Origin of the sequence: Streptomyces sp. NPDC005393, assembly GCF_040606675.1 — a bacterium.
In the GTDB taxonomy this organism is placed as follows: domain Bacteria; phylum Actinomycetota; class Actinomycetes; order Streptomycetales; family Streptomycetaceae; genus Streptomyces.
Map to the genome: position 1 here is coordinate 113590 of NZ_JBEXFG010000006.1, position 57175 is coordinate 170764.

Sequence of the window (57175 nt, forward strand, 5' to 3'; positions counted from 1 at the left end):
ACGCCTGCTCCAGCTCGCCGAGGCCCAGCCGCGCCGTCGCCAGCACCACCCGGCAGAACAGATTGCTGCGCGCGAAACCGGCGCCGCGCAGCTGGAGCGAGCGCTCCGCGTGCTGGGCGGCGGCCCGGTACTGCTGCAGATCGCGGTGGGAGTGGCCGAACTCGTCGGCCAGCTGCGCCTCGTCGAAGAACCGCGCCCAGTACGGCACCTCATCGCCCGGCCGGGCGGTCTCCAGCGCCCGCTCGGCGCGCGCGAGCGAGGCGGTGCAGGCGCGCACCTCGCCCAGGACGCCATGGCCGCGCGCCTCCACCGCGTGCAGCAGCGACTGCAGCACCGGCTGGGCGCCGCCGCCGACCCCCTGCTGGGCCACCCTGGCCAGCTGCACGGCCTCCCGGCCGTGGCCCAGATAGACGGCCTGGCGGCTCATCGTGACCAGCACATAGCTGCCGTACGGACGGTCTCCGGCCGCCTGCGCCAGCCGCAGCGCCTGGACGAAGTACCGCTGCGCCAGACCGTGGGCGGCGATGTCGTACGACGTCCACCCGGCCAGCCGGGTCAGATCCGCGATCGCCGCGAACAGCCGCCGCCCGGTCGACTCGCTGTACGTGCCGCGCAGCATCGGCTCGCCCTCGTGCTCCAGATAGCGCACCAGGGCCTGCCGGGCATGGCCGCCGCCGTACGTCTGGTCCAGCGTCCGGAACAGCTCGCTGACCGAGCGCAGCGCCGCGATGTCGCCCATCGTCACCCGGTGGCCGGGTCCGCGCTGGGCGCGGTCGGTCTGCCGCTGCCGGGGCACGGGCGCCCGGCCCTGGGCGGGGACGCGGACGCCGGCCGGGCCGCCCTGCGCGGACAGCCGCCCGGCCGCGGAGGCCGCCGGTGAGCCCGCGCCCGCACCGGCCGCCGCCCCCGCCGGGGTCCCCGACGGCTCACCGCGCGCCACCCGGTCGTCGGGCCGCCCGATCAGCCAGTCGCGGCTGGGGACCACCAGGCCCGCCGGGGTGAAGGCGATCTTCCGGAGCTCCGCGTGGCTGCCGGAGTCCTTCCGCCACAGCCCGCTGACGATGTCCACCGCCTCCTGTGGGGTGGCGGCGAACTCCAGCCCCGCGTAGACGGGGGCACAGGCGTCGAGGCCCAGGTCCTGTGCCGTCAGCCGGCGCCCGAGGCGGCGGGTGAACACCTCGGCGATCAGCGCCGGGGTGGTGCCGCGCGGCTGCTGCCCGCGCAGCCATCGCGTCACCGATGTTTTGTCGTACCGCAGGTCGAGGCCGTGCTCCAGCCCGAGCTGGTCCACCCGCCGGGCGAGCCCGGCGTTGGAGAAGCCCGCCTCGGCGATGAGCGCGGCGAGCTGACGATTGGGAATGCGCTGCGGGGGTCGTTCCGTCATCAGCTTGCCGGTCTCCCTGATCGCTCTGTGGAACGGCGCGAATTTAACCTTCGCTAGAGCGCTGATCGCGAACGTCGGGCGGCATTCATCCGATCGTGTGAGAACGAGCCGAATGGGGACTGAACAGCGCACGGTCGTACAGTGGCGGAGGCGCGGCCGTAAGGCTCCGCCACTCAACTGGACGAGGGCCGTAGAGGAGCTTCCCGTGACCGCCGTGACCGCATCTTCGGAGCCGGGGGCGACCCCCGGCTCTCAAGCGCTGCGCTACATCCATCTGGGCTTCGGGGCGGACGCCGTCGACTACGAGGAGGCGTGGCAGGAGCAGCGCCGGGTGCACGCCGCCCGCTTCGCGGACGAGATCCCGGACACCTGTCTGCTGCTGGAGCACCCGGCGGTCTACACGGCGGGGCGGCGCACGGCCGACAACGAGCGCCCGCTGGACGGCACCCCGGTGGTGGACGTGGACCGCGGCGGCAAGATCACCTGGCATGGCCCCGGCCAGCTGGTCGGCTATCCGATCCTCAAGCTGCCGCGCCCGGTGGATGTGATCGCGCATGTCCGCCGTCTGGAGGAGGCGCTGCTGCGGACCTGCGCCGAGTTCGGTGTGGAGACGACCCGGGTGGAGGGCCGCAGCGGGGTGTGGGTGCTGGGGGACCCGGTGGACCAGCGCCCGGCGCTCGGCGGGCTGAAGCTGGACTTCGACCCCCGGGTGGACGACGAGGAGTTCGATCCGCGGCTGAACGGCCCGGAGTACGCCCCGTCCAACGCCGGTCAGCGCCGCGAGGACCGCAAGCTCGCCGCCATCGGCGTACGCATCGCCAAGGGCGTGACCATGCACGGCTTCGCACTCAACTGCAATCCGGACAACACCTGGTTCGACCGGATCGTGCCGTGCGGCATCCGCGACGCGGGCGTGACCTCGCTCTCGGAGGAGCTGGGGCGGGATGTGCCGGTGTCCGAGGTGATCCCGGTGGTCGAGAAGCATCTGCGGGCGGTTCTGGACACCTCGGTCCCGTTGCCCCGGGCGGTCTAGGGCCCGCGGTCGCCACGGTGCGTGACCGGGAATGCGCCCCCGGACGCACCCGCACCGGTTGCCCTGGACGTGTATCCGTACGAATGACGGGCGTACCCTGGTGACCGCCGACGATTCGAAAGCTGCGCCAGCAAAGTCGCCAAGCCGAGCCGCCAAGCAAAGAGGAGTGCCGGACGTGTCCGCAGTCGCACCCGACGGGCGCAAGATGCTGCGCCTGGAGGTCCGGAACAGCCAGACCCCCATCGAGCGCAAGCCCGAGTGGATCAAGACCCGGGCGAAGATGGGTCCCGAGTACACCGAGCTGCACGGCCTGGTGAAGCGCGAGGGCCTGCACACGGTGTGCCAGGAGGCTGGCTGTCCGAACATCTACGAGTGCTGGGAGGACCGCGAGGCGACCTTCCTCATCGGCGGCGACCAGTGCACCAGGCGCTGTGACTTCTGCCAGATCGACACCGGCAAGCCGCAGGCCCTGGACCGCGACGAGCCGCGCCGAGTGGCCGAATCCGTACAGACGATGGAGCTGAAATACGCCACCATCACCGGTGTAGCCCGCGACGATCTGGAGGACGGCGGCGCCTGGCTGTACGCGGAGACCGTCCGCCAGATCCACGAGCTGATGCCCGGCACCGGCGTCGAGCTGCTGATCCCCGACTTCAACGCGGAGCCCGACCAGCTCGCCGAGGTCTTCTCCTCCCGTCCCGAGGTGCTCGCGCACAACGTGGAGACGGTGCCGCGGATCTTCAAGCGCATCCGCCCCGGCTTCCGCTACGAGCGTTCGCTGGAGGTCATCACCAAGGCGCGTGAGGCGGGCCTGGTCACCAAGTCCAATCTGATCCTGGGCATGGGCGAGGAGCGGGAGGAAATCAGCCAGGCGCTGCAGGACCTCCATGACGCGGGCTGCGAGCTGATCACCATCACGCAGTATCTGCGCCCCTCCGCCCGGCACCACCCGGTGGAGCGCTGGGTCAAGCCGCAGGAGTTCGTCGAGCTCAAGGAGGAGGCGGACGAGATCGGCTACGCCGGTGTCATGTCCGGCCCCCTCGTCCGTTCGTCGTACCGGGCGGGCCGCCTCTACCAGCAGGCCGTCGAGCGGCGTAACGTCACGGTGGCCTCACAGGCTGTGTGACCACCACGCTCCGCGTCGGTGTGAGCAACACGCTGTGTGAGTACCGGCACACCATACGCACCACGGCCCGCGCACTTCCGCAGGTCAAGGGCAGAGTACGGGCCGCGTCCAGGCTTCATCGGTGTTTGACCGACCGGTCACGCACTGGTAACACCATTGGGTAACGATTAAGCCACGCACCGCTTATCGGTGCATGCGTTGTGATCATCCGCCGCTTCCGAGGGGTACCCCATGCCGGCTGCGCCCGTACGCCCGTCCGTCACCGACGCGCTGCTCGCTCTGGAGGGTCTGCTGCTGCGCGGCGGGCAGCGCACCGCCCGCCGCAACGCCTGGACCGCGGTGCTCGAGGACCGGCGCCGGGCCAAGGACCGACACGAGGCCGAGCATGTACTGGAGGCCGTGTCCACCGGGGCTTCTCAGGCCACGTAAACTTCGCTGTATGGCGAGGAAGGAAACATCCGAGAACCCCGGGCGACTGAAGCAGATCGCCCTGACCTACAAGATGACCAAGAAGGTCGACTCGAAGGTCGGTCTTGTCGTCGCTGGCGTGGGAATCGTCACCTTCGGTGTCCTCCTCGCCATCGGCTTCGTGATCGATCACCCGATCTTCCTGGGCATCCTGGGCTTCGTCCTGGCCTTCCTCGCGATGGCGATCGTTTTCGGCCGGCGTGCCGAGCGGGCGGCCTTCGGACAGATGGAGGGCCAGCCGGGAGCGGCTGCCGCCGTACTGGAGAACGTGGGCCGCGGCTGGTCGGTGACCCCCGCGGTGGCCATGAACCGCAACCAGGACGTCATCCACCGGGCCGTGGGCAAGGCGGGCATCGTGCTGGTCGGCGAGGGCAACCCGAACCGGCTCAAGGGCATGCTGGCCGCCGAGAAGAAGCGGATGGCGCGCATCGTCTCGGACGTGCCGGTGCACGATGTGATCGTGGGCTCCGGCGAGGGCCAGGTGGAGATCAAGAAACTCCGCGCCACGCTGCTGAAGCTGCCGCGGGTGCTGCCGGGCGCGCAGGTGACGGTGGTGAACGACCGGCTGCGGGCCTTGGGCGACATGATGAGCAACATGCCGATCCCGAAGGGCCCGATGCCGAAGGGCATGCGGATGCCGAAGGGACGCTGACCGCGCCCGTAACACGGTGCATACCAACGCATACGAGGGCGGCCCGGGACGGAATCCCGGGCCGCCCTCGTATGCGATCCCTGGCCGTATGCAATCCCTGCCCGCGCTACACCCGCACCTGGACGGCGCGGGAGAGCCGGTCGTGCAGCCCGCGGGTGTCCCGGTCCCAGACCACCGCGGGGATGACGAGCACCAGCAGCACGCTGCGCAGCACGGCCCGCGGCAGGCTCAGCCGTACCCCGCCCTCGCCGATCACCCGCAGCTTCAGCAGCAGCTTGCCGGGGGTGGCGCCGACGGTGCCCACGGTGACCAGGCTCAGCACCAGGAAGACGAGAAGCGCCCAGTTTCCGGCGGCCTGCGCGTTACGGCCGGACAGCAGCGCGTACGAGACGAGCAGGCACAGGGCCCAGTCGATGAAGAGCGCCCCGAAGCGGCGCCCGAGCGGCGCGATGGCGCCGGGTCCGCTCTCGGGCAGCCCCAGCCCCTGGCCCCGGTAGCCCAGGTCGACGCCCATGTCCTCGGCGGCCGCGCGGGGCCCGGAGAGCCACGATCCGATTGCTTGCCTCTTGTCCACCCGACTACGTTACTGCGACCGCGTACGTTCCCCTCGGGGCGGGCCCGGATCAGGGCCGCGTGAACCCCGTGCGGCCCCGCACATCGCCCGCGAGCCGGTTAACCTGGGTGAAACAAATGGGTCATGCCCGGGAAATCCCGTCTGCCTAAGGTCGGCGGAAGCGCGCCACCGCACATGGACCGCGCGACCGGACAAATCCCCGTCCCCCCGCGGCCGGGCTAGGAGGAGTTGGATGTTCCAGAACGCCGACGACGCTCGGAAGTTCATCTCGGATGAGGACGTCAAGTTCGTCGACGTCCGATTCTGCGACCTTCCCGGCGTCATGCAGCACTTCACGGTTCCGGCGCAGGCGTTCGACCCGAACGAGGAGCTGGCGTTCGACGGCTCGTCGATCCGTGGCTTCCAGGCCATTCACGAGTCCGACATGGCTCTGCGCGCGGACCTCTCGACGGCGCGTGTCGACCCGTTCCGCCGGGACAAGACCCTCAACATCAACTTCTTCATCCATGACCCGATCACGGGTGAGCAGTACAGCCGCGACCCGCGGAACATCGCCAAGAAGGCCGAGGCCTACCTCGCCTCCACCGGCATCGCGGACACCGCGTACTTCGGCCCCGAGGCCGAGTTCTACGTCTTCGACAGCGTGCGCTTCGAGACCAAGGCGAACGAGTCCTTCTACCACATCGACTCCGAGGCGGGCGCCTGGAACACGGGTGCGCTGGAGGACAACCGCGGCTACAAGGTCCGCTACAAGGGCGGCTACTTCCCGACCCCGCCGGTCGACCACTTCGCCGACCTGCGCGCCGAGATCTCCCTCGAGCTGGACAAGGCCGGCCTCCAGGTCGAGCGCCAGCACCACGAGGTGGGCACCGCCGGCCAGGCCGAGATCAACTACAAGTTCAACACGCTGCTGGCCGCGGCCGACGATCTCATGCTTTTCAAGTACATCGTCAAGAACGTCGCCTGGAAGAACGGCAAGACCGCGACCTTCATGCCGAAGCCGATCTTCGGCGACAACGGCTCGGGCATGCACGTCCACCAGTCGCTGTGGCAGGGCGGCTCCCCGCTCTTCTACGACGAGCAGGGCTACGCCGGCCTCTCGGACATGGCCCGCTACTACATCGGCGGCATCCTCAAGCACGCCCCGTCGCTGCTGGCCTTCACCAACCCGACGGTGAACTCCTACCACCGCCTGGTCCCCGGCTTCGAGGCCCCGGTCAACCTGGTGTACTCGCAGCGTAACCGCTCCGCCGCGATGCGTATCCCGATCACCGGCTCCAACCCGAAGGCCAAGCGCGTCGAATTCCGCGCCCCGGACTCCTCGGGCAACCCGTACCTGGCCTTCTCGGCCCTGCTCCTGGCCGGCCTCGACGGCATCAAGAACAAGATCGAGCCGGCCGAGCCGATCGACAAGGACCTCTACGAGCTCGCCCCCGAAGAGCACGCGGGCGTCCCCCAGGTCCCGACCTCCCTCCCGGCCGTCCTCGACTCCCTCGAGGCCGACCACGAGTTCCTCCTCCAGGGCGGTGTCTTCACCTCCGACCTGATCGAGACCTGGATCGAGTACAAGCGCACCAACGAGATCGCCCCGCTCCAGCTGCGGCCGCACCCGCACGAGTTCGAGCTCTACTTCGACGTCTAAAGAGCATGGTCGGCCGACCTGGGCGGAAACCCTGGAAACATGCCGTGACCTGCGAGAACTCTGCTCAGTAGTTCTCATCGTCACCGCTTGCTTTCCACCCCCTTGTGCACCGAGTGTGCACCGGACGGCCAATCCTCTGACTTGGTGTCAGGAACTACAGCGAGGGCCGCTACCCCAGAGCCGGGGTAGCGGCCCTCGCTGGCTCGTCGAGGCTGTGGGGCGGCGGCAGCCTTCTGGGCTCTTAAGGGGCCTTACTTGACTCTCGCCGCGTCTCGGTTGGTTCCATACCGGTTCAACCACGGGGGAACACCGAGCCGTTTGCGGGCGGATCCGGCCAGTTCGGACGGGTGCTGCCCGACCCCTCCGACTCTGAGCGCGTTTCCGCCCGCATTCGAGGGCGCCTCTCAAAGCGGCGATCTGCTGCGGAGGCTGGCACCGGGCGCCCATGCTGTACGGCATGAAGCCGAAGCTGAGCCGCTACCTAAAGTGGACCGTCGCCATTGTCGTTCTTGTCGGCTACGGCCTGCTCCTTTGGCAAGGCCCCTGGATCCTTGATGGCTCTCACATACGTAGTCACTCTTTGCAGCCTGCCGACGGCGTCGTTATCACTGGCGTTCGCACCATGCTGGTTGCGATGGGGGCAGCGGTCGTTGCCGGCATGGGCCTCATTTACACGCACCGAAATCATGAAATCGCTCGCGAGCAATTCCTGACAACCCAGAAGCATTCCTCCTAGCTCAAAAGCAGTTCGAGCACGCACAGGACCAATTTGCCCAGACTCAACAGAAGGATCGCGATCAGGCGAATATATCCCGCGAAGCGAGCGCGCCGCCGCTTGCGAGGGAGGTAATCTGCGCATCCGTCGGGCTACCTGCTCTGCAGGCGCCCTACTCGTACGCCCAGGATCGGCCGGTCTGGCGGTACTCCTCCACGGGGATCGGCTCGACCCCAGGCAACATGCGTGCGGTGTAGAGCAGGCCGTCGAGGTGGTCGACCTCGTGGTGGATGAGTCTGGCGAGGCCACGCTCGTACACAGTGGTCACGGTCTCGCCGGCCAGGGCCGTGGTCTCGACAGTGATCTTCAGGGGGCGCAGGACGAGGCCGCGAACGTCGAAGAAGCTCAGGCAACCCTCGTACTGCTCATCCGTCTGACCGGAGCGGGTGGTGATCCGCGGGTTGAGCAGGGTGATGGCGGGACCGTCGCCAGGCGGTTGGACGATCGCAGCGGCGCGTGCGACGCCAATCTGCGGGGCGGCGATGCCCATGCCCTTGGCGAAGGGGTGGACCTGACCGATCCGTTCCATGGCGGCGAAGAGCTCGTCTGTGATGCGTTCTGCCTCGTCGCGTTCGGCGGGCAGGTCGAAGGCGCGAGCCGGTTCGGAGAGGATGCCGGCACCGTGTTGGACGACGCCGAGGTCTCGCATCTGCTGGCTGGGCCGCACGTCAATCACCTGAACTCCCCTTGATCTGAGTCGCGTTCGGTCCGTGCTCGAAACCGCCACTCCAGACGGTACCGAGCGTGCAGGGCGGGTGTAGTCGTGATCCACGTGAATTGCCGTAGTTCACCGTCGTCACTGCGGACGGGAGGGGTTCGCAGCGGGGAGGCTTCGGCGGTCATGGAGGTTTCGGTGCCCCACACGACGGGGTCGAGGGCGGCAGGGAAGGCGAGCTGGACTTCGAGTTGTTCGGTGGGCAGGCGGACGGCTCGCTGAAACCAGTTGCCCCACTTGTCATCGCCGACGGTGTAGGCGTACTCGATCCACACGGACTCGCCGGGATAGAGGGGGAAGCGGCCGTGTTCGTTGTCGAACAGCAGCCACACCTCCTTGAAGGCGTCGCGGACGTGCTTGGCCTGCCACCGCATCGCCTCGCCCCGGCAGGTGGCGGTGAGGTCGAGTTCCTCCCAGGTCAGTGGGTGGGCTCGGTAGTGCGCGTTCGATTGCTCAGGGTCGCCGGGGTAGCGGTCCACGGAGATGCGGATCAGATAGCGGGTCACCGGCTCCTCACCGGTGTTCCGCAGCCGTCGGCGCATGGTCAGCCGGTACGAGGTGCCGTCGTACTGGAGCCGTGCCGCGTCGTGTTCGACGACGAGGGCCGATCCGGTCGCATACGGCTGTTCGGGCCCGCGCTGGGCGGGCGGCGGCGCTGCCGGCCGCCGGGTACGGGCCTTTGCCTGCTCGTAGTCACACCAGCGTCTCCAGATCGCCTTCCCGGCATTCAGTGCCTCGTCGGCGAGACGCGAGAACTCCTCACTGGGCTTGTGGCGGCCCGACTCCACGTGGCTGACGTAGGACGGGTCGAAGCCCATGGCCAGCGCTAACGTGTCCCAGGCGGCAACGATGTGCGGGTCGGTGTGCTCGTCCCGCCGGCCCGGGCCGAAGTCGGCCAAGGACGTGCCGCTCTCCTGGGAGCAGACGGACGACCTGCGCAAGCAGGGCGGGCTCTGACTGTCGTCCCACGTCGAAGATGGCGTCGCGTCCACGAACCGAGGGAATCGGCAGCAAAAAGCCATCGCGACGCCCCATACAGGGCTGGTAGCAATTGACGATGTCGACTGAAGCCCTTGACCCGATGGAACGTCTCTTGGCCGAGCGAGCTTGCGAGCGTCTGATCGTCGAGTTCGTGCGTCGCCTTGACTTGGGAGATCCAGGCGGCGTCGCGGACCTCTTCACGCCTGACGGGGTGTGGGAGTGGCCTCACGGCGACCGCAGGGTGGAGGGGCATGAGGCGCTCCGCAACTACTTCGGTTCGCGACCCAAGGACCGGCTGTCACGGCGCATGGCGACGAACATCCTGGTCACGGTGAATTCTGCGTCGGCGGCCACCGCCACCTCTTACTTCGCCACTTACCGAGTCGACGGCTACACCGACGGCATGGTGCCCCCAAGGCTCCCCGCGAACGTGGGCCACTACGAGGACACGTTCCGGAAGATCGATGACACCTGGTTCCTAGCCAACCGAGTCACGCTCCTACCATTCGGCGGAGAGACGGTGCGTCTCAGCCACCCCGACCAATCATGACTGCGGGGCCCAACCCGGCTATGTCCGTCCGCCGCCGTCGCGCTGGCCCCGCGACTTCACCACGAACCCACGGACCCGACGTTGCGAGGCACGGCGACAGACCCTCGGGTTCCCGCCGAGAACCCTTCAGTTTTCGCGAACTCGCGGGGCACGAGGCCCTCGGGACTGGTGGGCTCGCATGTTGAGGTGTCGCGTATTCCTTGTCGCTGAGAGCTCGGTCTCACGTTGAGTGACGTGAGACCGAGATGCGGTCGGCTCCTATTCCTCGTCGAGGAGGATGTTGGCGAGCTCTTCCACCTTCTCGGTGATGACCTGGAGCTTCTCGGCGTCCCGCGAGGTGTTCATGCGGCGAAGTGCGACCTCGGCTGCCTTGCTGCTGCCGTCGCGAAACACGGCGTCGACGACGGCGGCAGCAGGGGTGCCGCGCTTGTAGAGAGTGATGACGGCGTACTGCTCACCGGGGATATCGGCGGGCAGGTGGGCGAGCCCGAGGCCGTCGAGGCGGCGACTGATGCTGGCGCGGACGTGAACGCCGAGGCGGCCGGCTTGCTCCAGGTCACGCAGAAGCCACATGACGACGCGAAGAACGCCGCCAGCCTCTTCGACGGCTTGCCGCAGTTCCTCCCAGCTCCCGACGCGGTCGCCAGCGTCGCCTTCGGTGAGGTCGAGCACAGGTGTAGCCATAAGAAGCCCCCCAACTTTGAAGCCAAAGAAAAATTCTGACTTCAGATTATCCTTGCGGATTTGTTTCGTCCAGAGGCTGGTGCCAACCGATCGACCGCTGATGGTCGCCGGGGGCGTATCGGCTCCAGGTTCCGCCGGCCTCGGTGACCAGCCGACTGGCGGTCTTGTCGTGGTAGCCGAGTGCCGTCGCGATGACGGGGGCTGGGGCCTGGAGGACGAGTTGGCGGATTGCGGAAGTCCTGCCGCGCTGCGGAGGGACGCCGATCTCGCGAAGGTGAGCCTGGAGGCTGACCGGGTTCATCGGTTGCCCTGGCTGGCGCCCGGGGAAGAGCCATCGGGCACTTCTGCTGCTGGCATAGGGCAGGTGACCGCGGGAGCGGACGTAGGCCCGCGTCAGTTCGGCGACGGGCTCCGGGAGGGGAGACGGTGGATCTCCCAGGCGAAGGGCGAGGGTGGTGCCGTCGTCGGTGATGTCGTCGATGGTGAGGCGAACGATGCGGCTCACGGGCTGGGCGTAGAGGAGAACGAGTGCGGCAACGATGCGGCTCCGCAGAGACAGGGAGTCGTCGTTGAGGACCCGTCGGAGCATGGCGAGGCGGCGGTGTTGATGTAGGGGCGCCTGGTCCTGGGGGATGACCTGGGGTGGAAGGGTGCGGCGGGGCATCCGGCACGTCTTCATGCACCAGCGGAGGAAGGTCTGTGCTGGACGCCGGGTGGCAAGCTTCTCGGTGTGCCAGGCGTCGAGGTCGGTTTGCCGACAGTACTCGATGGCGCGGCCTCGGTCGGCGAGCCAGATAAGGAAGGCGCCGGCCTGGGTGGTCTCCTGCTTGGCCTGGTGTGTTTGGGAGCGTCCTAGCGGCCCCTTCTCCGCCGTGGCCCGTAGGCGGCGCATCTGGTGCCAGGTGGCGAAGTGCCGGAGAAGCCGGTGGTGTTCGAGATCCTGGATGGTGGCGAGCCGTTCGGTCAGCCAGCGCTGATAGAGCAGGATTTGACGGTCGACGCGTGGCAGGACACCGCTGTCCATCAGCAGGTCGCGCAGGTGGGTAACGGTTCGCCAGGGTGTCTCTTGGCGCAGCCCTCGTGGGTGAGCGGGATGGTGCCGGTGGCCAGGCCCCGGAGGAGACGGACGACGTTGGGGTTGCGGAGCCAGATCAGGCGGCTCTTGGGCCGGTCCATCTCCAGCAGGGTGGTGACCAGTGGTTGCAGCGAAGGGGCGACGTTGCCGGTGCCGTCATCCAGGTGGCGGGCGAGCGTGTCGGCGAGGGTGCACCGTTCGCAGAGGCGCCCGCCGAGCAAGAGCCCTTCGAAGCCACAGCGGTCGCAGAAGAAGTCGCGGACGATGCCCGCGCAATCGCGGCAGATCGGTGTGCCGGCGGTGTCCCGGCCCGGCAGCAGCCGGTCGGCTCGGCAACCGGGGCAGCGGCCACGGACGCGCATCGCGCGTTCGTAGCAGGTTCGGCAGATCGGGCCGTCCGACCACTCGACGGACTTCGAGGCCCGACGGCCGCAGCGTGCGCAGTCGCGGACGTGCCACCGCTCGTACTCCTCCGGCGTCACCGCTCACCCCTCGGGCGTCAGCCGGACCCGTGTGGGGCGCCGGGCGGCCAGGTTGATCGGCGCTTCCTCTCCGGCCGCGCGGCGGGCCGGGAGGTTCTGGGCCGAGGTGGCGATCAGGTCGGTAGGCGTGCAGTCCAGGATGTCGCAGAGGGTGGCCAGCACCGGAAGGGACAGCCGTTCCAGGGTGCCGGAGACCAGACGGTGGACCTGGGAGGAGGACAGCGTGATACCGCGTTCGGTCAGGTGCGGCATGAGCTCGGCAACGGTGAACATGCCCCGGGCGGCCATCAGCTCGCGCAGGCGCCACCGGTAGCTGATCTGGCGTGGCATCAGGAGGTCCTGCCCGGCCGCAGAGCGGCCTCGATGGTGGCATCCAGGACGCGACGCAGGGAGCGGGTTCGGAAGTCGGAGGAGACGCAGGTGTAGATCGCGGTGGTCGAAGCGTGGTCATGGCCGACCTGTTGCTGGACGAACAGCGGGTCGTGGCCGCCTTCGATCAGGTGGGTGATGTAGGACCTGCGTAGCGAGTGGAACTCCAGCGCGGGGTCCAGGCCGACGGCGTCCCGGTAGGCGGCGAAGCGGGAGTCCAGTCGCTGAGGCCCGATCCGCGGGCCTCTCTCGGATGGCCAGAGGGCCCGGCTGGTCGAATGCCGCATCCCGGGCCGCACCTCACTGATCCATTCCTCGATGGTGCCGGGTGTCCAGTGCCAGACGGTCAGCACGCTGCGGCGCTTGGGCGGAGAGCCTTTCTTGGCCTTGCCATAGCGGACCAGCAGGGTGCCGTACTCACCGAACTCCCGGCCCTCCGGATTGCGGCCGAAGTCGGTGAGATCCAGCATCCGGGTCTCGTTGCGTCGCAGGCCGTAGGCGTAAGCAACCTTGAACAAGGTGGCGTCCCGGAAGGCCGGCAACCAGCCCTTGCGGCCCTTGCCGCGAACGCGCAGGAGAACGCTTCCAGCTCGGGCTTGGTGAAGGCCCGGCGTTCCGGCTCGCCCTCGGCTTCGTCGGCGTGTGTCGCGGCGTTCCAGTCGTAGACCACCTGGACGGGGTGGGTCCCGAAGTGCCGCAGGCATTCGTCGGCCCAGCCGTAGGCCGGATTGGTCAGAAAGTCGCAGAACTGCCGCACGGAGCCCTGATAGTTGCGCAGGGTGGAGCGAACGCAGCCGTGGACGGCCCGCAGATCGGCCGACCATTCGTCGACGTGCTGCGGCGTCCACTGCCACGGCATCGCATCAGCATGCCGGGTGAAGGCCCGAACCGTGCGTTCCTGGTCGTCGACGTATCCCGGCGAGAGATTCCGGGCGAGCTGCTGGTTGCGCCAGCCCTTGACCATCGCCTCGAAGACTTGCTCGTCCGGCCGCAGCAGCGGCAGACCGTCAATCAGGTGCAGTCGAGCAGACCCTGGAACGAGCCCGTTCCCACCCATCCGCCATCACTCTCCGTCTATCGCATCTGGCGCGAGAATTTCGCATCAGATGCGACTCGGGGGTGTCTTCGCAGTTCAATCGCTCGATGGAGTGAGTCCCGCAGATGCCCGCCGACAAGACGGCTACCGTACTTCCGAGGCCAACGTCCCCGGCGGGACCGCTCCATATGGTCCTGGGCCCGCCTCCAGGACAGGTGTTGCCTATTCGCGTCCGATGCAATTGGCGGCGGTACGAATATCCGAACGGAAAATAGCGGTAGGCGTCAGGTGATGAGTTCCGGTAGGAGATCCTGTGCCGCTTCCGACGGCTCGATCGTCAGCCGGGACGCTTGGCCATGACGACTAGACCCGGCCCGCTGTATTCCTCGGGAGGGAGCCGAAGTTCGGCGACCGGGTGCAGGCCAGCCTGTTCAATCAGGTCCACGAGTTGTTCTGGCCGCCATTTGTGTGTCGTCCAACGTACGGGTACGCCCCCGTAGGCCTCGGTGCGCACCGCGTCTTCGTCGCCGACATGTGTGGCGGTGATGAAGTGTCCGCCTGGCTTCAACGCGCGTGCGAACAGGGCGAGAACCTGGGGAAGGACGTCACGGGGGAGGTTGAACAGTGACCACCATCCGAGCACGCCGCCGAGGGACGCTTCGTCAAGGTCGAGGTCGGTGGCCGAGGTGACACTGAAGCGGCATTGCGGATGAAGTCGGCGGGCGTTCTCGATCATGCGAGGAGAGAGGTCCACCCCGGACACGTCGAGTCCACGTTCGGCGAGGTAGGCGGTCACCGTTCCGGGTCCGCAGCCGACGTCGAGGACAGGCCCAAGCCCGCTCACCGTGTCGGCGAAGGCGTCGATCGATGCCTTGAGCCATGGATGGCGACGGATGTCGCCGACTCCCGTGGTCACCACCATGTGGGCGTAATTGTCGGCCACTCGGTCATAGGACTCACGAACCACGTCGAGATCGGCCGGGCGGTCAATGGAGTGTGCGCGCATCAGCCAACGATAGGACTGGGCGACGGACTTGGGGCTGGAAAGCGGTTAACGCCAAGCCATTGATCACGGCCCGGCTGTACTCGTGAGGGCGTTGACGCGGTTCTCGTACTCGCGGCGGGCCTTGCGCTGTGCCGGGACTGCCGGGACGCTCCGGGCGCCGTCAAGGGGTTGGCAGCGGGCGAGAAGCTGGCGGTGGACTGCGGGCGGGGTGCTGACGCGCAGGGTGTAGCCCTGGCCGCGCCGTACGGTCACCCCCTGGTCGAGCGCGGCTCGCTCGACGTCGTCCAGGTTGGCGGTGCGGAGGAAGTCGGCGACCTTGCCGGGCATGTCGAGGGTGCCCGGCAGCTCCGGGGCCGGGACGTCCTCCCGCTCGATGGCGGTGTGGTCGGACACGAGGTCGGCGACGGCCGTGCGGATCGCGCCGCGGCTGACGCCGTGGTCGCGGGCGAGGGCGGCGATCGAGCGGCCATCCAGGAAGGTGGTACGCACGTCGCCGGTCTTGTCGGCCGGGACGGCGGGGCGGCGCCCGCCCTTGCTGCCCTTGGCCTCGGCGGCGCGCAGTCCGTCGTACGTCAGCTCGCGCTGTAGATCGCGCTGGAGTTCGCCGGCGGCGGCGAGTGTCTGCACCATGAACTTCACCGTGGACAGCAGCTCGCCGGTGCGCGGGTGGCGGGCGGTGAGGTCCATCGCGGAGAACGCACCGTCGTGGATGCACAGCGCCATCTGGTCGCGGTGGAGGACGTCGAGCACGTCGAGAATGTGTCCGGTGCCGCGTACGAGGCGGAACATCTCGGAGATGTGCACGGTGTCGCCCGGCCGGGCCTAGTCGAGGAGCGCCCACTACCAGAATCGACGTGGTAACGATAAAAATTGACACTGTGTAGACTTTTGCTGAAGGGAGCGACCCGGCTCCTCGCGAGACCTCTCTGGAGGAGCGGTGCAGAAGCGGAACTGGCTCATCACCGGCGTCAGCACGGGCCTGGGGCGCGCTTTCGCCCAAGCCGCCCTGGCCGCCGGGCACACCGTCGTCGGCACCGTCCGTTCCGAGAAGGACCTGCGGGCCTTCGAAGAGCTCAGGCCCGGGCACGCTCACGGCCGTATCCTGGACGTGACGGACGGTGACGCCGTCTCCGGCGCGGTCGCGGAGGTCGAGCGGAGCGTCGGCCCTCTGGACGTCGTCGTCGCCAACGCCGGCTACGGCCTGGAGGGAACCCTCGAGGAAACCCCGCTGGCCGAGGTGCGACGGCAGTTCGAGGTCAACGTGTTCGGGGCAGTGGCCACCCTGCAGGCGGCGCTGCCCCACATGCGCCGCCGCCGCCGCGGACACCTGATGGCCGTCACCTCCATGGGCGGGCTCATGGCCGTGCCCGGCATGTCCGCCTACTGCGGCAGCAAGTTCGCCCTGGAGGGCATCCTGGAGGCGCTGGGCAAGGAAGTCGCGCAGTTCGGAATCCATGTGACGGCGATCGAGCCCGGCTCCTTCCGCACCGACTGGGCCGGACGGTCCATGACACGCGCCGCTCGGACCGTCGACGACTACGACGAGTTGTTCACCCCCATCCGCGAAGCGCGGCAGAAGGCCAGCGGCAACCAGCTGGGCGATCCGGCCAAGGCCGGGGACGCCCTCGTGCACATCACCTCGGTCGAGCAGCCGCCGGCCCACCTCGTCCTGGGCTCGGACGCGCTGCGGCTGGTCACCGCCGCCCGCACGGCCGTGGACGAGGACATCCGCGCATGGGAGGTGCTCTCCCGTACGACCGACTTCGCCGAGGGCGCTCAGCTCTGATGCCCGGCCACCATTCCGCGCGCAGCCGTCGCACCACCGAGCGCAAGGGGGATGTCCGGGAGCGGGCCATCCTCGACACCTGCGAGGCCCTGCTGGCGCAAAACGGCTACGACGCCATGACCGTCGGCGACATAGCCCAGGGCGCCGGCATCACACGCGGCGCCCTGTACTTCTACTTCGCCTCCAAGCAAGACGTGGTCACGGCACTCGTGGCCCGGACCGTCGAGCACCTGTGGGAACGGTCCCGGGTCACCGCGCAGACGGACGAGCCGCGCCAGGCCATCGCGGCAGCCATGCAGCGCACGGTCGAGCTGTGGAACGAGCACGGCCTGGTCATGCGCACGGCGATCGACTTGTCGGTGACCGTGCCGGGGATCGGCGAGCTGTGGAACCACACGGCTGACCTGTTCATCGCGGCCATCACCGCCGTCCTGGAACGCGCCGGCATCCAGGCCGGCGCCGCACCGGACCAAGCCTCAGCGATGGCACGCGCCCTGTGCTGGATGATCGAGCGGACGTTCTACCACGCCTCACAGGAATCCCGCGAGAAGCTCCAAGAGGCGTCGGCGACATGCGAACACATCTGGCTGACCAGCGCCGGTCTGATCACCTGAGGTATCTGCCATGGATGCGGTGAGGCGCGGAACCATGAAGTTCGGGTCGGGCCTTGCCCCCGTGAAGTGGACACCTGTTCGTGTCGTTATGCGGCGAGGGTGCTGGTGACCAGATGCTGTTCGTAGGCGATCGGAGCCCAGCTCCTCACCCCAGGGCCGCCGCCGGTCTGCCCTCGGGGGCGCGCGGCCCGGGTACGGCGTCCCGGGCGGTCAGGTCCAGGTCGAGGCGTCTGTTCACGTCCAGCTCGAACCGGCCGTAGGGATTCAGTGGGTCCAGAACAGCGGGGAGAGCGCCCGCCGGTCCGCGTCGGTGAGGGTGTCAGCCCACTTCGGATCGGCGAGGACCTGCTGCATCAGCAGCGTGTTGACGTGGACTAGGGCGGACTGGAACAGATGCAGCGCGAGCATCGATACCTCCTGGGACTCCTTGTCCTGTCCGGCCAGGTCGCCGTCCTTGCCGTAGAAGAGGTCCTTGTTCGCGGAGTTCCAGTTCTCCACGACCTGCAGGCCCTCGTGGATCTCCTGGCGCAGTTCGACGTGGGCGAGGTAGTCGCAGACGAACGCCGTACGCACCGCCCGCCCGAGTTCCTCGATCGCCTGGTAGGTGGGGTGCCTCGATCGCCTGGTAGGTGGGGTGCTTGGGGCCGCCGCGGGTGAAGCGGCGCAGGACCTGTTCGGCTTCGGCGGTGCCCAGGCGCAGGGCGGTGGTGTACTTCACGATCTGGTCGTACTGCTGGCGGATCAGATCCCAGTTGATCGTCTCGGTGGACAGCACCGGCGCCAGGTGGGGCCAGCTGTCGTCCTCCCCGGCCGCCGGCCGGTACAGCCGGGCGGGGCCGATGTTCTTCAGCCTCGGCATCAGCTTGAAGTCGAGCATGTGGGCGAAGGCGAAGCCGACAATGGAAGCGCCGTGGGTGTCGGTGTACTGCCGGTCCACCTCCATGTCGGTGCAGTGCCGCAGCACGCCCTCGATCATCGAAGCGACCTCGGAGGCCGAACAGGACTTGAGCTGGGAGTAGATGCATACCGACTTCCGCTCGACGTGCCAGCAGATCATCACACCGGGGCCCCGGTAGCGCTGGTGCCACTCGGTCATCAGGTTCGAGGACCAGGAGCCGAACTTGCGGCTGTCGGAGGCGCAGGCGGTGCCGGTGCCCCACCACATCTCGTCGCGAGCGGCGAAGGTGGCGTTCACCAGCTTCCGCAGGGCCGCGCGCATGTTGGACCGGTTGACGAACAGGTGCCGCACCCGGCGCAGCGTCGCCTCGGACTCACCGTGCTTGCCGGTCACCGCGACCCGCTTGATGCCCATGTTGGTGCCCAGCCCGAACAGCACCAGCAGCAGGCGGCGCCGCAGCACGTCCTTGGACAGGTTCTCCCTCGTTGCCACCGAGGTGAACTCGGAGATGAAGTCGGTGTTGATGGCGACCAACGACTCGGTTCCTCCTGCTTGCCGCGAGGCGAGACCCTGATCCACGGCTCACCGTGCTTCTTGACGATCGAGACCCCACCCGTAGTGTCCTCGGCCAGGGCGGCCGGAGCCGTCCTGCAAGGGCCGCCAGGCGCTCAAGGCGCCGCGGTGAGGCCGGCGGACCCGCTGCCCACCGTCGCATACGACGGCGGTGTTGTGCTGCTCTCTCCCGAACTGGTGGGATTCACCGATGAACGGTTCGGAGACTTCACCACCGGCAAGGTCCTCCAGCCCGGCCTGGACCGGCTGCTTGTTGAGGCCATCGCGTAGGACCGGCTCGCTCCCCCTGACCCGGCGGGGTCGTTCCACGATCGGTGGACCTCCGCCGTAAACCCCGGGCGCTCGGATCGGGGCTGCGGCAGTCTGTCTCACACCGCTCCGAAAACACACCGTCAGGGGGGATTTGTGACAGCCCAGACCGCCGCTGAGCAACCGGCCGAGCCGCCGATCGAGGGGCAGCCCAGCGAGGAACTACGGTTCCGGCCACCCTCGTTGACGGCGCTGCAGAGGACTCCCGTCACCACCCGGGCGATGGCCCGCAGATTGCCGCAACTCGTGCGCCGGTCACTGGCGTTGGCGTGGAAGGTGGACCGTACGGCGGTGGTGGCGCTGTTGGTGTGTCAGGCGCTGTCGGGGTTCTTTGAGGCGTTCGGGCTGCTGGCGACCACCGGGACGATCACGGCGCTGATCTCGTCCGGGCATATCACCGACCGGCTCCGGGAGGCACTGCCCTCGATCGTGATGCTGGCCGGGGCGGCGGGGCTGCGGGCGCTGTTGGGGATCGCGGTCAACAACATCTCCAGCAGGCTGTCCCCGCGGATCTCGCGGGAGGCCGAGACGCAGATGCTGAACGCGGCGATCAGCGCCGAGCTGGCGGCGTACGACAACCCCGGGTTCAACGACAAGTGGGACGCGGCGGACCGGGGCGCCGAGGTCGCACAGGATCTGATCACCGAGTCGCAGCAGCTCATGGCCTGCCTGTCGTCGCTGATCGCGGCGGCGGGCGTCGTCACCGTGCTGCATCCGGCGCTGCTGCCGCTGCTGTTGCTGGCCGCGCTGCCGCAGGGGATCGCGGGGATGAAGGGGGCCCGCGTCCACTACGAGACCAGTCGTGCGATGAGCGCCGACCGGCGCACGCTGGGGCTGTTGCGCTGGTACATGGTGGACAAGGACATCGCCGATCAGCTCCGTTCCGGCACCATGGCGGAGTTTCTGCTGGAGCGGTACCGGGCGATCGGAGCGCGGGTGGATGCCGCGACCGACAAGGCGGTCCACCGGGGCGCCCGGTACGCGGTGCTGGGGGCGGTGGCCGGAGGGGTCGCGTCCGGGCTGGTGTGGGTATCGCTGGCGCTGCTGCTGGGCTCGGGGCAGATGTCGGTGGCGTCGGCCGGGACGGCCGTCTTCGCGCTGCGGACGGTCGGCGCCTCGCTGCAGGGGATGGTCGGGTACGGGACGCGGCTCTTCCGTACGGGGCTGTATCTGGACGACTGGGCGGAGTTCATCGAGGAGGCGGGCGGGCATCGGATGCGGCGCGGCAGCCGGGTGCCGGAGGTGCCGGAGGTCATCAGGGCGGAGGGGCTGACGTACGCGTATCCGGAGTCCGACGCTCCGGCCCTGGACGACGTCACGCTGGAGGTGCGGCGGGGCGAAGTCCTCGCCCTGGTCGGGGAGAACGGCTCCGGGAAGACCACGCTGAGCAAGCTGCTGACGGGGCTCTATCTGCCCACCAAGGGGGCGGTGACCTGGGACGGAACAAACGTCGAGGAGTTCGCTCCGCAGGCGATGTGGCGGCACACGGCCGTCGTGCCGCAGGACTACGCGCACTGGCCGCTGTCCGCCCGCGACAACATCACCCTCGGCCAGCCGCACGGCGGGGACGAGGCGGTACGGGAGGCGGCGGCGCACTCGGGGGCGCATGAGGTGGTGGGCGGGCTGCGCAGCGGTCTGGACACGCTGCTCGCCCGGCAGTGGTGGGGCGGGGTGGAGCTGTCGGGCGGCCAGTGGCAGCGGATCGCGCTGGCCCGCGCGTTCCACCGGCCCGCCGGGCTGCTGGTGATGGACGAGCCCACCAGCGCGCTGGACGCCCGCGCCGAGCACCGGATCTTCGCGGGGCTGCGGCGGATGGCGCAGGACCGCGCGGTCGTGCTGGTCACACACCGGCTGGCGAATGTCGCGGTCGCCGACCGGATCGTCGTCCTCGACCATGGGCGGGTGATCCAGCACGGTACGTTCACGGAGCTGACCCGATCCCCCGGGCTCTTCCGGGAGTTGTGGGAGCTGCAGAACGACCGGGGGGTGCCGGCGCCGCGCGCCGAGACGCCGTGAGCCGGGCGGGGCGGCGGCGGGGCTCCGGGGCGGGGGCGCGTCGGGGCAACTGGGCGTCGGGACAGCGGGGCCTTATGAGACCGGCCGTGGGTCCGGCCCGGGGTCAGCCGGGCCGGGCGGCTTCGGCCGCGCGGGCGCGGGAGGCGGCTATCTCGCCGTACGCCTGCTCGCGGCCCTCCCAATGGGAGCCCTCGACGGACTTGCCGGGTTCGAGGTCCTTGTAGACCTCGAAGAAATGGGTGATCTCCATCCGGTCGAATTCGGGGACGTCCTGGATGTCCTGGATACCCGAGTAGCGCGGGTCATGGGCGGGGACGCAGAGGATCTTCTCGTCCGGGCCCTTCTCGTCCCGCATCACATACATGCCGATGGCCCGGCAGAGGATGACACAGCCGGGGAAGGTGGGCTCGCCGACGGTGACGAGAGCGTCGAGCGGATCGCCGTCGCCGCCGAGGGTGTGGTCGATGTATCCGTAGTCGGCCGGGTACATCGTGGCGGTGAACAGCATCCGGTCCAGCCGGATCCGCCCGGACTCGTGATCCATCTCGTACTTGTTGCGGGACCCTTCCGGGATCTCCACGACAACGTCGAACTCGGCCTGTTCCATCGCGACCTCCGGTCACCCGTGCGCTCCGGTGTGCTTCCAGTGTGCGCCGCGCACACCGGGCGGGCAGCTCGGGTCGGGGGTGCGAAGCCCATGCTCACGCGCCCCGTATGAGGGCCTCGACCTCGGCCTCGAAGAGCACCGACGGATCGAAGCCCATCCCCGTGAACTGGCCTTGCACATCGAGGCTGATCACGCCGTGCAGCCGGGTCCAGGTACGCAGGGCGCGGCCCTTCAGCTCTCCGTCGGACGTGGGACCCGGGGCCCAGGGGCCGGCGCCCTCCAGATGGCGCGCCAGCTCCGCCTCAAGGTCCGTGACGGGCTCCCCCGGCTCGCCGGGCTGCTCGGCGTGGGCACCGTCCAGGGTGGCGCAGGCGTCGAGGATGGTCCGCATCAGCCGGGCGGCGATCTCGGTGGTCTCGGGCGGCGCCTGGTAACCGGGCACCGGGGTGCCGTAGATGAGCAGATAGCGGTCGGGCTGCTCCTTCGCCCAGTCGCGGATGGCGTGGGCCAGCGCGCGGAAGCGGTCGGCGGGGGCGGCCTCGGCGACGGCCTGGGCGGTGGCCTCGGCCAGATCGCGGTAGGCGTCGGTGATCAGCTCGGTGAGCAGCTCGTCCCGGCCCGTGAAGTAGCGGTAGAGCGCGGGGCCGGTCATGCCCATCGCCTTCGCGATCGCGTTCACCGAAATGCCCGCCGTGCCCGCCTCGGCCAGCTGGGTCAGGGCCACGGCCTTCGCCTCTTCCCGGGTCTGTTTGCGGTAGCGCTCGCGCCGTGCTGTCGCCATGGACACGCCTCTCGTACGGGCCTTCAGAGCCGGGGCTTGGCACCGCCAGGGTAACAGGTTCATTGTTTTGTTAGAAGTTCTCACAAGCGGTAGAAGCCCTTACGAGAAGCGAGGTTCGCCATGCTCACCGAAGTCGTCCTGCCTGGCCCGGTCGAGCCGGAGGGGCTCCAGTTGCGCACCCGTCCGCTGCCCGAGCCCGCCCCCGGGCAGGCGCTGGTGGCCGTCGAGGCCTCGGGGTCTCCTTCTATGACGGGCTGCGCAGCCGCCAGATCCGGGCGGGTGTGGTGGCGCTGTTCAACCAGACCGGCCGCCAGGAGGCGGTGCTCGCCGAGCACCAGGCGATCCTTGACGCGGCGGCTTCCGGTGACGCGGAGGCCGCGCGGGAGGCGATCAGCTGCCTTCTGGACACGACGCCGAAGGTGCTGCTCGCGGGGTGCGCCGCACCCGGCCGGCCGGGTGCGGCGCGCTCATGCCCGCGTGCCCAGCCTGCGGTTGGCCAGAACGGACACCTTGCGGCGTACGGCGGTGACCTCATCGGTGTCGATGTCCGCCACCAGCAGGCCGGGGGCCGCGTCCAGCCGCTCTCGTACGGTTCCGTCGGGGCCGATGAGGGCGCTGTGGCCGATGCCGGTGGGGGCGGAGGTCGCGGGACCCGGCCCGGCCGCCGCCGGGTCGGCCTGGCCCACGGCCGCCAGCCATACGGTGGCGTCCAGCGCCCGCGCCCGGGTCAGCAGCTCCCACTGCTCGCGCTTACCGGGTCCGGCGCCCCAGGAGGCGGGCAGCAGGGAGAGCACCGCGCCCGCGTCGGCATGGGCCCGGAAGAGCTCCGGGAACCGTACGTCGTAGCAGGTGGCGAGGCCGATGCGGACGCCGTCGAGGTCGAAGGTCACCACCTGTGAGCCCGGGGCCACGGTGTCGGACTCGGCGAAGCCGAAGGCGTCGTAGAGGTGGATCTTGTCGTACGCGGCCTCGACGCCGGGGCCGGTGGCCAGCAGGGTGTTGGTCACCCGGCCGTCGGGCGCCGGGGTGAACATGCCCGCCACGACCACCAGTCCGGCGTCCTTCGCGATCTGCCGGAGCTCGGTGGCCCAGGGGCCGTCCAGCGGCTCGGCGAGGGGCGCGAGGGAGGTGCCGAAGCAGGCCATCGCCGCCTCGGGGAACACGACGAGGCGGGCGCCGGCCTCCGCCGCGCGGCCCGCCTGCTCGCGCAGGAGAGCGAGGTTGTGCTCGGGCTTCGGGCCGGTGGTGATCTGGCTCAGTGCGATGCGCATGGGGTGGGCGGCCTCACTTTCTGGTCGGTCGGTCACGCGGTGTCCGGGCGGTCCTCTCCCCCACCCTGCCCCTTCCCACCGCATCGGCATGCGGCTGCGCCGCGTGGCATCGGAACAGTAGCGGGGCCGGCTCCTCGGAGTGGGCGGGGGCCGCGTCGCGGCCCAGGAAGAGGCCGGTGACGGTGAGGGCCGCCGTGAGGGCGATGTAGATCGCGAGCGGGGTCCACACGTGGTGGGTGCCGAGCAGGGTGGTGAAGAGCAGCGGGGCGATCGCGCCGCCGATGACGCCGGCCAGAGTGCAGGCGAGGGAGGAGCCGGTGCAGCGGAGTCGGGGGGAGAACTGCTCGGCGATGAAGGCCGCTTGGGGGCCGTACATCAGCGAGTGGATCACCAGCGCGCCGACGTGGTCCCGATGCCCGAGCCGATCGGCCGAGTCGGCCGGACGACGCGATAGGCCGACGCCGCGATAGGGCGTCGGACGCACCCCTGGGGTGCGTCCGACGGCCTATCGCGTGGTTCGGAGTCAGGCCTCCCGGCCCTTACGCATCACCATCCCCGCGGCCACCAGCCCGAACAGGCAGGTGAGAGCGCCGACGATGACGTTGTTCCAGATCACTCCGGCGTCGGGGCCCCTCGCGACCACCCAGGGGGAGATGATCATCCATACACCGATCGCGGACATGGCCCAGCACAGGCTGTACATCCTCCTCGGCGCCGTGGTGAGGCCGAGCCCCAGCAGTGCGACGGCGATACCGAGGATGAGGTTGTTGACCATGAGGTTCGGGTGGGTGCCCGAGAAGTGCACCACCCAGGGAGAGATGGCGAAGTACAGACCGGCGAGAAGCACCGGTCCGTCGAGGAAGACAACATCTCGGACGTCCATCATGCGGGCGTAACGGTCCCGCATCTCGGTCACATCAGGGTGACCAGTAAGATCACCTCTGGTACGTGAGACGTCGGCCATATACGACTCGCCTCCTTCATCCATGCAAGTCTGACCGCGCAGTGCGGTAAACCACCGCACCCCCATTGTGCGCCTCGCCCCGGTCTATAGGTAGATGTCTGATTGGCTCCGCTGGCTTACGGCTTGCTACCAGTCGCCGTACGGGCGCCGCGCGCGGGAGGCAGGGGAGGGCGATGCCCGTGGAGCCGTACGGCGAGCAGCCGGAGCCCGTGATCGGCCGCGGTGAGCTGCTGATACGAGGGCACGAACAGCTGGCACGGGGCGGCAGCCTGCTGCTCCCCGGGCCCGCCGGCATCGGCAAGTCCACCGTGCTGCGCGCGCTGGCCACCGAGCACGCCGAGCGCTCCGGCGACGGGCGGCTCGTACTGCGGTTGCGCGCCGACCGAGTCGGAGAGTCAGCTTCCATTCCTCTCCCTCATCGATCTGCTGGGGCCCGTCGCCGACGAGGTGTTGGACACCCTGCCCGCATCGCAGCGCGCCGTACTCGACGCGGCGCTCACCGGCGGGCACCACCGCCCCCATCCTGGGCCGGGGCACCACCAGCGCCGGCGGATCCTCCTCCAACCAGCTGCGCACGGCCACGGTCCCGACCGTGTCCGACACCAGCTGCCGCAGCTCCTACGGCTCGTCCTGCATAGCCTGCGACATGGTCTGCGCCGGCTACACCCAGGGCGGCGTGGACACCTGCCAGGGCGACAGCGGCGGGCCGCTGATCATCGGCGGCAAGCCGGCGGGCATCACCTCATGGGGTGAGGGCTGCGCCCAGGCCGGCTACCGCGGCGTCCACACCCGGCTGACCACCTTCTCCTCGCTGGTGTCGGCCCAGGTCGACTCCTGACCGTCGCGGGGCGGCCGACCGTGGGGAGCTCTTCCCCGCGGGCGGCCGCCCCGCTCCGCGCCGGCTACGCGGGGTGGGTCTCCTCGTGATTCTGGTAGCAGTCCCGGTCCAGATCGCGGACATCGACCGTCGTCTGCACGGTCAGACCCGGCACCGGCGACACATGGGCGCGGGCGACGTCCAGGACGGCACGGGCCAGTTCACGCTTGGTCCCGGGGTCCCGGCCGGAGAGGATCGACACCTCGATATGGATCATGGCAAGGTTCGGGGCACCGTCGGCGAGATGGGCCTCCTCGATGCGCCGGAAGGTGGTCTTGCAGCCCTCCACCGCGGTGTCGACGGTCTTGGCGACCACCGGGTGCAGCGCGGCGCCGAAGGCCTGGCGGTCGAAGGCATCGGTCAGGGTGTCGGAGTAGTCGACGACGATATGCGGCATGGGGCATGCGCTCCTAGCGGTGCTCGACAGGGCTCATGTGGGCCCCTTACGCCGGCATCGTCGCACCCTCCGCGGTCGCCGAACCGGGCGCCCCGCACCGGTTGTCTGCTTCAATAGGGGCATGGCCAGCCCCCACGACACCGCGACGGGTCCGCTTGACCTCGAGCCGTTCTGGCCGTCCCGGCAGGCGCACCACTTCGACCGCGAGTGTTGCCGCGCATCCGATGCGCGGGCCCGCTCGCTCGGCCACTGACACCACCACCAGGCCGCCCAGCCCGCGCGCAGAGGTCCACCGACGCCCTCCAGCGCGAAAGAGCTGACTCCCATGACGAACGTCCGTAGCCTGTCGTCTCCCGTTCCCGCCCCTGTGGCCGCTCCCGGCCCCGCCAACCGCCAGCGGCTGCGCGCCGTCGCACCGGACGAGGTGCCGCCGGTCGCCGAACTGCTGCACCCCGGCGCGACCTGGCTGCCCGCTCCCCCGCACGCCCTCCCCACGCTCCCCGGCCATCCGCCGATGGTCGGCTATCTGGTGCTGGTCCCGGCCGACCGGCAGCAGCCCGAGGCCGCCGCGCCGCCCGTCGGCGGGACGGCACCGGTCGGCGGAGCCGCGCCCCTCGGCGGGGCGGGCACGGGCGACGAGCTCGTACGGATCGACCCCGACCAGCGGACCGCGCAGGTCGCGGGGCGCCCGCTGGATCTGACCTATCTCGAATTCGAGCTGCTGGCCCATCTCGTCGCGCATCCGCACCGGGTGCACACCCGCCATCAGCTGGTGACGACGGTGTGGGGGTACGGACATGTCGGCGACGGCCGGACCGTCGACGTCCATGTCGCCCGGCTGCGCCGCAAGATGGGCGCCGAGCACCGGGGGACGATCGTGACGGTGCGGCGGGTGGGCTACAAGTACGCACCGACCGCATAGAGCCGCACGCCAAGGAGCCGGGCGGGCCGGTCTTCCGGCCCGCCCGGCTCCGCCGTTCCCGAAACTAGCGCCCTGCCCCCACCAGCGGGCGCCGCGGCCGCTCCGCCGGCCCCTCGCCATGGCCGAGGCTCGGCAGCCACCGCAGTCCGCGCGGCAGATACCAGTTGCGCTCGCCGAGCAGCGCCATCACCGAGGGCAGCAGCACCATCCGCACCAGCGTGGCGTCCACCAGCACCGCGACCGCGAGCCCGACGCCCATCTGCTGCATGTCCTGCATCCGCAGCAGGGCGAAGACCGCGAACACGGCGACCATGATGGCGGCCGCCCCGGTGACCGAGCCCGCCGTCGTGCGGATGCCCTCGCGGATCGCCTCCCGGGCCGGAAGGCCCCGGTCGTGCGCCTCTCGGATACGCGACACCACGAAGACGTGATAGTCCATCGACAGTCCGAAGAGGATGACGAGGACGAACAGCGGCATCCACGCCTCGATCGCGCCGGCCGGCTCCATGCCCAGCGCCTCCGCGCCCCAGCCGTGCTGGAAGACGGCGGTCATCGTGCCGTACGCGGCGCCCACCGACAGCAGATTGAGGAGGATCGAGACGATCGCGATCGGCAGCGAGCGGAAGCAGACGAGCATCAGCACGAAGGTCATGGCGGCGATGAAGAGGAGGACGGGCGCGATATCGCTCTTCAGTTGGTCGTTGAAGTCGACGTTACCGGCGAGCTCGCCGCCCACGTACGCCTTCTGGGAGACCGGGCCGAGGATCCGCGGGACGAGGTCGTCCCGAAGAGTGTGCAGGGCGCGCCGGGATGCGGCGTTCTCACCGCTCCCGGCGAGCGGCACCTCGATACGGGCGACGCCCTCCTCGCGGTGCAGCTCCACCTCGACCGTCCTGCCGAACCGGCCCGGGGCGGCGACCTCCTTCTTGAAGTCGGCCACGGCCGCGCCGAAGCGGGGCGAGGCGATGTCGTCGGCCCGCAGCACCACCTCGGCCGGGGCGGGGCCGCCGGGGAAGACGCCGGTGATCTCCTTGTACGCCACGGTCAGCGCGGCGTCGGAGCCGAACTGCTTCTCCATGCCGAGCTGTTCGGTCTTCATGCCCAGCGCTGGCGCGCACAGGACCAGCAGCAGCGCGCCCGATACGGCGGCGAACAGCTTCGGCTTGGCCAGGACCGGCCGCATCAGCCTGCCGGAGACGCCGCCGCCGGCGTGCACCCCCTTCTTCCGGCGGCGGTTCAGCAGCGGCACCCGTCCGGCGTCGATCCGGTCGCCGAGCCAGGACAGCATCGCGGGCAGCACCGTCACCGAGCCGAGCATCGCCATCAGGACGACGAGGATGGTGGCGACCGCGAAGCCCTTGAAGAGCAGCAGCCCGGACAGGAACATGCCGGACATCGCCAGCATGACCGTGACCCCGGAGACCAGCACCGCCCGGCCGCTGGTGGCCGCCGCGATCCGCAGCGCGGTGGCGGCGTCCCGGCCCGCGGCCCGCTCATCGCGCTCGCGCCGCAGACAGAACAGGCAGTAGTCGACGCCGACGGCCAGCCCCACCAGGAACATCACCGAGTTGGTGGACTCGGACAGGGGAAGCTCATGGCTGACGAACGCCAGCAGCCCGAACGTGCCCACACAGGCCGTCACCGCGAGCAGCACCGGCAGCAGCGCGGCGACCAGCGCCCCGAAGACCACCAGCAGAATGCCCAGCGCCAGGGGCACGGCCGTGAGCTCGGCCTTCTTGAGGTCGTCGGTCAGCATGCCGCTGAGCATGTGCTGCGCGCTGGCGTCCCCGAACTCGTAGGCCCTGATGCCCCGATGCGCCGACTCCGTCTTCTCCACCGCGTCGACGACCGGCTGGACCCGGTCCCCGGCGGTGTCCGGGTCGCCCTTCAGCTCAAAGCTGATCAGTGCCTCCCGCCCGTTCTCCGAGCGCACGGGGGGCTTGATCCGTACCGTCTCGCCGGTCTTCTCCAGCCGCGCGACAAGGTCACGGGCCGCGTCCCGCCAGCCGTCCGGCCGGTCGGCGCGCAGCATCACCATCTCGCCGGCGGGGGTCTGGAGGCCGGCGTCTTCCAGGATCTTCTCGGCGCGCGCGGAGTCGCCCGTGCCGTTCTCGGAGTCGGTCACCTGCCGGGAACCGGACATACCGCCGACCACCGCGACGACCACGACGAACAGCAGCCATCCGATGATCGCGGTCTTGCGGTGGCGGGTGCTCCACCCGCCCAGCCGCACGGCCAGGCCCTTCCTCGCTGCACTCATGGCGTCTCCCCCGGGGGATATGGAACGGAATCGGTCACGTCCTCGACGCTAGAAACCGGCGCGCTCCCGCCCCAGCCGGGCAGCCACCCGATCGCCGAGACATAGGGCGAGGTCCGAGGGTGGTGCCAGGTGTACCCCGGGACGGGGACAGGCCCCCCTGACCACGCAGGAGCGCGCCGCCACACTGAAGGCGTCGGACAATGAGGGCCGACGGGACCCGACCGCCGAGGGGGACGCCGGATGAAGGTACGCAGAGCGCTGATGGCCTGCGCGCGGGGGCTGGCGCTGCTGCCCGTCACGCTCGCGGGCTCGATCACGCTGTTCACGCTGACGGTCGTGTCCCTCTGCCTCATCCCGCTGGGGCTGGGTGTCCTCACCACCCCTGCCCTGATCAAAACGGTGCGGGTGCACGCCAACCAGCGCCGGCTGGTGGCCGCCACATGGTCCGGCGTCCGGATCCGGGTGCCGTACCGGCCGCTCCCCGCCGATCGGCGCTCCGGTATCACCGGGCAGGTGGAGCTGTGCGCGTTTCTGCTGAAGGACCGGGCGACCTGGCGGGATCTGCTGTGGCTGGTCGTCGACATGACCGGCGGCTGTGTCACCGCCGTGCTGGCCTTCGCCTTCGTGCCGTACGGCATCGAGGGCTCGGTGCTGGCCGCCGGCACCTGGGACCCGATCGTCGGTGCGAGCGGCACGTATTGGTACGCGTTCATCCCCGTCGGCTCACAGCGGACCGCCAATCTCGCCGCCCTGCTCGGCCTCGGCTTCATCGGCCTCGGGCTGTTCGTCTCCCCCGTCCTGCTGCGCACCCACTTCCTGCTGGCCCGGGCCTTCCTCGACCCGACCCCGAACATGGCGCTCGCCGAGCGGGTCGAGCGGCTCACCGAGACCCGGCACGACGCCGTCGACACCTCCGCCGCCGAACTGCGCCGTATCGAGCGCGATCTGCACGACGGGGCCCAGGCCCGCCTGGTCGCCATGGGCATGAGCCTGGGGACGGTCGAGGCGCTGATCGAGAAGGATCCGGCCAAGGCCAAGGAGCTGCTCGCCACGGCCCGTGCGAACTCCGCCGAGGCCCTGTCCGAACTCCGCGACCTGGTCCGCGGCATCCACCCGCCCGTCCTGGCCGAGCGCGGTCTGGGCGACGCCGTGCGCGCCCTGGCGCTGCGGATGCCGATGCCGGTCGAGGTGGAGGTGGAGCTGCCGGGCAGAGCCGCCGAGCCGGTCGAGTCGGCCGCCTACTTCGCCGTCAGCGAGGTGCTGACCAACGCGGCGAAGCACTCGGGCGCGGCGCGGATGTGGCTCGATGTGCACCATGAGGACGGGATGCTGCGCATCGCGGTGACCGACGACGGCCGGGGCGGCGCGGAGATCTCACCGGGCGGCGGGCTGAGCGGGGTCGAGCGGCGGCTCGGCACCTTCGACGGGATCCTCGCGGTCAGCAGCCCGGCCGGCGGGCCGACCATGGTGACGATGGAGATCCCGTGCACGCTCCCCGCGCCGAAGCCCGCCGGGTGACAGCCGCTGGACGCACCGGGCCGGGGCAAGGAAATCCGGCGGCGGGGCGAACGGCACCGGTGTCAGCGTGCGGAAGCCGGTCGCGGGACTTCGGTGCGACTTCCGGAACCCGCCTGCCAAGCGACGATTCGCCGTTCGCGCCCTCATTTCCCCGACCGGCCCCTGGAGCCCTGAGCCGGAGGCCACGTTGGAGACATCCTCGGCGTCACACCCGCCGAGGTGGCGCTGCGCATCGAGTCGGCGGGGTTCGGCCCGCTGTTGCGACAGGACGTGCTGGACCACTACCGGGCAGCGGCCCGCCGCGCCGGCTGACCGGACCGCTGAGGCCCTGGCGCACGTCGGCCCGGGCTCAGTCCGTCGTCACCTCCACCCGGACCTCCTTGCGAAGGTCGGAGGCGACCTTGGCGGCTTGGTCGAGCGACACGGTCTTCGACCCGTCGCTGGGCACCACCGCGCCGACCGTGCTGTAGTCACCCCAGACACATACGGGCAGAGTGCTCGGTTCGCCCGGCTTGGTCTCTTTGGTGGCCCTGACGTACTGGCACCTCATGATGCCGTTCTCGAAGCCGTCAGGTGACCGCTTCTCGGGGCTGCCGACCACCTCGGCGCTTCTGTCGCTCTTGCGGCTCTGCTGCTTGAGGTAGGCGAAGTAGGCGTCGACGGACTTCTCCGGGTCCGCCACCTCGCCATAGGCGCCGTAGAGAAGGACGGTCTTCGCGCTGTCCAGCTCCGAGGCGTCGCCGCTCGAGAGATCCGCGGTCGACCACTTGCCGTCGATGCCCTTGCCGCTCTTGAGGGCGAACGTCTGCGCGTCCTTGGTGGACAGCTCGCGCGCCTGCCCGGCTGCGGGGATCCAGCTCTTGTACTCATCGAGCACCTTCGTCGGCGCGGTGAGCCGGTACTTCTTACCGTCGTCAGTGATCCCGCCGCTGCCGCTGTCCCCACCACCGGCCAGCGCGAAGCCGCCGACGATCGCTCCGGCCACGACCACGGCGCCGATGACGATGCCGATGGTCTTGCCCTTGCCGCCGCCGCTGCCGCCGGGCGGGGGCGGTGGCGGAAAGCCGCCCTGCGGGTAGCCCGGCTGTGGCGGACAGCCCGGCGGCTGGGGCGGGAACCGGGGTGGGGCGCTGGGCGGCTGGGGCGACTGCCCGTAGGGGTTGGGCGGGCCGTACGGTCCCGGGGCTCCGTCCGGACCGTACGGGCCCTGCGGCGGTGGCTGGTCACGGCTCATCTGTCGCGTCCTCTCCCCCTGGCGGCTGCCGGCGCAACGCACCGCACATCCTGACGCATGCAGCGCCGTGGCGGGTTCCGCACGGAAGAAATCCGGTGGACATGCCGACCGCGGGGATCGGCGTCCGGGGCAGGGTCGCGGGGTCGATCGGCGGTACATTCGACGGATTCGGCCATGTCCCCGTCCTCCCCCGTCCGGGGCCCGATGAAGTCATGGAGCCACCGTGCGCGTTGTGATCGCCGAGGATCTGTTCCTGCTGAGGGACGGGCTGGTCCGGATGTTGGAGGCGTACGACTTCGAGATCGCCGGTGCCGTCGAGAGCGGGCCCGAACTGGCGCGGGCGTTCGCCGAGCTGAAGCCCGATGTCGCCGTCGTGGACGTACGGCTGCCGCCGTCGTTCACCGACGAGGGGCTGCAGTGCGCGCTGGCCGCGCGGCGGGAGCGGCCGGGGCTGCCGGTGCTGGTCCTCTCGCAGCATGTGGAGCAGCTGTACGCGCGGGAGCTGCTCGCGGACGGCAGTGGGGGCATCGGCTATCTGCTCAAGGACCGGGTGTTCGACGCCGACCAGTTCATCGACGCGGTCCGGCGGGTCGCCGCGGGTGGGACAGCGATGGATCCGCAGGTCATCTCGCAGCTGCTGGACCGGCGCGCCCAGGACAAGCCGATGGGGCAGCTGACCCCGCGTGAGCGGGAGGTGATGGAGCTGATGGCGCAGGGCCGGTCGAACACGGCGATCGCGGCGCGGCTGTTCGTCACCGAGCGGGCGGTGGCCAAGCACACGTCCAATATCTTCGGAAAACTCGGTCTGCCGCCGTCCGATGACGACAACCGACGGGTGCTGGCCGTCCTGGCCTATCTCGACCAGGGCCACAGCCGAGGCTGAGCCCATCCCGTGCGCCCCATTGCTCCCGCCCCATAACGCTGGTTAAGTGCCGTTCGCATACGACGCATTGGCCGTTGTCCGTTGGGGGGCGCATGAGCGACCTGAGCAGACGCACGCTGATCGGAACCGCCGGAGCACTTGGGGCCGGAGCCGCGTTGGGGAGCCATTCCCCCGCGGCGGCCGACGCGCCGGACGGCGCACGGGACATCGCACAGGACACCGCCGTGACCGCTTTCGACACCGCCCCCGCGCGGGCCGCGCTGGACCGGCTGCTCCCGGGCCACGCCGATCAGTTCCGGCTGGTGGCGCTGGAGAAGGGGAAGGAGGGGAAGGAGCGGTTCGAGGTCACCGGGTCGCCGGGGCGTGTCACCGTGGCCGGGACGGGGCCGGCGGTGCTGCTGACCGGGGTGCACTGGTACCTCAAGTACACCTGTCAGGCGCAGCTCACCTGGTCCGGCGACCAGCTGAACCTGCCGAAGAAGCTGCCCGCGCCCCGCCGGCGCGTCGAGCGGTCGACCGCGCTCCCGCACCGGTTCGCGTTCAACGACACCCATGACGGCTACACCGCGCCGTTCGCCGACTGGGACCGCTGGGAGCACCTGATCGATATCGCGGCCCTGCACGGCTGCAACGAGCTGCTGGTCACCGCGGGGCAGGAGGCCGTCTACCAACGGCTTCTGAAGGACTTCGGCTATCCGGACGCGGAGGCGCGCGCCTGGCTGCCCGCCCCCTCCCACCAGCCCTGGTGGCTGCTGCAGAACATGAGCGGCTACGGCGGGCCGGTGTCCACCGCGCTGCTCGACAAGCGGGCGGCGCTGGGGCGGCGCATCGCCGACCGGCTGCGGGAGCTGGGCATGCGGCCCGTGTTCCCCGGCTACTTCGGCACCGTCCCCGACGGTTTCGCCGCCCGTAATACGGGGGCCCGTACGGTCCCGCAGGGCGACTGGGCAGGGCTCAAGCGCCCCGACTGGCTCGACCCCCGGACCGAGTCGTTCCGGAAGGTGGCCGCCGCCTTCTACCGCCATCAGCAGGACCTCTTCGGCCCCGCCGAGCTGTTCAAGATGGACCTCCTGCACGAGGGCGGCGACCCGGGCGACGTCCCGGTCCCGGACGCGGCCCGCGCAGTGGAGAAGGCCCTGCAGACCGCCCGTCCCGGCGCCATCTGGGTGATCCTCGGCTGGCAGGCCAACCCGCGCCGCGATCTCCTGGACGCCGTCGACCACGACCATATGCTCGTCGTCGACGGCCTGTCGGACCTCGACACCGTCACCGACCGGGAGAAGGACTGGGGCTCGGTCCCGTACGCCTTCGGCACCATCCCGAACTTCGGCGGCCGCACCACGATCGGCGCCAAGACCCATATGTGGACGCAGAGGTTCACCGTCTGGCGCGACAAGCCGGGCAGCAAGCTCGTCGGCACCGCCTATATGGCGGAGGCGGTCGAGCGCGACCCGGCGGCGTTCGAGCTGTTCAGCGAGTTGGCGTGGCGGGACGAGGCGGTGGACCGCGCCGGCTGGTTCCGTACCTACGCGGACGTGCGGTTCGGCGGGCGCGACGACCGGGCCCGGGAGGCGTTCGCCGCGCTGCGCGACACGGCGTACCAGATCAGCAGCAAGGACGGCCGCCCGCACGACTCCGTCTTCGCCGCCCGCCCCAGTCTCACCGCCCGCTCGGGCACCAACTACGCCACCCACACGCCCGCCTTCGACCCGGCCGACTTCGACGTGGCCTTCGCGGCGCTGCTGGGCGTGCGGCCCTCGCTGCGGGACAGCGACGCCTACCGCCACGATCTGACCGACACCGCCCGGCAGGCGCTCGCCAACCGCTCCTGGCAGCTGATCCCGCAGTTGCAGGACGCGTATGAGCGCAAGGACCTGGAGACCTTCCGGGGGCTGGCCCGGCTGTGGCTCAAGCTGATGCGGCTGAGCGACGACATGACCGGCGCCCACCGCCGCTTTCTGCTCGGCCCCTGGCTGGAGGACGCCAAGCGGATGGCGTCCGGCGCAGAGGAGTCCGCCCAGCTGGAGCACGCCGCGCGCACCCTCATCACCACCTGGGCGGACCGGGTCACGGCGGACGGCGGCAAGCTCGCCAACTACGCCAACCGCGACTGGAACGGCCTGATCGCCGACTTCCACCTCCCCCAGTGGCAGTCCTATCTGGACGAGCTGGAGGACGCGCTGGCCCAGGGGCGGGCGCCGCGCGCCTTCGACTGGTTCGCCGTCGAGGAGCCGTGGACGCGTGAGCACAAGAGCTATCCGGTGCGGCCGACGACGGACGCCCACCGCACCGCCCAGCGGGTGTACGAGGCGCTCGCCAAGGCCCCGTACCAGGGTGCGGTGACCGTCACCACCGAGCCCGCCACGCTGCCACCCGGCGGCACGGCCGCCATCACCGCCGCACTGCGGAACGTCAACGGGCTGCGCCCCACCGGCCGCGTCGACTTCGAGCTGACCGTGACCGGGCTCGACCCGGTACCGCAGGGGCAGACCTGGCTGCGGAGCGTCCCGGCGGGCGGCGACGGCGCGGTCCACTGGCGCGCCACCGCGCCCGACGGACCGCTGGACCGTCCGCTGAAGCCGCTGCCGTACGAGCTGGCCGTGGCGTACGGGCCGCGAGGCGAGGACCGGGTGCGGACCGTGCGCGGCGGCACGCTGTGGACGGCCGGGCCGCTCGCGGACGGCCTGAAGACGGTCACCACCAACGGCGCGGTCTTCGGCCAGCTGGCGGAGCGGTTCGCGATCGACGGGGCGGGCCAGGACCTGTGGAAGGGCACCGCCGAGTTCGGGGCGGTCTACCGGGCGGGGGCGCTGGCCGTCGGCGGCGCCGTGACGGTGAAGGTGGAGAGCCAGGCGGCCACCGGACCATGGGCGCGGGCCGGGATCATCGTCCGCAACGCCCTCGCGACGGCGGGCTCCCCCGGCTTTGTGAATCTGTCCGTCACCCCGGCGAACGGCGTCGTGCTGTCGTACGACGCGAACGGCGACGGCACGCTGGACACCTACCAGCGGATCACCGGTGTGAAGGCACCCGTGCTCCTGCGGCTGACCCGCGCCGCCGCCACCTCGTACACCGGTGAGCTGTCCACCGACGACGGCGCGACCTGGCGGAAGGTGGCGACGGTGACGGCACCGGGCGCGGCGGCCGGCGCGCAGGACGCCGGGCTCTTCATGAGCGCGGCCAACGGCGGCACCGGGGCCCGCGGGACGGTCGAGTTCAGTGGATGGGGGGTCAGGCCCGGCGAGTGAGCCGGGGATGGGTGGCCGAGCATCCGGGTGCCCCGGCGCTCGGCTGCCCCTGGCTGGGGGCACCTCCCAGCGGTAGCTGGGGGCGAGCCGAAGGGGCGCGCCGCTGTCGTAAGGGAGAGCGCGCGGAGCCCCCTCGGGCTCCCCACCGATGTGCGGTGCGCCGAGCGGGCGGCGCTGGCTTGTTGGAAAGTCGTCAGGTTCGCTCGTTCCCCCCCGGCCGAAGGTTGGGGGAGGCTCACAGCGCGCCGGAGGCGAACCGAGCCCTGAAAAAGGGGGTGCGAGGTGACCTACCCGCCCCGCCACTCGTTCTACGCAACGTGGACCAGCAGCAGGCGACAGCCCCCCTCGACGACGACACCACCGGCCCCATCGACGTCGAGCAGGCCGAGGCCGCCATCGTCGAGCACTACCCGCGGCTGGTGCGGCTCGGGTACCTCATCCTGCCGCCCGGTATGGGGCGCACCCGCCGGGTGCTGGCCGCCCACGCGCTGGCGCAGCGCGCGCTGCCCCGCAACCGGGCGGGCGGCTCGGGCGGCGACCCGCACCCGGACCTCGAACTGCCCTGGCAGCGCGGGACGAAGGGGGCGGCGGCCGACGCGGGCTACGCCTACGTACGGCTGCGGGTGCTGCGTACCGCGCTGCGCGCCGCCCGGCCGCGGCGCTGGTGGCGGCTGCCGTCGCCGCTGCCGCAGGTGTTCGGGCTGCGGCTGTTCCCGCGCTCGGGCGGGGCGGATGAACTCGCCTTGGACAAGGCGCTGTCGGAGCTGTCCGGGCCGGGCCGGGCCGCGTACGTCCTGCGCGAGCTGGAGCGGCTCGACGACCGCGAGGCGCGGAAGCTGTTGCAGGCCGCCGGGGTCGCGGATCCGCGGGCCGCGCTCGCCGAGGCGGACTCCGTGCCGGAGCCGGCGGGCAGCCGGGACGGATCGCTGCTGAAGTCCGCGGAGTTCGACCCCTGTTCGCTTCAGGCGCGGCCGACGGATCTGATGCGCCGCCGGCAGCATCTGCGGGCGGTGCTGGTGGCGGTGGTGGCGCTGGTGGTGTGCGGAACGCTGCTGGGCATGCCGGGCCAGGGCTGGGGGCCGAGCGGTGCGGCAGCGCCCTCGTACGCCCGTAATCCGTCCTCCGAACGGGCCCTGGACCCGGGTGAGTTGACGCGGGCCGCGCCCCACGCGTGGCGCACCGCGACCCGCGCCGACTTCTCCTCCTGGCCCGCGCGGGGTAATCGGGTCCACGACACCGCGCTGCTGCGCCGGGCCCTGGCCGTATGGGCGCGGCCGGGCCGCTCGGTGCGGCTGTCGGCCACCATGGGCACGCAGTCGGGCCCGCCCGCCGGGCCGCCGCAGCTGCTGTACGCGGGCGAGGTGGACCAGGCGGCGGTGGTGCTGCTGCACGACGGGCTGCGGGTCGCGCGGTACGCGGAGGCGAGGGGCGGCAGCGGAGCGGTGGCACTGGACCTCGCCCGGCTCGACGCCGCGACCGCCGCCACCTCGACCGCGCTCGTGCTCAGCCGCACGGACGGCAACGTCCGCTATCTGACCGCCCCCTGGGTGCGCCACGCCTCGGTGCGGGACCTGGTACGGCCCGGTGTGGCACCGCGCCCGCTGCACCGCACCGCCGACGGGGTGACCGAGCCGGTGCGCACCATCCCGCAGCTGCGCCCCTGCCGCGGCTGGCCCGCCCTGCAACTCGGCTCGCGGCTCGTCGCCGACCTCGGCGAACTGGCCCCGGCCCGGCTGACGTACGGCACCCCCGGGCACGGCGCCCACGATGTCGCGGGCCGCGCGGCCCGCGTGAGCTGGGCCCGGACCGCCTGCCGGCTCCCGCTGATGCAGGCGCGGGGCGTACGCACCGTGAACTCCTGGCGCTTCGCCGCCCAGGCTCTCCCCGAGGCGGGCGGCCACGCGGCCTGGCTGTGCACCCGCGCGGACACCTGGCGGGGCACGGGCAGCAGGGTCCTGGCCCAGTTCCAGCCGTGGGGCACGCGCCGCGGCGCGGCGGGCGCGATCGCCTCCAGCGCCGACAGCTCCCCGGCCTGCGGGCCCCGCGCACCGCGCGTGCTGGCGGGCGTGCTGTGGAAGGCGCGGTCCGGCCACTGGTACCTCCTGGCCGCGGGCAGCCGCCAGGTCGCCACGATCACGGCGACGGGCGCCGTCCGGGGCCGCACCTATGGCCGAGCCCTCACCCTCCCCGCCAAGGCCGGCGCCCACGCCGACCTCAAGGCCCGCCTGCGGAACGGCGACCGCCTGGGCGCCCTGCGCTGAGCGGGCCCGTGGCGGCGTGGGTGCCCGGCGGGCGACGCCGCGCGCTGGATACGGGCGCACGATATCGGCCAATGGCAGCCGGGCGAGCCGTCCAAGGAGGGTGGCGGCGGCAGCGCGTACGCCGTCACCCTCCTTGAGAAGCGGTTAGCGCTCCACGTAGACGGCGACCGTGCGGCCGGGGACCGCGAAGGTGCCCGTTGAGCGGTCGTACGAGGACGTCCTGACGGTGGCGTCGGCGCCCCGCGCCTGGATCGAGTGCAGGGCGTACCGCGTCCCGGCCAGGGCCGGGACGTGCTGGGACCGGCGGTCCGGGGTGGCGTTGAAGACCACGACGAGACGGCCGAGCCGCATGGTGATCACGCCCGGTGTCTCCTCGGCCCCGGACAGCGGGAAGGACAGCGCGGACTGGACCCCGTCCGCGGTGGCCTGGCTGAACGCCTTCTCCGTCGTGCGGATCCGCAGCAGATCGCGGTAGGCCGCGGAGGCGCCCGTGATCTCGGCGCAGCCGGGGCGTGCCGCCGGGTTCGTCAGCAGCGGCTTGGCGTAGGTCCACTTGGACTGGTTGTCGGCCGCCGGGGGCAGCCCGCGGCCGAAGCCGTTGCCGTCCTGGCACCGCCAGTGGATCGCGTTGAACCAGTCGCCGCTGTCGAAGGAGTTGCGGTCCAGCGACTTGGAGCGCAGCAGGTCCGTACCCGCCTGGCTGAGCGCCGGGCCCTGGGAGAGGGCGGCGGTGGTCATGGCCAGGACCTGCATACGGGCGCGGTCGGCGGCCGAGGTCCGCTCCGGCAGTTTGAAGGCGAGGGCGTCGTAGAGGGTCTCGTTGTCATGGGCGTCGGTGTAGGCGAGGGCGTCGCCGGGGGCGGCGGCGTAGCCGGCCGGGGAGCCGTTGTAGTCGACCTCGGAGCCCTTGACCCGCCGCCCGCGGGTGTCCGTGAAGGTGTAGTCGGCGAGGTTTCCGGAGAGCCCGACCTTGATCAGATCCTGGTCGTGCAGCAGCCGGGCCCGCTGCTCGGCCGAGCTCCCGTTGGCCGGTGAGGTGTTGGGGTCGGTGAAGAGGCCGGAGGCGAAGCCCTGGACGCGCGGGTCCTCGTCGAAGGGCCCGCCGCCGCGCACCGCGTCCCGCGCGCGGTCGCTGAAGGTGGCGATGCCGGTGCCGGCCATGTTGCGCTGGGTGGCCTGGACGAAGCGGGCGTCGCCTGCGACCTCGCCGAAGTTCCAGCCCTCGCCGTAGAGGATGATCGACTTGCCGTCCACCCCGTCCTTGGCGGGGGTGAGGGCGTCCAGGGCCTTGCGTACGGCGAGGATATTGGCCTTCGGATGGTGGCCCATCAGGTCGAAGCGGAAGCCGTCGACCTTGTACTGCTTGGCCCAGGTGACGATCGAGTCGACGACCAGCTTGCCCATCATGGCGTGCTCGGTCGCGGTGTTCGCGCAGCAGGTGGAGGTGGCCACGGTGCCGTCGTCCAGCAGCCGCTGGTAGTAGCCGGGCACGATCCTGTCGAGGACGGACCGGTCGTCCTGCCCGGCGGCCACGGTGTGGTTGTAGACGACGTCCATGACGGTGCGCAGCCCGGTGCGGTTGAGGCCCTGCACCATCTGCCGGAACTCCCGGGTGCGGGCCGGGCCGTCCGGGTGGCTCGCGTAGCCCCCCTCGGGGACGGTGTAGTGCAGCGGGTCGTACCCCCAGTTGTAGCCGTCCTTCGCCGCCGCCTCGCCCACGCACTTCTGCTGCTGGCCGGAGTCGGCGGGCAGCGCGGCCAGATCGCAGCCGGGCTCGGCTTGGCCGGACTTCCGCTCCGGGACGGTGGAGAAGTCGAAGGCGGGGAGGAGATGGACGTACGAGGTGCCGGACCGGGCCAGTTGGCCGAGGTGCCGCATGCCGTCCGAGCCGCGGTCGGTGAAGGCGAGGTACTGGCCGGGGTGGGCGCTGGTGCGGTCCTCGATCGAGAAGTCGCGGATGTGCAGCTCCTGGATACGGGCGTCGCGCAGCGGGACGGCCCGGGGCTTCTTGAGCGCGGACCAGCCCTTGGGGGCGAGCTTCGGATCGGCCAGGTCGGTGACGAGGCTGCGCGCGGAGTCGGCGGTCAGGGCGGTCGCGTACGGATCGGTGACCTCGTTGGTGACCATCTTCTGGACGCTCGGGGCCCAGACCCGGACCCGGTAGCGGTACGGCTTGTCCCGCCAGTCCGGTGGGCCGCTCACGCTCCATACGCCGCTGTCGGCGTCCCGCCGCATGGGGACGGTGCGGCCGTCGAGGTCGAGCGATACGGTCCGGGCGGTCGGCGCCCAGACGGAGAGGGTGGGGCGGCCGTGGTGGAAGACCGGGCCCAGCTCGGCGCGGCGGGCGGCGCGCGCGTACAGGTCGTCCAGCACACCGGGGATCTGCACCCCGGTGCGGTGCAGTACGTGGTGGTCGTCCCCGCCGCGCTGGACGGCCTCGACCTCGCCGCGCAGGGCGGTGGCGGCCTTCTCCCGGTCGCGGGGGTCGACGGCGAAGGCGGGACGGCCGGCGAGGTGGGGGTACGCGGCCTTCTGGGCGTCGGTGAGGGTGGTGGGGCTCAGCCGCAGGGCGCCGCCCGAGGAGGAGCGCAGCTCCTCCTCGGTGGTGCGGTCGGCCTCGACCTGCCAGACGACGGTGTCGCGGTCGATCCACTGGGCCCCGGCGGTGGCGGCTGCGGCGGCGTGCGCGGGCTGTTGGACCGCGGGGGCGGCCGCCGCGTACAGACCCAGCGTGGCGAGGGCGGCGGCGGTGCGGCGGAGGGTGACTTTCACGGGGGTAGTGGCTCCTTGGCGGGTGTGGTGTGGGCTCCGCCCCCAGGCCCCGGACGCCTCTCGGGCCTCCCGGCGGGGCTGGAGATTCTGGTCCCTCCGGCGATCGAGGATCGGGGCCCGGGCAGGGCCCAGGGGCGGGGGCTGGGGGCGCGGCCCCGGGCGGGGGCTGGTCCGGGGCTGCGCCCGGGCCGGTCAAGGGGCGGAGCCCCTTGACCGGCGTCAGGTGAGGGCCGCCGCCTAACCGCAGCTCCGGGCCCCCGTGTGCAGCGCCAGCGCCGTATTGGCGCCGAGCGTGGCCGTGAACTGGCCCGAGGAGTTGACGGCGACTCCCTTGCCGCTCTGCACATCGCAGTAGTTGCCCGCGGGCAGCAAGGTCTGGAAGGTCCGGCTGAGCGAGCCGCTTTCGTGGTTGATGGCGACGTACGCCTTGTCGCCGCGCCCGAAGGCGATCGCGTTGTTGCCGTTGTCCCACCAGTTGGTCACGGCCGTGCCCCGCGCGGTGTTGCGGAAGGCGACCATGCTGATGATCTCGGGCCACTTGTGCTGGCACTCCCAGCCGTCCTGCCAGCACGCGTTGACCGTGCCGCCGTTGGGCGGTCCGGCGTCGTTGTCGCTGAACTCGTAGCCCGAGTGGACGTCCGGGGAGCCGTAGGGCCAGGCCAGCATGAAGACGTTGGCCAGGGTGTAGTTGGCGCCGTCCTTGTAGGTGAGGGTGGAGCCGTTGCGTTCGGTGTCCCAGTTGTCGACGAAGACGCCGGACTGGCCGCTCGCCATATAGCCCCAGCCCTCGCCGAAGTTGTTCAGATACGCCAGCTTCTCGCTCGTGAAGACGCGCTTGAGGTCACGGCCGTAGCGGAACTCCTGCACATCGCCGTTCGGCAGATACTCCGTCGGGGAGACGGCCTCACCCGCCCCGTAGATCACTTCCTGCTTCCAGTAGACACCGGGGTTGCTCAGCCGGCTCTTGATGGCGGCCAGGTCCTCCGTCGGGATGTGCTTACCGCCGTCGACCCGGAAGCCGTCGACGCCGAGCGACAGCAGATCGTTCAGATACTCGGCGATCCGGGTGCGGACATACGGCTCGTTCGTGTCCAGGTCCGCGAGGCCCACGAGCTCGCAGTGCTGCACATTCCAGCGGTCGGCGTAGTTGCTGACCTGGGCGGTGCAGTCGTCCATGTCCTGGGACTGGTAGATCCCGGGGTAGTTGTACTTGGTGTACGAGGAGCCGCCGGTGCCGGTGCCCGACCCGGAGGACATGTGGTTGATGACGGCGTCGGCGACGACCTTCACGCCCGCCGCATGGCAGGTGTCGATCATGTTCTTGAAGGCGGTGCGGTCGCCGAGCCGTCCGGCGATCTTGTAGCTGACGGGCTGGTACGAGGTCCACCACGGGGCGCCCTGGATGTGCTCGCTGGCCGGGGACACCTCGACATAGCCGTAGCCGGCGGGTCCCAGCGTGCTGGTGCACTCCTTGGCGACGGAGTCGTACTTCCACTCGAAGAGCTCGGCGGTGACGTCCTTGGTCCCGGGGGGAGCCGCCTGCGCCGTCTGCTGCGGAAGGGCGACGAGCGCCGTCGCGCCCGCCACCAGGGCGAGGGCTGCGGCTATGGGGGGTCTGCGCCTGCTGGCCATCGTTCCTCCTGCGTGAGGGGGATTGCGGGTGACGATTGAGCCTCGTACGGCAACGCGCCATGCCCGTAAGGCCAGTGAAGGTTCTTGCTGCAAGACGTCAGTCCTGCGGTGGTGACCGGACGGTACTCGCACCGATTTCTTGTTGCAAGACCTTTCACAAGAGATTGCGGCGGTGTTACGTTCAACCACGTTCTCCGGTCCGGCCGGTCGGGGGCCCGGCCAACGGGCCCCACGCGCCCGGCCGGTCGGGCCGGTCAACTCCCCGGTGGCGCCCGGGCGGTGGAACCGCGCACGACCAGGTACGACGCCCATGCAGCCCTGGTCCGGCAGCGCGGCGGCCGCGCCAACGCGCGGTGCGCTCCGGCGCCGCCGCACCCGTCCGGACGCGCGGCTGCGGCGGCCACCCCGGCCGCCGGGCGCGAGCCGGAATCGATCGCCTTGCCGCGCGCGCCGGGAGCACGCGCCGGGAGCAGCCGTGCCCCGTCCGGAGCAGGCCGGTGCGGTGCCGGGTCCCGCCAGGGAGGCACGTCCGCCGACAGTGCGTCCGCCGACGGCAGGGCAGGCGGCCGGGGCCGGGGGCCGGGAGAGCGACCGGCTCGGCCGCGCATCCCGTCCGGCAAAGCGGTCACCTCCGCGGCCCCAGTTCCGGGCCGGGCGGGTGGTGCGCCGGACCATAGGTGACGTGCCCGGCGCGTCTTGGAAGGGGACCTTGGCGTACCGCGACGAGCGCAGTGGCCGCTACGCCACGTCGCAGGGCACCTTTCCGCAAGGGGCCCGGATGTGTTACGTCCGCGTGTCCCTCCGATTGCCGCCTCGCGCCCGTACAAGCGCCTGACATGCGCCCGGAGCGCTTCCAGAGGACACCACCACCCCCTGCAAGCTCTTCCGCAAGGCGTTGCAGAGCTGTTACGTTCCCGCCATGACCCAGGAGCTCACGACCTCCCTCCAGGCCGAGCCGGTACGACCGTCCGAGGGGCTCGGCTGGTGGCGCGACGCCGTCATCTACCAGGTGTATGTGCGGTCCTTCGCCGACAGCGACGGCGATGGGATCGGCGATCTGCGCGGGGCACGGGAGCGGCTGCCCCATCTCGCCCGGCTGGGTGTGGACGCCGTCTGGCTGACCCCCTTCTACGCCTCCCCGCAGGCCGACGGCGGCTACGACGTGGCGGACTACCGCGCCGTGGACCCGCTCTTCGGCACCCTCGGCGACGCCGACGATCTGGTGCGCACCGCCCATGAGCTGGGGCTGAAGGTGATCGTCGACGTCGTCCCGAACCACACCTCGGACCAGCACCCGTGGTTCCGCAGCGCGCTCGCGGACCGGCCTCGGGGGGCGGCCCGCGAGCGGTACCACTTCCTCCCCGGCCGGGGCGTCGACGGCGAACTGCCGCCCAACGACTGGGAGTCGGTCTTCGGCGGCCCCGCCTGGACCCGTACGACGCATCCGGACGGCACCCCCGGCGAGTGGTATCTGCATCTCTTCGCGCCCGAGCAGCCCGATCTCAACTGGGAGCGCCCGGAGGTCCGCGAGGAGTTCGATTCGGTGCTGCGCTTCTGGCTGGATCTGGGCGTGGACGGATTCCGTATCGATGTCGCCCATGGCATGGTCAAGGCCGCCGGGCTGCCCGATATCGGCCACACCGAACAGGCCAAGCTCATCGGCTCCCAGGTGCTGCCGTTCTTCGACCAGGACGGGGTGCATGAGATCCACCGCTCCTGGCGCCTGCTGCTGGACTCCTACCCCGGCGACCGCATCGGCGTCGCCGAGGCATGGGCGCCCAGCGCCGAGCGGCTCGCCCTCTACGTACGCCCCGACGAGCTGCACCAGGCGTTCAACTTCCAGTTCCTGAAGTGCCCGTGGGACGCGGCCGCGATGCGCGCGGTGATCGACGAGTCGCTGGCCGCGACCGCCTCCGTCGGCGCCCCCACGACCTGGGTGCTCTCCAACCACGACGTCGTACGGCACACCACCCGCTACGCCACCGACAGCCCGGGACAGGGCCTGCGCCGGGCCCGCGCCGCCGCCCTGCTCACCCTCGCGCTGCCCGGCTCGACCTACCTCTACCAGGGCGAGGAGCTGGGCCTTCCCGAGGTGACCGACCTCCCGGACGAGCTGCGCCAGGACCCCGCCTTCTTCCGTACCTCCGCCGACGGACAGGACGGCCAGGACGGGCAGGACGGCTTCCGGGACGGCTGCCGGGTCCCAATCCCCTGGGCGCGCTCGGGCGCGTCCTGCGGTTTCGGCCCCGGCGGCAGCTGGCTGCCGCAGCCCGCCGACTGGGCGGACCTCTCCGTCGAGGCGCAGACCGGCGACCCGGGATCTACGCTGGAGCTGTACCGGGCCGCGCTCGCGCTGCGCCGGGAGCTGCCGGGGCTGGGCGACGGCCGGATGACCTGGCTGGGGGCCCCGGCGGGGGTGGTGGCGCTGTCCCGTCCGGGCTTTGTGTGCACGCTGAACACCCTCGGGGAGGAGGTCGAACTTCCGGTTCCGGGGCGCGCTCTGCTGTCCTCGGCGCCGCTGGCGTACGGCGCCGGCCCGGCGCCCGCTACCGTGCGCATTCCCGCTGATTCCTGCGCGTGGTGGGCAATCTGACATGCGACCGGTACAGTCCAATCCCATGACCGCACGGCTTGCTGACATCGCAGCTCAAGCGGGGGTCAGCGAAGCCACCGTCAGCCGCGTCCTCAATGGCAGGCCGGGGGTGGCCGCCGCCACCCGCGAGTCCGTCCTCGCCGCCCTGGACGTCCTCGGCTACGAGCGGCCGGTGCGGCTGCGGCAGCGCAGCGCCGGGTTGGTAGGGCTGATCACCCCCGAACTGGAGAACCCGATATTCCCCGCGCTCGCCCAGGTGATCGGGCAAGCGCTGACCCGCCAGGGCTACACCCCCGTGCTGGCCACCCAGACCCCCGGCGGCTCGACCGAGGACGAGCTGACCGAGATGCTGGTGGACCGGGGAGTGGCCGGGATCATCTTCGTCTCCGGGCTGCACGCGGACACCTCCGCCGATATGCAGCGCTATGACCAGCTGCGCGGCCAGGGCGTGCCGTTCGTCCTGGTGGACGGCTACTCGCCGAAGGTGCGGGCGCCCTTCATCTCCCCCGACGACCGGGCGGCGATGCTGCTGGCCGTCACCCATCTGGTCTCGCTCGGGCACACCCGGATCGGGCTCGCGCTCGGCCCCAGGCGGTTCGTCCCCGTCCTGCGCAAGATCGAGGGCTTCCAGAGCGCCATGCGGGACCGGCTGGGGCTCGCGCCCGAGGAGTCCGCGGAGCTGATCGAGCATTCGCTCTACACCCTGGAGGGCGGCCAGGCGGCGGCGTCCGCGCTGATCGACCGGGGCTGTACGGCGGTGGTGTGCGCGAGCGACATGATGGCGCTGGGCGCCATACGCGCGGCCCGGCAGCGGGGGCTGGGGGTCCCTCAGGACATCTCCGTGGTCGGCTTCGACGACTCCCCGCTGATCGCCTTCACCGATCCGCCGCTGACCACCATCCGCAAGCCGGTCCAGTCGATGGGGCAGGCGGCGGTGCGGGCGCTGCTGGAGGAGATCGGCGGCACCCCGGCGCCGCCCAGCGAGTTCGTCTTCCTCCCCGAACTGGTGGTCCGCGGCTCCACGGCCTCGGCGCACGGCGGTCCCTCACGGACCGGGGCATAAGCGGCGAAGAACCGACCTGCGGACGATCTGCGGGTGGACCGCGTCTGGCAGACTGTTGCCCTATGGGTGAAGCGACGATCAGGACTCCGGCAGGCCGGACGGCCACCCCGTCACCCATCGAGGCGGCCGAGGCGCGTTCGGTGCGACGCCGTACAGTGACGGCCCAGATGGCCCGGATGCGCACCCCGCGCAGGCCCCGCCTCTGGTTCGAGATCGTCCTGATCGCCGTCAGCTACTGGACGTACTCCCTGATCCGCAACGCCGTCCCGGAGCAGAGGTCCGAGGCGCTGCGCAACGCGGGCTGGGTCTGGGAGTGGGAGCACCAGTTCGGCATGGCCTTCGAGCGCGGCGTCAACCATGCGATCGACTCGGTCAGCTGGCTGATCGTGAGCATGAACTACTACTACGCCACGCTGCACTTCATCGTGACGATCGGCGTGCTGGTGTGGCTCTACCACTGGCATCCGGGTCGCTACGCCGCCACCCGGCTGGTGCTCTTCGCGACCACCGGCGTCGCCCTGCTCGGCTACTACTTCTTCCCGCTCGCCCCGCCCCGGCTGATGAGCGGCGGGCACTTCATCGACACCGTCGTGGTGCACCACACCTGGGGCTCGATGGCCTCGGGGAATCTGGCCAATATGTCGAACCAGTACGCGGCGATGCCCTCGATGCACATCGGCTGGTCGCTGTGGTGCGGTCTCACCATCGCCACGCTCGCCCGCCCGGTGTGGGTGTGGACGCTGGGGCTGCTCTACCCGACGGCGACGCTGCTGGTGATCGTCGCGACCGCCAACCACTTCTGGATGGACGCGGTCGGCGGCGTCGTCTGCCTCTCCTTCGGCTTCGCGCTGTCGTACGCCTGGTACGGCTCGCTGCCGTACCGGCTGCCGAGGCAGGTGACCGGGCGGCGGCTGGCGGCCGAGCGGGAGAGCGAGCGCGAGCGCGAGGGCGAGCTCAGGACGGCCTGACCGGCTCCGTCCAGCAACGCCTGACCGACGCTGTCCTGCAATGCCTGACCGACGCTGTCCCGTAGTGCCTGATCGGCTCTGTCCTGCGCGGCTTGATCGTCCCTGCCCGGCCCGCCATCCTGGTGCGGTTTTCCACCGAGTTCAGGGGCTCGATGTGGCGCGCGTATCGCCGCGGACTGAGCACGATGAGCGTGACGAAAGGGACCACCGGCACCGTGCACATCGCCGACGCCACCGCTTCAGCCACCCCGTCCGGCACCACCGGCACCGCCTTGCCTCCGCGGGCCGTACTCCCCCGCCCCCGCTCCGCGGAACCCCGCTTTCCGCTGGTGGCCACCGACCTCGACGGCACGCTGCTGCGCAGCGATCTGACGGTCTCCCCCCGCACCCGCGCGGCGCTCACCGCCGTCCGCCGCGCCGGATCGCGCCATCTGGTGGTCACCGGGCGCCCGGCCGCGTCCTGCCGGGAGTTCCTGGTCGCGATCGGCTACCGGGGGCTCGCGGTGTGCGGACAGGGCGCGCAGCTGTACGACGCCTCCGCGGACCGGCTGCTGGTCTCCGCCGCGCTGGACCGGGAGCTGGCCCGGTCGGTGGTGGAACGTACGGAGGAGGCGCTGGGCGCGGGGCCCCTGGAGCTGGCCGTGGTGACCGCCGCGCCCGAGAACCGCTTCGTGGTGACCGCGCGCTTCGCCGACCGGCCGCGGACCGGATGGGAGGTCGCCGAACGGGAGAAGCTGTGGTCGGAGCCGATCGAGAAGGTGCTGATGCGCCATCGGGAGGTGCCGGACGGCCGGGTCGCGGCGTCCGCGGAGCGGGTGGGCGCCGGCGAGGTGACGGTGACGCACTCCGAGAAGGGCATGATCGAGGTGCTGCCGGCCGGGACCGACAAGGCGGTGGGGCTGCAACTGGCCGCGGACCGGATGGGGTTCACCCCCGAGGAGACCATCGCCTTCGGCGATATGCCGAACGACATCCCGCTGCTGACCTGGGCCGCGTACGGCGTCGCGATGGGCAACGCCCACCCCGATCTGGTGGCGATAGCCGACGAGGTGGCGCCCGGCCATGACGAGGACGGGGTCGCGGCGGTCCTTGAGCGGCTCTTCCCCCACGCTTGAGCGCCACTGGAGTCCGCCACCGTCACCCTTGACGGAAGCTATACAACTAAACAAAATGTCCAAGGTGCGAGCTGAACCTCATTACGTGGATGAGCGCTCCGGCGCCTCGTACCCGCTCGACGAGCCCCGCTGGCGGGGTGACGACGGCGCCCCCCTCACCGTTTCCGCCCTGCCCGGCATCACCCGCGCGGAGGTGGACACCGGGGCCCGGTCGTTGTGGCGCTACCGAGCGGCCCTCCCGGTGCCCGTCGACGCCCCGGTGTCACTCGGTGAAGGGTGCACCCCGCTGGTCGAGAAGGAATGGGGGGAGGATCGGGTTCTCTTCAAGCTGGAGTGGTTCAGCCCCACCGGCAGCTTCAAGGACCGCGGCACCAGCGTGATGATCTCGCTCCTCGCGCAGCGCGGCGTACGCGAGGTCATCGAGGACAGCTCGGGCAACGGAGGCGCCTCGGTCTCCGCGTACTGCGCCGCGGCCGGCATCCGGGCCAGAATCCTCGCCCCCGCGTCGACCTCCCCGGCGAAGATCCTCCAGAGCCGGGCGTACGGCGCCGAGGTCCAGCTGGTGCCGGGCGACCGGGACGCGACCGCCGCCGAGGCGCTGCGCCAGTCGGCCGGCACGTACTACGCGAGCCACAACTGGCACCCCTTCTTCCTCCAGGGCACCAAGACCCTCGCCTACGAGCTGTGGGAAGACCTCGGCTTCACCGCCCCCGACGCCGTGGTGACGGTGGCCGGCGCGGGCTCCACCGTCCTCGGCTGCGACCTCGGCTTCTCCGAGCTGCTGGCGGCGGGCCAGATCGCCCGCCGCCCCCGGCTGCTCGTCGCCCAGCCCGCCAACTGCGCGCCCTTGTACGCCGCCTTCCGCGCGGGCGCCGAGGGCCCCGTCCCGTTCGAACACGCCCCCACCATCGCCGAGGGCACGGCCATCCGGCGGCCCGTCCGCTTCCCGGAGGTGCTGCGCGCCATCCACCGCTCGGACGGCGACATGGCCGCCCTCCCGGAGGACGCCATCGCCGCCGCGGTCCGCCGGCTGGCCGCGATGGGCCTGTACGCCGAGCCGACCAGCGCGACCGCCGCCGCCGCGATCGAGGTCTTCCGGGCCCGGGGCGCGATCCGCCCCGGGGAGACGACCGTGGTGCTGCTGACGGGCTCGGGGCTGAAGGCGGCCCCGGCGATGACCGCGCTCTTCGGCGGCGGCGGAGAGCGCGAGGAGCCGCGATGACCGGGGAGAGGGACGACGTAGGCAGGGCTCCCCTCGACGAGGACGAGCTGCTGCTGCGCGAGGCCGAGAAGATCGTCGTCGCCATCGGCCGGATGTTCCCCGGGCTGTGCGAGGTGGTCCTGCACGACCTCCGCCACCCCGACCAGGCCATCCGCACCATCGAGAGCAATCTGTCGGGCCGCGCGGTCGGCGACCCGGCCACCGAGCTCGGCCTCGCCCGTATCCAGGACCCCGGCTTCCCCGGCATCGTCCAGAACTACGCCAACAGCTTCCCGGACGGCCGCCCGGCCAAGAGCACCTCCATCGGCATCAAGAACGGCGCGGGCACCTATGTCGCCGCCATCTGTCTCAATCTCGATGTCTCCCTGTTCGCCAGCGTCGCCCGCAGCCTCAACAATCTCGTCCGCACCGATGAGCAGGAACAGCCCCTCACCGAAACCCTCCGTGCCCGCACCACCGCCGAGCTCCGCGCCGTCGTCGAGGAATTCGCCGCCGCCCGCGGCCACACCCCCCGCAGCCTCGGCACCCCCGCCAAGAAGGAACTCGTCCGCTCCCTCAGAACCAGCGGCTTCCTCCAGGTGAAGCACTCCGTCCAGGTCGTCACCGAACTGCTCGGGGTGTCCCGGGCCACCGTCTACAACTATCTGCGCGGGTAGGGACGGGGCATGCTGTGACAGGAGATACCCCGACGCTGGCTGGACCGCCTCACCGACTTCGACCCCCGCCGTGTCTTCGCACACGACTGCGCGGTCTGGGAGCCGCCACGCGACGAGCAGCCCGACGCCGGACCGGGCACCTTCCATGAGATCGCTTGCTAAAACGCTTGCGCCGGATCAAGCGTTTTTGTGAGGGGTACCCGGAGGCGCGGCATCGGGATTGACACCCGCTGTCCGGCATCGACCCACGCCCCCGGAGCACAAGAGCCGCCACCGGGCTTCCGCCACCACCGGCCCGCCGGACTGCGCCGCGGCCCGGGCCCGTCCTCACCGCTCCCCATGCTCAAGGCGCCGTAGGCGCGAGACGAAACCCCGACCAAGCCACCGGCACGAGCAACCTGACGAAGCACTACAAGGTCAGGTGCCATCGGAGAGACGGTCGAAATCCCCCTGCCTGATCCCTCGGACGAAGGCCGCCCACCGGGCCGGGACGGTGGTGATGACTGGCCGCGGAGGCGGACCGCATCGGCTGTGGCCCGCTGCGCATCACCTTGCCCGCGCCCGCCTGACCCGCGCGACGGGGGCCCGGCCCAAGTCAACCCTCGTAATCGTAGAAGAGCCGCTCCATCACGGCCCGCGCCCGGCGGGTCGTACGGCGGTAGTCATCCAGCATCTCGCCCACATGGCCCGGCCCGTAGCCCAGGTAGCGGGCCACCGCGGCCAGCTCCCGGACGTCGCTGGGGAAGGTGTCACCCGGGCGGCCGCGCACCAGCATGACGCCGTTGCGCACCCGGGTCGCCAGCACCCATGCCTCGTCGAGGGTCTGGGCGTCGTCGGTGTCGATCAGACCGGCGGAGTGGGCGGCGGCCAGGGCCTGGCGGGTGCGGGTGGTGCGCAGCCCGGGTTCGGCCCAGCCGTGGCGCATCTGGATCAGCTGGACGGTCCACTCGACATCGCTGAGTCCGCCGCGGCCCAGCTTGGTGTGGGTGGTGGGGTCGGCGCCGCGGGGCAGCCGCTCGGACTCCATCCGGGCCTTGAGCCGCCGGATCTCGCGGATCGCGTCCTCGCCCAGCCCCTCGGCCGGGTAGCGCAGCGGGTCGATCAGCTCGATGAAGCGCTCGCCGAGCCCGGGGTCGCCCGCGACCGGCTCGGCGCGCAGCAGCGCCTGGCTCTCCCAGACCAGCGACCAGCGGCGGTAGTAGGCGGCGTACGAGGCGAGGGTGCGCACCAGCGGGCCGGACTTGCCCTCGGGGCGCAGATCGGCGTCGATGAGGAGGGGCGGGTCGACGGTGGGCAGCTGGAGCAGCCGCCGCATCTCGTTGGCCACGGCGAAGGCGGCGCGGGAGGCTTCCTGTTCGTCGGCGCCCTCGCGGGGCTCGTGGACGAAGAGCACATCCGCGTCCGAGCCGTAGCTGAGCTCATGGCCGCCGAAGCGGCCCAGGCCGATCACGGCGAAGCGGGTGGGCAGCTCCTCGCCCCAGGTGTCGCGGACGGCGGCGCGCAGGGCGCCCGCGATGGTGGCGGCGTTGATGTCGGAGACGGCGCCGCCGACCATGTCGATCAGCGCCCCCGCGTCCGGGGGCGGCTCGGCGGCGGCGAGGGAGGTGGTGGGCCGGGCGGGCACATGGGGTTCGGAGGCCCGCAGGGCGCTGGGGACCTCGGGGGTCCTCGACGGCGCGGGGGCGGGCGTGGTGGGCGCGGTGACCGTGGCCGTGGGCGCCGGCTCGCCGCCCGGCGGCGGCCAGCTCACGGTCGGGTGGAGCGCGCCGTTCGCCAGCCGTGCGCTCTCGATGATGTCCGCCGCCGTCGTACGGAACAGCTCGCGCCGCCGCACCCCGCGCGCCGCCGCGACCGCCTGCTCGGCCCCGTCGGCGCGCCCCACCGCGGCCAGCACCTCCTGCTCCAGAGCGGCCCGGCCGCGCGGGCGCAGCCCCTCCGGGTCGCCGAGCAGGGCGACCGCCTCGGGGGCGCGCAGCAGCAGGTCGGGGGCGAGCCGCCCGGCGGACAGCACCCGCGCCAGGTTCTCCGCCGCGGCGCCCTCGTCGCGCAGCAGCCGCAGATACCAGGGCGTCTTGCCCAGGGCGTCCGAGACCTTGCGAAAGCCCAGCAGCCCGGCGTCCGGGTCTGCGGAATCGGCGAACCAGCCCAGCAGCACGGGCAGCAGCGTACGCTGAATCGCCGCTTTACGGGACACACCGGACGCCAGCGCCTCCAGATGGCGCAGCGCGGCGGCCGGGTCGGCGTACCCGAGCGCCTCCAGCCGCTGGCCCGCCGCCTCCGGGCTGAGCCGGGTCTCGCCGGGCTCCAGCTGGGCCACCGCGTCGAGCAGCGGCCGGTAGAAGAGCTTCTCGTGCAGCCGCCGCACCTCGCGCGCGTACCGCCGCCACGCGGTGCCCAGCTCCGTCACCGGCTCCGTACGGAACCCCAGCGACCGGCCGAGCCGCCGCAGATCCGCCTCGTCCTCGGGCACCAGGTGGGTGCGGCGCAGCCGGTAGAGCTGGATCCGGTGCTCCATGGAGCGCAGAAAGCGGTACGCGGCGTCCAGCGCGGCGGCGTCGGAGCGCCCCACATAGCCGCCGGCGGCCAGCGCCGCGAGCGCGTCCAGCGTGGTGCCGCTGCGCAGGCTCTCATCGGACCGGCCGTGCACCAACTGCAGGAGCTGGACGGCGAATTCGACATCGCGCAGACCGCCGGGGCCGAGCTTGAGCTCGCGGTCGACCTGGGCGACGGGGATGTTCTCGACGACGCGGCGGCGCATCTGCTGGACGTCGGGGACGAAGTTCTCGCGCTCGACGGCCTGCCAGACGAGGGGGCTTACGGCGTCGATGTACGCCTGGCCGAGGTCGGCGTCGCCCGCGACGGGCCGGGCCTTCAGCAGCGCCTGGAACTCCCAGGTCTTGGCCCACCGCTGGTAGTACGCCAGATGGCTGGACAGGGTCCGCACCAGCGGGCCGTTGCGCCCCTCGGGGCGGAGGTTGGCGTCGACCGGCCAGATGGTGCCCTCGACGGTGACGTCCGAGCAGATCCGCATCAGCCGGGAGGCGAGCCGGGTGGCGGCCTGCATCGCCTTGGCCTCCTCCACCCCCTCGACCGCCTCCGCCACGAAGATGACGTCCACGTCCGAGACGTAGTTGAGCTCCCGCCCGCCGCACTTGCCCATGCCGATCACGGCGAGCCGGCAGGCGGCGGTGTCCTCCGGCTGCTCTTCGGCCGCGATCTCCAGCGCGGCCCGCAGGGTGGCCGTCGCGAGGTCGGCCAGCTCGGCCGCCGCCTGGGTGACATCGGTGGTGCCGCACACATCGCGCGCCGCGATGGCCAGCAGCGCGCGGCGGTAGGCGATGCGCAGCGCGTCGGGCCGGGGCAGCTCCGCCCCCGCCGCGCCCCAGACGCCCTCGGCCAGGGCCCGCTCGAACTCGGGCGTGGTCGGATGCAGATCCACCGGCTCATAGGTGACCAGCGCATGCCAGTCCTGCGGGTGCCGGGCGAGATGGTCGCCCAGCGCCTCGGAGGCGCCGAGCACCCCGAGCAGCCGGTCGCGCAGCGGCTTGGCGGTGACGAGGGTGTCCAGCAGCGCCTGCCGCGAACCGGCCCGCTGCCCGCCGTTCTCCCCCTCCGCCCCCTCCTCGGGCAGTGCCTCGACGAGCCGGACGAGCCCGCGCAGCGCCAGGTCGGGGTCGGCGGTCGCGCCGAGCGCCTCGAGCAGCACCGAGTCGGTGCGTACGCCGGACAACTCGGGCGCGTCCAGCAGCCGCTGGGCGGTGGAGGCATCGGTGAAGCCGTGCCGCAGCAGCCGGGTGAGGTTGCTGCTCCTGCGTCCCTGCGGTACAGCCATGCCGCCGCCTCCCGTCCCTGCCGTGATCAAGGCTCGCTGACGAGCCTAAGCGACCCCGCCATCGAAAGGGCAGGTCCGGGCCGGGGCGGAAAAACCTGTTGTCAGGCGGTGACGAAGCGGTCGCGCGGCTCGCCCCGGAGGCGACCTGGGGGCAGCTTGCGGCCGTAGGCGATCAGCAGGAGGTCCTGGGCGGCGCCGGTGAGGGGCGCCCCGGTGCCGTAGGACCAGTCGAGGTCGTCGGCGCGGAGCCGGACTCCGTCGAGGTCGGCTCCGAAGAACTTCAGGGTCTTGGGGTCGACCGTCCCCAGCAGGACGCGTACCCGGTCCTCGGGGACCCGGCGGTTGAGCCCCAGGGCGACCGTGATGTCCAGGCCGTGGTGATGGCACGGCTTACCGGCAGCCCCTGCCCTGAAGGTCCTTCTCCCCGGGCCCCTTGGCCGAGTGCGGCACCCATGCCAAGGGCTCCGACCGGAGACGGTCGGAGCCCTCGCCATGTCCCGGTACGCCGCCCGAGGCGACGGCCGCTACAGCACCGGCAGGTTCTTGCGCAGCTCGAAGGGGGTCACCTCGGAGCGGTACTCCTCCCACTCCTGCTTCTTGTTGCGCAGGAAGAAGTCGAAGACATGCTCACCGAGCGTCTCCGCGACCAGCTCGCTGCGCTCCATCAGGGTGATGGCCTCGCCCAGGTTCTGCGGGAGCGGCTCGATGCCCAGCGAGCGGCGCTCGGCGTCGGAGAGGGCCCAGACGTCGTCGTCGGCGCCGGCCGGGAGTTCGTAGCCGCCCTCGATGCCCTTGAGGCCCGCCGCGAGGAGCACGGCGTAGGCCAGATAGGGGTTGGCGCCGGAGTCGAGGGAGCGGACCTCGACGCGGGTGGAGCCGGTCTTGCCGGGCTTGTAGAGGGGGACGCGGACGAGGGCGGAGCGGTTGTTGTGGCCCCAGCAGATGTACGAGGGGGCCTCGCCGCCGGCGCCCGCGGTGCGCTGGGAGCCGCCCCAGATGCGCTTGTAGGAGTTGACCCACTGGTTGGTGACGGCGGAGATCTCCCCGGCGTGGCGCAGCAGCCCCGCGATGAAGGAGCGGCCGACCTTGGAGAGCTGGAATTCGGAGCCGGACTCGTAGAAGGCGTTCCGGTCCCCCTCGAAGAGCGAGAGGTGGGTGTGCATGCCCGAGCCGGGGAATTCGGAGAAGGGCTTGGGCATGAACGTGGCCTGCACGCCCAGTTCGAGCGCCACCTGCTTCATGACCAGCCGGAAGGTCATGACGTTGTCGGCGGTGGAGAGCGCGTCGGCGTAGCGCAGGTCGATCTCCTGCTGGCCGGGGGCGCCCTCGTGGTGGGAGAACTCGACGGAGATGCCCATCGACTCGAGCATGGTGATCGCCTGGCGGCGGAAGTCCATGCCGATGTTCTGCGGGGTGTGGTCGAAGTAGCCGGAGGAGTCGGCGGGCACCGGGCGGGTGCCGTCGACGGGCTTCTGGTTGAGCAGGAAGAACTCGATCTCGGGGTGGGTGTAGAAGGTGAAGCCGAGGTCGGAGGTCCTGGCCAGGATGCGCTTGAGGACGAAGCGCGGGTCGGCGAACGACGGGGAGCCGTCCGGCATCAGGATGTCGCAGAACATCCGGGCGGTGCCGGGGGACTCGGCGCGCCAGGGAAGGATCTGGAAGGTGCCGGGGTCCGGCTTGGCGATCATGTCGGACTCGTAGACGCGGGCGAAGCCCTCGATCGCGGAGCCATCGAATCCGATGCCTTCGTCGAAGGCGCCCTCGAGCTCGGCGGGTGCGACGGCGACGGACTTGAGGAAGCCGAGCACGTCGGTGAACCACAGCCGCACGAACCGGATGTCGCGCTCTTCGAGCGTGCGGAGCACGAACTCCTGCTGCTTATCCATGGTCCCCTATCCTTGCAGGTCAAACGGCTCTTTCGGCGGGCGCGGGGCACCTCGACGGCCCCAGTATCACGCGATGGGGTTTCGGAGAGGTTTCATCCGGCCTCCCTGCCCCTCACCTCGATGTGTGCATCGTACTTTCATGCGGGCCCTCGCGGACCCGAGCGTTCCGCGCCCCGGCGGCGCCTTCAGGATCTGCGATACCCCTTGGGGGTAAGGTGTCGAAATCACGATCATCAGATAGATCGCCTGGAGGCGTCGATGCGCGGACAGTCGATGCGCGGACAGCGGAGGGCGACCGCCTGGTGCGGCCGGCTGCTGCTCTGCGCCGCGCTGCTGTTCGGGATCGTCACCATGCACACCCTCGGCCATCCGTCCGAGGGCGGCGGCGCCCCGCACGACGGCGGACCGCGGCATACGGCCATGGACATGGCCGCCGTCGAAGCCGCGCCGGCCCACGCGGCCGGCGCGGCCGGCGATCCGCATCCGGCCCCCGCCGGCCACGGCGACGGCATGGCCCCTCTCTCCGTCTGCCTCGCCGTGCTCGGCGCCGCGCCCCTCGCCCTCCTCATCGGCGCCGCGACCTTCGCCCGGCGGGCCGGCGGCCCGACCGCCCGGCTGCGCCCACGGTTGCCGAGCGCCCTGCGGCCGCTTCCCCCACCGGGCCTGTCGCCCTTCAGCCGACTGCTGGTGCTGCGCATATAGCAGCGCGTCCGCCGTGCCCCGCCTCCACGCGGGGCACGGCGGACGCGCCGGCCTCCCACGCGCACATCACACATCAGCATTGGGGTGCTCACTCATGCACGCACACTCTCGCCGCGCCGTGCTCGGCGCGGGAATCGCCGTCGCGGGCAGTGGACTGCTCGCCGGCTGCAGCTCCTCCGGCTCCGATTCCGGGACCGGCTCCGGAGCCGGTCCCGGGCTCACCGACGGTATGGACGACAACGAGATGGACACCTCCGGCAAGGGCGTCGACGCGGCCTCCGGAGCCCCGGCGGAGTACGTCTCCCCCAGCGGCCCGGAGGTCGAGGCGACCGACCGGAAACGGGGCCACGGACCCGTACGGCGGTTCACCCTGACCGCGACCGCGACCACCCTGGACATCGGCGCCCGCACGGTGAAGTCCTGGGCCTACGAGGACCAGGTGCCGGGCCAGGAGATCCGGGTCACCGCGGGCGACACGCTCGCGGTCAGGCTCGCCAACAACCTGCCGCAGTCCACCTCGCTCCACTGGCACGGCATCCGCCTGCGCAACGACATGGACGGCGTCCCGGGCGTGACCCAGCGGCCGATCGCGACCGGCGCGTCCTTCGACTACCGCTTCGCCGTGCCGAACCCCGGTACGTACTGGATCCATCCGCACTCCGGCGTCCAGCTGGACCGGGCGCTGTACGCGCCGCTGATCGTCGAGGATCCGAAGGAGCCGCTGGCGTACGACAAGGAGTGGGTCGTCGTCCTCGACGACTGG

46 protein-coding genes and 7 pseudogenes (2 of these 53 running past the window's edge) are annotated in these 57175 nt (G+C 71.0%); 27 read left to right on the plus strand and 26 right to left on the minus strand.

All coding sequences use genetic code 11. The annotated features are described in order from the left end of the window. Nucleotides 1–1384, minus strand: the 5' portion of a protein-coding gene (locus ABZS71_RS08825) for a regulator (protein WP_356208474.1). Its footprint begins 152 nt before the window's first position; only the first 1384 of its 1536 coding nucleotides appear in the window; the start codon lies at nt 1382–1384; its stop codon lies beyond the left edge, outside the window. Between the two features lie 205 nt (nt 1385–1589). On the opposite strand from ABZS71_RS08825, the gene lipB reads away from it, so the two are divergent. The 4 genes from lipB (at nt 1590) to ABZS71_RS08845 (ending at nt 4663) form a co-directional block, all read left to right on the plus strand. Then, nucleotides 1590–2417, plus strand: a complete 828-nt coding sequence (lipB, locus tag ABZS71_RS08830; protein WP_355850164.1) for a lipoyl(octanoyl) transferase LipB — start codon at nt 1590–1592, stop codon at nt 2415–2417. Nucleotides 2418–2592: 175 nt separating this feature from the next. Beyond that, nucleotides 2593–3543, plus strand: coding sequence for a lipoyl synthase (gene lipA / locus ABZS71_RS08835; protein WP_355850167.1), 951 nt, complete (start codon nt 2593–2595; stop codon nt 3541–3543). 231 nt (nt 3544–3774) lie between these two features. Next, the gene (locus ABZS71_RS08840) at nt 3775–3972 is read left to right on the plus strand and encodes a hypothetical protein (protein WP_355850170.1); all 198 of its coding nucleotides are present in this window, start codon (nt 3775–3777) and stop codon (nt 3970–3972) included. A gap of 10 nt (nt 3973–3982) precedes the next feature. Further along, the gene (locus ABZS71_RS08845) at nt 3983–4663 is read left to right on the plus strand and encodes a DUF4191 domain-containing protein (protein WP_356208475.1); all 681 of its coding nucleotides are present in this window, start codon (nt 3983–3985) and stop codon (nt 4661–4663) included. A gap of 106 nt (nt 4664–4769) precedes the next feature. Here ABZS71_RS08845 and ABZS71_RS08850 read toward each other — a convergent pair whose 3' ends face one another. After that, entirely contained in the window at nt 4770–5237 is a 468-nt protein-coding gene (locus ABZS71_RS08850) for an RDD family protein (protein ID WP_355850176.1), read from the minus strand. Nucleotides 5238–5469: 232 nt separating this feature from the next. Between ABZS71_RS08850 and glnA the strand changes: the two genes are divergently transcribed. After that, nucleotides 5470–6879 carry a type I glutamate--ammonia ligase gene (gene glnA / locus ABZS71_RS08855; protein ID WP_355850179.1) on the plus strand — a complete coding sequence of 470 codons (1410 nt, stop codon included), beginning with the start codon at nt 5470–5472 and terminating at the stop codon, nt 6877–6879. 457 nt (nt 6880–7336) lie between these two features. Continuing rightward, nucleotides 7337–7615: a hypothetical protein gene (locus tag ABZS71_RS08860; RefSeq protein ID WP_356208477.1), complete on the plus strand. Its 279-nt coding sequence runs from the start codon at nt 7337–7339 to the stop codon at nt 7613–7615. A 151-nt stretch (nt 7616–7766) separates the two neighbouring features. On the opposite strand, the gene ABZS71_RS08865 is transcribed toward ABZS71_RS08860, so the two are convergent. Both ABZS71_RS08865 and ABZS71_RS08870 read right to left on the minus strand, forming a co-directional pair. Beyond that, entirely contained in the window at nt 7767–8330 is a 564-nt protein-coding gene (locus ABZS71_RS08865) for a peptide deformylase (protein WP_356208479.1), read from the minus strand. Next, entirely contained in the window at nt 8327–9268 is a 942-nt protein-coding gene (locus ABZS71_RS08870) for a helix-turn-helix transcriptional regulator (protein ID WP_356208481.1), read from the minus strand. The genes ABZS71_RS08865 and ABZS71_RS08870 overlap by 4 nt, the downstream gene beginning before the upstream one ends. A gap of 158 nt (nt 9269–9426) precedes the next feature. Between ABZS71_RS08870 and ABZS71_RS08875 the strand changes: the two genes are divergently transcribed. Beyond that, on the plus strand, nt 9427–9900 hold the full coding sequence (locus ABZS71_RS08875) for a nuclear transport factor 2 family protein (protein ID WP_356208483.1): 474 nt from the start codon (nt 9427–9429) through the stop codon (nt 9898–9900). A gap of 258 nt (nt 9901–10158) precedes the next feature. On the opposite strand, the gene ABZS71_RS08880 is transcribed toward ABZS71_RS08875, so the two are convergent. The 7 genes and pseudogenes from ABZS71_RS08880 to ABZS71_RS08910 form a co-directional block, all read right to left on the minus strand. Beyond that, nucleotides 10159–10572 (minus strand): hypothetical protein, encoded by a 414-nt coding sequence (locus ABZS71_RS08880; protein ID WP_356208484.1) that lies wholly within the window; start codon nt 10570–10572, stop codon nt 10159–10161. A 58-nt stretch (nt 10573–10630) separates the two neighbouring features. Next, nucleotides 10631–11608 (minus strand): hypothetical protein, encoded by a 978-nt coding sequence (locus ABZS71_RS08885; protein WP_356208485.1) that lies wholly within the window; start codon nt 11606–11608, stop codon nt 10631–10633. Beyond that, nucleotides 11608–12141: a hypothetical protein gene (locus ABZS71_RS08890; protein WP_356208486.1), complete on the minus strand. Its 534-nt coding sequence runs from the start codon at nt 12139–12141 to the stop codon at nt 11608–11610. Before ABZS71_RS08890 ends, ABZS71_RS08885 begins: the two co-directional genes overlap by 1 nt. 3 nt (nt 12142–12144) lie before the next feature. Then, a complete protein-coding gene (locus tag ABZS71_RS08895; protein WP_356208487.1) occupies nt 12145–12471 on the minus strand; it encodes a helix-turn-helix transcriptional regulator in 327 nt (108 codons plus the stop codon). After that, nucleotides 12471–13028, minus strand: coding sequence for a site-specific integrase (locus ABZS71_RS08900; protein ID WP_356208488.1), 558 nt, complete (start codon nt 13026–13028; stop codon nt 12471–12473). The genes ABZS71_RS08895 and ABZS71_RS08900 overlap by 1 nt, the downstream gene beginning before the upstream one ends. Nucleotides 13029–13883: 855 nt before the next feature. Next, nucleotides 13884–14552: a class I SAM-dependent methyltransferase gene (locus ABZS71_RS08905; RefSeq protein ID WP_356208489.1), complete on the minus strand. Its 669-nt coding sequence runs from the start codon at nt 14550–14552 to the stop codon at nt 13884–13886. A 63-nt stretch (nt 14553–14615) separates the two neighbouring features. Beyond that, nucleotides 14616–15359: pseudogene (locus tag ABZS71_RS08910) on the minus strand (hypothetical protein); the annotation flags it as partial. 130 nt (nt 15360–15489) lie between these two features. On the opposite strand from ABZS71_RS08910, the gene ABZS71_RS08915 reads away from it, so the two are divergent. Both ABZS71_RS08915 and ABZS71_RS08920 read left to right on the plus strand, forming a co-directional pair. Then, on the plus strand, nt 15490–16338 hold the full coding sequence (locus ABZS71_RS08915; protein WP_356208491.1) for an oxidoreductase: 849 nt from the start codon (nt 15490–15492) through the stop codon (nt 16336–16338). Next, nucleotides 16338–16952 (plus strand): TetR/AcrR family transcriptional regulator, encoded by a 615-nt coding sequence (locus ABZS71_RS08920; protein ID WP_356208493.1) that lies wholly within the window; start codon nt 16338–16340, stop codon nt 16950–16952. Before ABZS71_RS08915 ends, ABZS71_RS08920 begins: the two co-directional genes overlap by 1 nt. 264 nt (nt 16953–17216) lie before the next feature. Here ABZS71_RS08920 and ABZS71_RS08925 read toward each other — a convergent pair whose 3' ends face one another. Together ABZS71_RS08925 and ABZS71_RS08930 are read right to left on the minus strand one after the other, a co-directional pair. Beyond that, complete coding sequence (locus ABZS71_RS08925) at nt 17217–17525, minus strand: Tn3 family transposase (protein ID WP_356208495.1); 309 nt, start codon at nt 17523–17525, stop codon at nt 17217–17219. Between the two features lie 100 nt (nt 17526–17625). After that, a pseudogene (locus ABZS71_RS08930) lies at nt 17626–18429 on the minus strand (Tn3 family transposase); the annotation flags it as partial. Between the two features lie 102 nt (nt 18430–18531). On the opposite strand from ABZS71_RS08930, the gene ABZS71_RS08935 reads away from it, so the two are divergent. Then, entirely contained in the window at nt 18532–18693 is a 162-nt protein-coding gene (locus tag ABZS71_RS08935; RefSeq protein WP_356208497.1) for a hypothetical protein, read from the plus strand. A gap of 135 nt (nt 18694–18828) precedes the next feature. Further along, nucleotides 18829–20748 (plus strand): ABC transporter ATP-binding protein, encoded by a 1920-nt coding sequence (locus tag ABZS71_RS08940; protein WP_356208498.1) that lies wholly within the window; start codon nt 18829–18831, stop codon nt 20746–20748. A gap of 103 nt (nt 20749–20851) precedes the next feature. Here the strand turns inward: ABZS71_RS08940 and ABZS71_RS08945 are convergent, their stop codons facing one another. Both ABZS71_RS08945 and ABZS71_RS08950 read right to left on the minus strand, forming a co-directional pair. After that, complete coding sequence (locus ABZS71_RS08945; protein WP_355850209.1) at nt 20852–21355, minus strand: inorganic diphosphatase; 504 nt, start codon at nt 21353–21355, stop codon at nt 20852–20854. A 94-nt stretch (nt 21356–21449) separates the two neighbouring features. Further along, nucleotides 21450–22136 (minus strand): TetR/AcrR family transcriptional regulator, encoded by a 687-nt coding sequence (locus tag ABZS71_RS08950; protein ID WP_356208500.1) that lies wholly within the window; start codon nt 22134–22136, stop codon nt 21450–21452. Between the two features lie 245 nt (nt 22137–22381). Here ABZS71_RS08950 and ABZS71_RS08955 point away from each other — a divergent pair. Then, a pseudogene (locus ABZS71_RS08955) lies at nt 22382–22570 on the plus strand (FCD domain-containing protein); the annotation flags it as partial. Nucleotides 22571–22603: 33 nt separating this feature from the next. Here the strand turns inward: ABZS71_RS08955 and ABZS71_RS08960 are convergent. From ABZS71_RS08960 to ABZS71_RS08970, 3 genes and pseudogenes are all read right to left on the minus strand, one after another. Then, nucleotides 22604–23407 carry a carbon-nitrogen hydrolase family protein gene (locus ABZS71_RS08960; RefSeq protein WP_356208501.1) on the minus strand — a complete coding sequence of 268 codons (804 nt, stop codon included), beginning with the start codon at nt 23405–23407 and terminating at the stop codon, nt 22604–22606. Between the two features lie 13 nt (nt 23408–23420). After that, nucleotides 23421–23804: pseudogene (locus tag ABZS71_RS08965) on the minus strand (hypothetical protein); the annotation flags it as partial. Nucleotides 23805–23930: 126 nt separating this feature from the next. Beyond that, nucleotides 23931–24371, minus strand: coding sequence for an SPW repeat protein (locus ABZS71_RS08970; protein ID WP_355850218.1), 441 nt, complete (start codon nt 24369–24371; stop codon nt 23931–23933). A gap of 173 nt (nt 24372–24544) precedes the next feature. On the opposite strand from ABZS71_RS08970, the pseudogene ABZS71_RS08975 reads away from it, so the two are divergent. Both ABZS71_RS08975 and ABZS71_RS08980 read left to right on the plus strand, forming a co-directional pair. Beyond that, a pseudogene (locus tag ABZS71_RS08975) lies at nt 24545–24875 on the plus strand (ATP-binding protein); the annotation flags it as partial. Further along, nucleotides 24874–25209, plus strand: a pseudogene (locus tag ABZS71_RS08980) (trypsin-like serine protease); the annotation flags it as partial. The pseudogenes ABZS71_RS08975 and ABZS71_RS08980, both read left to right, overlap by 2 nt. A gap of 64 nt (nt 25210–25273) precedes the next feature. Here ABZS71_RS08980 and ABZS71_RS08985 read toward each other — a convergent pair. After that, nucleotides 25274–25645 carry an isomerase gene (locus ABZS71_RS08985; RefSeq protein WP_355850221.1) on the minus strand — a complete coding sequence of 124 codons (372 nt, stop codon included), beginning with the start codon at nt 25643–25645 and terminating at the stop codon, nt 25274–25276. A gap of 325 nt (nt 25646–25970) precedes the next feature. Between ABZS71_RS08985 and ABZS71_RS08990 the strand changes: the two genes are divergently transcribed. Further along, nucleotides 25971–26567 carry a winged helix-turn-helix domain-containing protein gene (locus ABZS71_RS08990; RefSeq protein ID WP_355850224.1) on the plus strand — a complete coding sequence of 199 codons (597 nt, stop codon included), beginning with the start codon at nt 25971–25973 and terminating at the stop codon, nt 26565–26567. Nucleotides 26568–26631: 64 nt separating this feature from the next. On the opposite strand, the gene ABZS71_RS08995 is transcribed toward ABZS71_RS08990, so the two are convergent. Beyond that, nucleotides 26632–28827 carry an MMPL family transporter gene (locus ABZS71_RS08995; protein ID WP_356208503.1) on the minus strand — a complete coding sequence of 732 codons (2196 nt, stop codon included), beginning with the start codon at nt 28825–28827 and terminating at the stop codon, nt 26632–26634. 240 nt (nt 28828–29067) lie between these two features. On the opposite strand from ABZS71_RS08995, the gene ABZS71_RS09000 reads away from it, so the two are divergent. Continuing rightward, nucleotides 29068–30345: a histidine kinase gene (locus ABZS71_RS09000; RefSeq protein ID WP_356208505.1), complete on the plus strand. Its 1278-nt coding sequence runs from the start codon at nt 29068–29070 to the stop codon at nt 30343–30345. Between the two features lie 349 nt (nt 30346–30694). Here the strand turns inward: ABZS71_RS09000 and ABZS71_RS09005 are convergent, their stop codons facing one another. After that, a complete protein-coding gene (locus ABZS71_RS09005) occupies nt 30695–31579 on the minus strand; it encodes a hypothetical protein (RefSeq protein ID WP_356208506.1) in 885 nt (294 codons plus the stop codon). A 223-nt stretch (nt 31580–31802) separates the two neighbouring features. Between ABZS71_RS09005 and ABZS71_RS09010 the strand changes: the two genes are divergently transcribed. The 3 genes from ABZS71_RS09010 to ABZS71_RS09020 all read left to right on the plus strand — a co-directional run bounded on the left by ABZS71_RS09010 (nt 31803) and on the right by ABZS71_RS09020 (nt 37971). Continuing rightward, complete coding sequence (locus ABZS71_RS09010; protein ID WP_356208507.1) at nt 31803–32462, plus strand: response regulator transcription factor; 660 nt, start codon at nt 31803–31805, stop codon at nt 32460–32462. Nucleotides 32463–32554: 92 nt separating this feature from the next. Then, entirely contained in the window at nt 32555–35710 is a 3156-nt protein-coding gene (locus ABZS71_RS09015) for an alpha-N-acetylglucosaminidase (protein ID WP_356208508.1), read from the plus strand. Between the two features lie 317 nt (nt 35711–36027). Next, nucleotides 36028–37971: a hypothetical protein gene (locus tag ABZS71_RS09020; protein ID WP_356208509.1), complete on the plus strand. Its 1944-nt coding sequence runs from the start codon at nt 36028–36030 to the stop codon at nt 37969–37971. A 144-nt stretch (nt 37972–38115) separates the two neighbouring features. On the opposite strand, the gene pulA is transcribed toward ABZS71_RS09020, so the two are convergent. Then, nucleotides 38116–40743, minus strand: coding sequence for a pullulanase-type alpha-1,6-glucosidase (pulA, locus tag ABZS71_RS09025; protein WP_356208510.1), 2628 nt, complete (start codon nt 40741–40743; stop codon nt 38116–38118). Nucleotides 40744–40980: 237 nt separating this feature from the next. Beyond that, complete coding sequence (locus tag ABZS71_RS09030) at nt 40981–42375, minus strand: alpha-amylase family protein (protein ID WP_356208512.1); 1395 nt, start codon at nt 42373–42375, stop codon at nt 40981–40983. A 919-nt stretch (nt 42376–43294) separates the two neighbouring features. Here ABZS71_RS09030 and ABZS71_RS09035 point away from each other — a divergent pair. The 6 genes from ABZS71_RS09035 (at nt 43295) to ABZS71_RS09060 (ending at nt 49992) form a co-directional block, all read left to right on the plus strand. Next, the gene (locus ABZS71_RS09035; protein ID WP_356208513.1) at nt 43295–44968 is read left to right on the plus strand and encodes a glycoside hydrolase family 13 protein; all 1674 of its coding nucleotides are present in this window, start codon (nt 43295–43297) and stop codon (nt 44966–44968) included. 25 nt (nt 44969–44993) lie between these two features. Next, nucleotides 44994–46031, plus strand: a complete 1038-nt coding sequence (locus tag ABZS71_RS09040) for a LacI family DNA-binding transcriptional regulator (protein WP_355850255.1) — start codon at nt 44994–44996, stop codon at nt 46029–46031. A 62-nt stretch (nt 46032–46093) separates the two neighbouring features. Beyond that, the gene (locus ABZS71_RS09045) at nt 46094–46999 is read left to right on the plus strand and encodes a phosphatase PAP2 family protein (RefSeq protein ID WP_356208514.1); all 906 of its coding nucleotides are present in this window, start codon (nt 46094–46096) and stop codon (nt 46997–46999) included. 185 nt (nt 47000–47184) lie between these two features. After that, the gene (locus ABZS71_RS09050) at nt 47185–48114 is read left to right on the plus strand and encodes a Cof-type HAD-IIB family hydrolase (RefSeq protein ID WP_355850261.1); all 930 of its coding nucleotides are present in this window, start codon (nt 47185–47187) and stop codon (nt 48112–48114) included. Between the two features lie 55 nt (nt 48115–48169). Next, nucleotides 48170–49336, plus strand: a complete 1167-nt coding sequence (locus ABZS71_RS09055) for a threonine synthase (RefSeq protein ID WP_356208516.1) — start codon at nt 48170–48172, stop codon at nt 49334–49336. Then, entirely contained in the window at nt 49333–49992 is a 660-nt protein-coding gene (locus ABZS71_RS09060) for a PAS domain-containing protein (RefSeq protein WP_355850267.1), read from the plus strand. The genes ABZS71_RS09055 and ABZS71_RS09060 overlap by 4 nt, the downstream gene beginning before the upstream one ends. Before the next feature lie 595 nt (nt 49993–50587). Here the strand turns inward: ABZS71_RS09060 and ABZS71_RS09065 are convergent. From ABZS71_RS09065 to ABZS71_RS09075, 3 genes and pseudogenes are all read right to left on the minus strand, one after another. After that, nucleotides 50588–53824, minus strand: coding sequence for a bifunctional [glutamine synthetase] adenylyltransferase/[glutamine synthetase]-adenylyl-L-tyrosine phosphorylase (locus ABZS71_RS09065; protein ID WP_356208518.1), 3237 nt, complete (start codon nt 53822–53824; stop codon nt 50588–50590). Nucleotides 53825–53925: 101 nt separating this feature from the next. Continuing rightward, nucleotides 53926–54201: pseudogene (locus tag ABZS71_RS09070) on the minus strand (hypothetical protein); the annotation flags it as partial. 147 nt (nt 54202–54348) lie between these two features. Next, nucleotides 54349–55710 carry a glutamine synthetase family protein gene (locus ABZS71_RS09075; RefSeq protein WP_355850273.1) on the minus strand — a complete coding sequence of 454 codons (1362 nt, stop codon included), beginning with the start codon at nt 55708–55710 and terminating at the stop codon, nt 54349–54351. A gap of 258 nt (nt 55711–55968) precedes the next feature. On the opposite strand from ABZS71_RS09075, the gene ABZS71_RS09080 reads away from it, so the two are divergent. Together ABZS71_RS09080 and ABZS71_RS09085 are read left to right on the plus strand one after the other, a co-directional pair. Beyond that, a complete protein-coding gene (locus tag ABZS71_RS09080) occupies nt 55969–56412 on the plus strand; it encodes a hypothetical protein (protein ID WP_355850276.1) in 444 nt (147 codons plus the stop codon). A 94-nt stretch (nt 56413–56506) separates the two neighbouring features. Next, nucleotides 56507–57175, plus strand: the beginning of a protein-coding gene (locus ABZS71_RS09085) for a multicopper oxidase family protein (protein ID WP_356208520.1). Its footprint extends 1020 nt past the window's final position; only the first 669 of its 1689 coding nucleotides appear in the window; the start codon lies at nt 56507–56509; its stop codon lies beyond the right edge, outside the window.

Excerpts from the sequence above, each read along its gene's own strand:
- ABZS71_RS08840 (WP_355850170.1), top strand. The coding sequence starts at position 3,775 with ATGCCGGCTGCGCCCGTACGCCCGTCCGTCACCGACGCGCTGCTCGCT.
- ABZS71_RS08845 (WP_356208475.1), top strand. The coding sequence starts at position 3,983 with ATGGCGAGGAAGGAAACATCCGAGAACCCCGGGCGACTGAAGCAGATC.
- glnA (WP_355850179.1), top strand. The coding sequence starts at position 5,470 with ATGTTCCAGAACGCCGACGACGCTCGGAAGTTCATCTCGGATGAGGAC.
- ABZS71_RS08860 (WP_356208477.1), top strand. The coding sequence starts at position 7,337 with ATGAAGCCGAAGCTGAGCCGCTACCTAAAGTGGACCGTCGCCATTGTC.
- ABZS71_RS08875 (WP_356208483.1), top strand. The coding sequence starts at position 9,427 with ATGTCGACTGAAGCCCTTGACCCGATGGAACGTCTCTTGGCCGAGCGA.
- ABZS71_RS08885 (WP_356208485.1), bottom strand. The coding sequence starts at position 11,608 with ATGGACAGCGGTGTCCTGCCACGCGTCGACCGTCAAATCCTGCTCTAT.
- ABZS71_RS08895 (WP_356208487.1), bottom strand. The coding sequence starts at position 12,471 with ATGCCACGCCAGATCAGCTACCGGTGGCGCCTGCGCGAGCTGATGGCC.
- ABZS71_RS08905 (WP_356208489.1), bottom strand. The coding sequence starts at position 14,552 with ATGCGCGCACACTCCATTGACCGCCCGGCCGATCTCGACGTGGTTCGT.
- ABZS71_RS08920 (WP_356208493.1), top strand. The coding sequence starts at position 16,338 with ATGCCCGGCCACCATTCCGCGCGCAGCCGTCGCACCACCGAGCGCAAG.
- ABZS71_RS08945 (WP_355850209.1), bottom strand. The coding sequence starts at position 21,355 with ATGGAACAGGCCGAGTTCGACGTTGTCGTGGAGATCCCGGAAGGGTCC.
- ABZS71_RS08950 (WP_356208500.1), bottom strand. The coding sequence starts at position 22,136 with ATGGCGACAGCACGGCGCGAGCGCTACCGCAAACAGACCCGGGAAGAG.
- ABZS71_RS08960 (WP_356208501.1), bottom strand. The coding sequence starts at position 23,407 with ATGCGCATCGCACTGAGCCAGATCACCACCGGCCCGAAGCCCGAGCAC.
- ABZS71_RS08970 (WP_355850218.1), bottom strand. The coding sequence starts at position 24,371 with ATGGCCGACGTCTCACGTACCAGAGGTGATCTTACTGGTCACCCTGAT.
- ABZS71_RS08985 (WP_355850221.1), bottom strand. The coding sequence starts at position 25,645 with ATGCCGCATATCGTCGTCGACTACTCCGACACCCTGACCGATGCCTTC.
- ABZS71_RS08990 (WP_355850224.1), top strand. The coding sequence starts at position 25,971 with ATGACGAACGTCCGTAGCCTGTCGTCTCCCGTTCCCGCCCCTGTGGCC.
- ABZS71_RS08995 (WP_356208503.1), bottom strand. The coding sequence starts at position 28,827 with ATGAGTGCAGCGAGGAAGGGCCTGGCCGTGCGGCTGGGCGGGTGGAGC.
- ABZS71_RS09000 (WP_356208505.1), top strand. The coding sequence starts at position 29,068 with ATGAAGGTACGCAGAGCGCTGATGGCCTGCGCGCGGGGGCTGGCGCTG.
- ABZS71_RS09005 (WP_356208506.1), bottom strand. The coding sequence starts at position 31,579 with ATGAGCCGTGACCAGCCACCGCCGCAGGGCCCGTACGGTCCGGACGGA.
- ABZS71_RS09015 (WP_356208508.1), top strand. The coding sequence starts at position 32,555 with ATGAGCGACCTGAGCAGACGCACGCTGATCGGAACCGCCGGAGCACTT.
- ABZS71_RS09030 (WP_356208512.1), bottom strand. The coding sequence starts at position 42,375 with ATGGCCAGCAGGCGCAGACCCCCCATAGCCGCAGCCCTCGCCCTGGTG.
- ABZS71_RS09035 (WP_356208513.1), top strand. The coding sequence starts at position 43,295 with ATGACCCAGGAGCTCACGACCTCCCTCCAGGCCGAGCCGGTACGACCG.
- ABZS71_RS09040 (WP_355850255.1), top strand. The coding sequence starts at position 44,994 with ATGACCGCACGGCTTGCTGACATCGCAGCTCAAGCGGGGGTCAGCGAA.
- ABZS71_RS09045 (WP_356208514.1), top strand. The coding sequence starts at position 46,094 with ATGGGTGAAGCGACGATCAGGACTCCGGCAGGCCGGACGGCCACCCCG.
- ABZS71_RS09050 (WP_355850261.1), top strand. The coding sequence starts at position 47,185 with ATGAGCGTGACGAAAGGGACCACCGGCACCGTGCACATCGCCGACGCC.
- ABZS71_RS09055 (WP_356208516.1), top strand. The coding sequence starts at position 48,170 with ATGTCCAAGGTGCGAGCTGAACCTCATTACGTGGATGAGCGCTCCGGC.
- ABZS71_RS09060 (WP_355850267.1), top strand. The coding sequence starts at position 49,333 with ATGACCGGGGAGAGGGACGACGTAGGCAGGGCTCCCCTCGACGAGGAC.
- ABZS71_RS09065 (WP_356208518.1), bottom strand. The coding sequence starts at position 53,824 with ATGGCTGTACCGCAGGGACGCAGGAGCAGCAACCTCACCCGGCTGCTG.
- ABZS71_RS09075 (WP_355850273.1), bottom strand. The coding sequence starts at position 55,710 with ATGGATAAGCAGCAGGAGTTCGTGCTCCGCACGCTCGAAGAGCGCGAC.
- ABZS71_RS09080 (WP_355850276.1), top strand. The coding sequence starts at position 55,969 with ATGCGCGGACAGTCGATGCGCGGACAGCGGAGGGCGACCGCCTGGTGC.